Source organism: Aequorivita marisscotiae (genome assembly GCF_029814825.1).
GTDB classification, from domain to species: domain Bacteria; phylum Bacteroidota; class Bacteroidia; order Flavobacteriales; family Flavobacteriaceae; genus Aequorivita; species Aequorivita marisscotiae.
On the sequence record NZ_CP122379.1, the window covers coordinates 3,352,559 to 3,409,517 of the forward strand.

Genomic DNA, 56,959 nt, shown 5'->3' on the forward strand with positions numbered 1-56,959 from the left:
CATTCCGGCTTTTAACCCAGTGCGAATATACTCTAAACCATCTGCAAGGGTGTATGCCAGTTCAATATCTGCGGTAGCTCCCGCTTCTTGCATATGATAACCCGAAATGGAAATACTATTAAATTTCGGCATATTTTTGGACGTAAACTCAAAAATATCGCTTATAATTTTCATGGATGGTGTAGGTGGATATATATACGTGTTTCGCACCATAAACTCCTTTAAGATGTCATTTTGAATTGTTCCCGCCAAATCTTTTGGAGAAACGCCCTGTTCTTCCGCGGCAACAATATAAAAAGCCATAATAGGAAGCACGGCGCCATTCATCGTCATGGAAACGCTCATTTTGTCGAGCGGAATTTGATCGAACAAAATTTTCATATCCTCCACACTATCTATGGCTACACCCGCTTTGCCTACGTCGCCCTCTACTCTGGGATGGTCGCTATCATAGCCTCTATGCGTTGCAAGATCAAAAGCTACTGATAGCCCTTTTTGGCCTGCGGCAAGGTTTCTTCTATAAAAAGCATTGCTATCTTCTGCCGTTGAAAAACCTGCGTATTGGCGAATCGTCCAAGGGCGGCGCACATACATGGTTGAATATGGACCCCGAAGATTTGGTGCTATTCCGGCAACGAAATTTAAATGTTTAATACTAGCCGTATCTTCTTTGTCGTAATGCTTCTTAATCTCGATATCTTCAGCCGTCAAAAAGGTTTCAGACTCGCTATGTTTAGGTACATCCGTGTTCTTTTTTCCGTCGTCAATTTTTTTCAATTCTATGTGCTCTAAACTTCTCCTATCCATACTTGTTCAATACTTTCCCAACCCATAAATATTCCAAAACCGATTAATATTATTGAAATAATTACAATAAGCAAACGGAAATATTTATGAGATGATAATTTTTTATAACGAATGAGGAGTGCTAATCCGAGGACTATAAAGAGGACTCCTACTGCGGTACCTAATACTTCATTGTTCATAATTCTTGATTTAAACGTTGTTGTTCAGTGATTTCAGCAATTCTTTTTTCAACAATTGGGGCAATTAGGGTTTTTATCGGGTTGTGTTTTACAAAAGGGTAGAGTTCCAAATCGTCTTTCATCCGGTCGTTTTTGTTGGGATGGTAATTGGTACCCAACAATTTAATTTGGCCGCTATCAAAAAGCTCTTGTTCCTTTTCGGCACTTTTCTTAATTTTTTTCTGAATTATTCCTTCTTTTAATTGCTGAAGAAAGCCGCCGCCTTTTTCTATTTCTTTAAATAGTAGCAGTGCTTTTTCGGCAAGTTCATCGGTTAAACTTTCAATGTAATACGTGCCATCAGCGGGATTGCTTACGGCATCAAAGTAACTCTCGTGTTTTAAAATAAGCAATTGGTTTCGGGAAATCCGTTCGCCAAATTCGTTGCTTTTATGGTACAACGCGTCATAAGGTATGTTGTAAATCGTGTTTGCACCACCCAAAATAGCACTCATACATTCAGTTGTACTGCGCAGCAAGTTTACGTTAAAATCGTAAAGTGTTTTGTTGCGTTTGGATGGCGAGGCAATAATGTGGCAAGTTTCATTTGCGCCATATTCTTTTGCCAATGTTGCGTATAGTTTACGCAGGGCTCTAATTTTTGCAATTTCGAAAAAGTAGTTTGGACCTGTGGCAATTTTGAACGTAAGCAATGATCTCTGGACTGCGCTCGAGGTAATAGAAAAAAGGTTTAAGTATTCATTGGCATGAGCCAGTGCATAGGCCAATTGCTGAACAATAGTTGCACCTGCGTTTTGGTATAAACTTACATCTACTGCCAAAAGGTTTTGCGCCGAGTTTTCTTTATAAATACGGTCTAGAATTTCGTGGTCCGTTTTTAGATTATGGAACCAATTGCCAGTGCGGGACAGGTTTCCTATTATATCGAGATTGTAAAAAACCGTTGCCTTTTTTTCTGAAAAGAAATTGATTAACTTGTTGCAAAATGCTTCGGAAAGAAATAACATTTCAAAATATACGGTAACCTTTTCAAAAGGAAAGTTTTTAAAAACAGCGGCCGGTTCAAAATCTTTTGCTGCGGTAAAAAATATTGCCTCTGCGCCTCTGTTTACAGCATCTATAGCAATATTGTTGGCTATTTGCGCTTCATCGATAAATATTTTTTGGGCAATCTTCCACGAATTTGGCTGCCCGGGAATGGGCTGAAAATTTTCGTTACTATCATCTGCATGGTAAAAAGGTTTCACATTTATCCCTTCAGCGCTTTGCCAGACCAAGGTTTCGTTGTAGTCCGCACCCTTTAAATCGAACTGAATCTGCTGTTTCCACTGTTTTGCAGAAACCTCATCGAAATCTTCAAATAGAAATTTATTCATCGCTTTTCTTCTTTTTTGATGCTGTCTTCGTGTTCAATTATATAAATATCTTCGTTCTCTTTTTTTAAATAGTATTTCTCGCGGGCAAATTTTTCCATCTCATTGCTATCCTTCATTTTTTCGATAAAACTTTTATCGGTATTTATTTCGTTTTGATAAAATTCAGCATTGTCCTCCAAACCATCTATTTCATTGTCCAACTCACGATGTATAAGATACGAGTTAGCGTCGAAAAAAATCATCCAAACAATAAACAAGACTAAAATAAGCACGTATTTATTGCTTATAAATCTAAACCATTTGTTTTGTTTTAATTCAGAAAATTTCACGATTCGGAGTAACTAATTTTTTGATGAATAATACTTCTTATAACGTCTATTGCTACGGTGTTGTATTTATTTGTAGGAATAATAATATCTGCAAATTCCTTTGTTGGCTCGATAAACTGCAGGTGCATAGGTTTTAGCGTTGTTTGGTAGCGATGCAGCACTTCTTCCAAATCGCGACCTCGGGTGGCAATGTCTCGTTTTAATCTACGTATTAAACGTTCGTCGCTGTCTGCGTGTACAAAGATTTTAATGTCAAACATATCACGAATATCTGGATGCGACAAAATCAAAATTCCCTCTACGATTATTACCTTTTTAGGGTAGGTTGTAATTGTTTCGCCGGTTCTATTGTGCTCTACAAACGAATATACCGGTTGTTCAAAAGCATTTCCCTCCCTTAGTTTTTTTAGATGGCATACCAATAAATCGAAGTCAATGGCTTGCGGGTGGTCAAAATTAATTTCTGAACGCTCCTTCATGGAAAGATGGCTGGTATCGTGGTAATAGGAATCTTGCGAAATAACACACACTTCATCTACGGGAAGTTCTGCAACTATTTGGTCTACCACTGTTGTTTTTCCGCTGCCAGTGCCGCCAGCAATGCCAATTATAAGCATAGTTTTTAAGGTTTATACAAAGGTATAAAAAAAAGCCCCCGCACCCCCGATGGCAGAATTGAATTACACCGCATGATTTTCAATTTTTTATCTTTCATTACCGGTGCCATCTCTTTTTCTTTTTTATTTTTGAATACCTAAAGTCTCAAATGAAAACAATTCTGCTACATCCTTCCTATTTTCCGTCTATTGAACAAATGGCGGCAGTGGCTCAGGCTGAGAAAGTGGTTTTTGAAGTAGAAGATAATTACCAAAAACAAACGTACCGAAATCGCACTTTTATAGCCCACAGCAACGGAAAGTTGCTTTTAAATATTCCCATAAAACACAACAAAGCTGCCAAACGCCAAAAAACAAAAGAAGTAATTGTTGAAAATGATTTTCCGTGGCAGGAACATCATTGGCGAAGTTTACAAAGTGCGTACCGTACCTCCCCTTTTTTTGAATTTTACGAAGATGAATTGGAGGTTTTTTTTACCGAACCCGTTGGCCATTTGTTAGCGCACAATCTGAAAATTTTTGAATTTTTATGCGATATTATTGGCATTGAGGTTGAAGTTGCCAAAAGCACCTCATTCGAAAAAGTACCTGCCATTACCGATTTGCGTATTTTGGTAAATGCCAAGAGAAAATCTGCCTTTCAACCGAACACCTATACGCAAGTTCATCAGGCAAATCATCCCTTTTTGCCAAATCTTTCGGTTTTGGATTTGCTTTTCAATGAAGGACCAAATACGCTCAATTATTTAGAAAATGCCCAACTTCCCGCAAATTCTACCCCCGACAGCTAGCATTTACAAATTCTTATATTTTTCAAAAAGGCTACCACCCCACCGTTGCTTGAACCGCGTGGTGATCAGAAAATGTATTTTTTACAGTTTCAAAAGTTAGCACATCCAAACCTTCTGACGCAAAAATATAATCTATTCGCATCGGGAATTTTTCAAACATAAAGGTAGTTCCCAAGCCGTTGCCGCGTTCGCGGAATGCATCTTGCATACCGTCCTTTAACTTTCGATAGATGTACGAAAAAGGCGTATTGTTAAAATCGCCGCAGATTAGCACGTGATTGTTTGTATTTGCTTTATGCTCCAAAATAGAAGCAACTTGTTCCTGCTGTTTGTCAAACGCCAGCGAAACGCGTTTTCGGAGTTTTTCGTTGTCGCTTTCCTGCAAAAAACTCACCCGCGGTATAATGCCGAGGGATTGCAAGTGAAGACTATAAATTCTTATGGAATCTGTTCCTTTAATCACATCGGCGTAAAGCGTATTATTATAAGTTCCTTTAAAATCGAATGCCCCAGTATTTGCTAACGGATATTTAGAAAATATAGCGTGACCCAATTTGGCCTTTTCAGATTTAAAGTGAATATATTGAAACGGATATGCCGAAAAATTTATGCCATTGGGTTTGTAAAATTCCTGAATACAAACAACATCCGGATTTTGTTCCTCGAGCAAAGCTGAAAATGTTTTAAAGGCTTCACCATTTGTATCTTTTTCATACGCATTAAACAAGCGTACATTGTACGATAGCACTTTTAAAGTGTTTTTGTATTGCGAAGTATCACCCTGCGAAGAAACTTCATAAAAAACATTAAAGTAAAAGTACGAAATAACCAACACGGTAATCGACACAAAAAATCGTCTGCGCAATTGAAAAGCCCAATAAACGGCAAAAAGAATATTCAATATAATTAATAAAGAAACAAACAAGCTCAGTAATGCGAGTTCGGGGAATGTTTTTGGAGGTAGATAGGGCAGAATAAATGACACTAACAAAAGAAATGCCGTGAGCAGATTGCCCCAGTAAATCATTTTATTGAGAAACTTCCGCATGGATTACTCGTCTTTTCCAGCCTTAAAGAGAAAGTCTTTTTCCGCTTTGGTTAAACTATCGTACCCGCTCTTTCCAATTTTATCTAAAATGCCATCCACTTTTTTTTGATGTTCAGATTTAGACGCTTTAGACTTAGACTGAGTGGAAGCGGTTTTTGTGTTTCGGTGAACCGTTTTAAACGGTTTTTTACTTCTTGGTTTAAAGAAATTGGCAATCCAATCCATAAAGTTTTCAAACCATTTTCCTATATCGTTTCCTTTTGCCAATTGCACGGCATACACATATCCAAATATAGCGCCACCCACGTGAGCCATTAAGCCACCTGCATTTCCTGAAGAAGGTATTCGCACCAAATCCAAAAGAAATAAAACTAAAGCAATATGCCAAAGTTTTATGGTGAAGGTAAAAATACGCACCTCGGTATTTGGCGTGTAAGTAGCTATAAAAACCATAATTGCAGTTACAGCGCCCGAAGCCCCAATTAAAAATCCCCGGCTCTGCGCAAAAGCAGGAAAGAGATTATAAGCTATTACAAAAAGCAAACCGCCAAAAAGCGCACCCAGTAAATAAATAGTGAGCAGTCGTTTACCGGTAAATAAGTTTAAAACAAATTGCCCGAACCAATACAACCACAGCATATTAAACAAAATATGTAAAAACCCATAATGAAGAAAGCCGTACGTAATTAACGTCCACGGACGAAACAAAAGGGTGTCAAAATCATCGCTCAATACAAACCAACGCGTGGCATATTGTGGGCTCATATTTAAGATAAATGACCCTAAATAAACCAATAGATATACCACTACATTTATTACAATGAGCTTCACCAAGATATTGGCGGTTTTGTATTTATATGATAGACTGGTTGCTGCCATAGTTAATTCCAACGATGGTTATCAAAACTGTTCTTTTTCCAGTACCAAGCCATCACAAAACCGAAGAGCGCGCCACCAATATGCGCCCAATGCGCTATACCAGTTGGTGTTCCTGTAATTCCAAAAATTACATCCAATAAAATAATGCCGGGAATAAAGTACTTTGCTTTTATAGGAATTGGCAAGAAAATAAGCATTAATTCAACGTTTGGAAATAGCAATCCAAAAGCGACCAAAACACCATACACCGCTCCCGAAGCTCCTAAGGCCATTCCGTTATATGTATTATACATGCCCTGTATAGTATCTTGCGAAACAAAATCTAAAATTGAAGTATTATACCTCCCAGTGTTCAGGAGTTCCATAATTTGTTCTTGGCCCATTCCGGCACTTAGCAGCGCCTCCATACCGCTGTGCAATTGGTAGTAATTCACCAAACTATAAATCAAAGCCGAACCTAGCCCCGCCGAAAAGTAAAAAAACAGGAACTTTTTTTGCCCCCAACGCATTTCCAAAGGCGAACCAAAGGCCCAAAGTGCATACATGTTAAAAAGTATATGGAAAAAATTGGCATGCATAAACATGGATGTCACTGGTTGCCAATACTGGAAGCTCGGATTTTCAAAATAGTATAAAGCAAAAAGTCGCTCTGCCACGCCCCCAGTAAATTGCGAGCCTATAAAAAAGAGGACATTAAGAATTAGTAAAAATTTTACAGTATCGGTTATTCTTCCCATTTACATAAATTTTTTATCGAGATCACTCACATCAAGTGTGGTGAAAACAGGCTTGTTTGTTGGGCTAACGGTTGGTTCTTTACAAGCAAAAAGTTGATTGATTAAATGCTCACGTTCTTCTTTATTTAAGGAAACACCAGATTTAATTGCCATACTCGCCGCCATTGATTTTGCCAACATATCGTTCTGGCTAAATCCAGTATCGGGTACTTCTTCTTTAATATCGTGCACCAATTGGCTAAGCAAATTTACAACATGGCTCTCTAGTATTTGTACTGGAATACCACTTATCTCAATAGTTTCATCTTTTAATTCTGAAAAAATAAAACCTGTGTGCTCCAGTTGTTCCCGTACTTTTTCAATAATGGCTACATCGGGTTTGGAAAAATGTAACTCCAACGGAAACAATAATTGCTGGCTAACAGCTTCTTTTACCGTTATATTCTTTAGCAACTCTTCGTATAAAACACGTTGGTGCGCCAAGTTTTGATGAATAACCATCATTCCGTTTTTCAACGGGCTTACAATGTATTTATTTTGAAGTTGCAGGGTTACCTGTCCTGTCTCGGTTTCTTTACTTTCAAAAATACTTCCGGTTACTTCTTCACTTTCAAATTCCATTTCCATTTCGGCTTCGGTGGAGGACCGCAGGCCAGATGGGTGTGCATGGCCGGAATCATCTTTTAATCCCACGTAAAGCGATTCCCACGAAGGTGATACCTCTCTTTTAAACGGAAATTTAATATTGCCCTGCTTAGCCCTTTCCTGAAACGGATTAAAATCTCTATCCACTTCTATGGAAGGTGCCGTGGGCGATTTTTTGCTGTATTCGTACGGCGTGTCAAAGCCTTTATCTCTTTCAAAATCTAATACTGGCGCGATGTTAAATTGCCCTAAACTGTGTTTAACCGTAGCGCGTAGCATAGCATAAATAGCATGCTCATCATCAAATTTTATTTCGGTTTTTGTTGGGTGTATATTTATATCTATAGAATGCGGATCTACCTCCAAAAATAAAAAGTAACCAGGATGCACGTCGTTTTTCATCAAACCTTCAAAAGCCGATGAAACGGCGTGGTGTAGATATGGGCTTTTTATAAAGCGGTCATTCACAAAAAAAAACTGCTCCCCCCTACTCTTTTTACTGTATTCAGGTTTCATTACAAAACCTTCAATTTTAATTATTTCGGTTTCTTCGCTTACGGGTACCAGCTTTTCGTTGGTTTTGCTTCCGAAAATATGAACAATCCGTTGCCGTGAATTTGAAGCAGGAAGGTTAAAAACATCGCTTCCGTTGTGCAACATCTGAAAAGACACCGTTGGATGCGCCAAAGCCACTCGATGAAATTCGTCAATAATATGGCGTGTTTCTACGGGATTGCTCTTTAAAAAATTTCGTCTGGCGGGAATATTGTAAAATAGATTTTTAACCGAAATAGTAGTCCCTTTTGGCACCACTGCCGGATCTTGCGAAACAACCTTGCTTCCTTCAATTGTAAGGTGGGTTCCTATTTCTGAAGTATCGGTTCTTGTTTTTAGCTCAACATGGGCAATTGCCGCGATAGATGCCAACGCTTCGCCACGAAACCCTTTGGTGTGAAGGTTGAAGAGATCTTCAGCCGATTTAATTTTTGAAGTCGCATGCCGTTCAAAGCTTAAACGGGCATCGGTAATACTCATTCCCGAGCCGTTGTCTGTAACCTGTACAAGGGTTTTTCCCGCGTCTTTTACAACCAAAGTAATGTCCGTCGCTTTTGCGTCAATGGCATTTTCGAGCAGCTCTTTCACTACCGAAGCGGGTCGCTGAACAACTTCCCCAGCTGCAATTTGATTCGCAACGTGATCTGGTAATAACTCAATAATGTCTGCCATTAAAATTTATGCGTAGAAAATAGATAAATCAAAATCGATAATAAAGAGAAATAGAAGCACTAAAATAGAAATTATAATGAGCAACCTTCTGTTTGCGTTTCTGTCTGAAGATTGGCGCAAATCTGCCCATGCGGTTATAAATTTTCCCTTTAAACCTTTGTTGTCGCCAACCGTGGTTCTAAACTCATCAAATTTATGCCCCATGGAAAAAGGGCTACCATCACCGTCATACTCATAATGACGTGGTTTGTAGCTATACTTCTTATTTTTTCGCTTGCTTATAAGTCCCATAATTGTCGTGCTTCAAAGTTACAGAAAATAGAGTGTTTTCTAAAACGTTTCCGAAGCTTGTTTTAAACAATTACTGTACCATTGTCGGTTGTCGGGTGTCGGGTGTCGGTTGTCGGGTGTCGGTTGGGTGAGAAATAAGGAATTTTGAAATTCTTTGAAGTAAACTAAATTACTACATCGAGTTACTCAGAGAAAAAAAATTAATTTCTGACTTCTCCATTTCGCACTTCCAATTTAGTATTTAAAATGTCGATTCCTTCCGCAGCTGTGCCATTTTAATTGCTGCAATGGCAGCTTCCGTGCCCTTATTGCCGTGTTTACCGCCACTTCGCTCTATGGCCTGTTGCATAGTATTGTCGGTAAGTACGCAAAAAATTACGGGTATATTGCCTTGAACGTTTAAATCTTTAATGCCTTGGGCCACGGCTTCACAAACGTAGTCAAAGTGTTTTGTTTCGCCCTGAATTACGCTTCCTATTGCAATTACGGCATCCAGCATATCGTAACTCTCCGTTATTCGTTTGCAGCCGTAAATTAGTTCGTAGCTCCCAGGCACATTCCACCGTACTATATTTTCGTTTATAGCGCCACAATCTTTAAGCGCATCAAAAGCACCTTGAAACATACCTTCGGTAATGTCGTGGTTCCATTCTGAAACAACAATCCCAAACCGAAAGTCTTTCGCGTTTGGGATTGTGTTTTTATCGTAAGCCGATAAATTTGTATTTGCTGTAGCCATTTATTTTTTCATTGCCTCGGCACGCCCGGTATAAATTTCGGCTTTTGAAGCCTCGGTTGCCTTTGGATATTCGTCTGCTATTTTTTTGAAGTGCGCCAAAGCTTTATCATTTTGATTTAAAGCCATTGCTGCAATACCTGCCTTTAAAAGAAAGCGTGGCGTTGTAAAATCATTAGTGCGCATTTTGGCTGCTTCTTCGTAATATTTTAAGGCGTCTTCGTTTTGACCCAATTGTACAAATGCATCGCCAATAGCACCTTTTGCCAATGGAGCCAATATATCGTCATCGCTGCTAAATTTGTCTAATTGCGCAATGGCCTCCTGGTATTTGTTGGTGTTTAAATATGCCATTCCAGCGTAGTAATGCGCCAAATTTGCGGCATCCGTACCACCGTAGTTTTCAATAATATCTAAAAACCCATACTTGCCCTCGCCCCCTTGAAGCGAAAGATTGTAAAGCGAATCTTTAGCCGGAGCGGTTAAAGCTTGTTCCCAATAGCTCTGCGCTTGGAACATTTCGTTCATTGCCTCTGTTTCCTTTGGGCCCTTAATGTATTGATCGTATGCAAAATAACCCAACACACAAACTGCTACCACAATAATAAAAGCTAAAATGCCTTTTTGATTTTTTTCTACCCAAGCTTCGGTTTTAGATGCGCCTTCATCCAGCGTGTTAAAAACTTCTGCTGTTGTACTGTTTTCTTCTAGCTGTGCATTCTTATCAGCCTTTGTAGTTGGTTTGCCTCCGCGTTTTTTGTAGGTTGCCATAGTGTTACTATAATTTATTAAGATTCCCGCCTTCGCGGGAGTGGCGCAAAAATAAAATTTTTAATGGAATTTGAAAGGATAATATTTCTTATTTTTTAATAATTTGCAAAGCGGTTGTACATCGTTGTTACGCTGCCAAAATTATAGAAATAACACCGCATTAACAGCAACAAATATTAAAAGTAACGTTCACCCAAGGCAAAATCGCGCTAAAGCTTGTATTTTTGCTGTCCTTAAATTATTTTCATAATCAATTTTTTAATAATTTTTGTCCATCGCCGTAAGTGAAAATGTCTTATGGTACTTTTTATATGATTTTACAAAAACTATCCTTACTCAACTATAAAAATTTTGAATCTGAAACGTTTCAATTCGACCCAAAAATAAATTGTTTTGTGGGCAATAATGGCGTAGGAAAAACCAATGCACTCGATGCTATCTATCATCTTTCCTTCGGAAAAAGTTATTTTAACCCAATAACAACCCAAAATATTAAACACGGCGAAGAATTTTTTGTAGTTGAAGGCTTGTATGAGAAAAAAGAAAGTCCCGAAAAAATTGTGGTAAGCGCAAAAAAAGGGCAGAAAAAGATTATAAAGCGCAACGGGAAAATTTACGATAAATTTAGCGAGCACATAGGTTTTTTACCATTGGTGATTATTTCGCCCGCAGACAGAGATTTAATTATTGAAGGTAGCGACACACGCAGAAAGTTTATTGACGGCGTAATTTCGCAGCGCGATCCGGATTACCTAAACACCTTGCTTAAGTACAACAAAGTGCTGGCCCAGCGAAATTCCTTACTAAAATATTTTGTAGCCAACCACACGTTTAATCAGGATACAATTGATATTTACAACGAGCAACTTCATAATTTTGGCACTTTAATTTTTGGGAAGCGTATCGCGTTTTTAGAAGAATTTCTACCTATCTTTTTAAATCGATACAAATCTATAAGCAGTGGCGAGGAAAGTATAAATTTGGTGTATGAAAGTCAATTGCAGGAAAACGATTTGCTATCCCTTTTAGAAAATAATATTTCAAAAGACCGATTTTCACAGTACACCAATTTCGGGATACACAAAGACGATCTAGTCTTTGAGATTGACGGACATCCCATTAAAAAATTCGGCTCTCAGGGTCAACAAAAGTCGTATCTTATAGCTTTAAAGTTGGCTCAGTTCGATTTTATAAAAAATCATTCAAAAACTAACCCGATTTTGCTATTGGATGATATTTTTGATAAATTGGACGAAACTCGGGTGGAGCACTTAATCTCCTTAGTGGACAATGAAAATTTTGGGCAGCTATTTATTAGCGACACCCACGCAGAACGTACAGAGGAAGTAATAAAAAAAGTGCATCAAACTTATAAAATGTTTCCACTTAAAAGTTAATTGTTAATTATAAAGCTTGGCGTCTTTGCGTGCTATTTTTTCTCGCAAAGTCGCAAAGACGCTACGGCGCAAAAAAAATGTAAAAACTATGAGCTATAAATTCACATTTTTAATAATTGCAATGTTTTTCCTTTCCTGCGAAAAACCAAATCCGGAAGCACAAAAACAGAACCTCAGCGGGTATTGGGAAATTAAATCCGTTAAAATGCCCGATGGCGAAAAGAAAGAATTCACTATAAACACTGTGGTGGATTATATTGAAATAAATGGTAATAGCGGCACGCGCACAAAGGTATCGCCAAACTTTGACGGAAGTTTTACAACCAATGGCGATTCTGAAAACTTCACCTTAAAAATTGAAGAAGACAGTTTGCGAATGTATTACAAAACTCCTTTTGACGCATGGAAGGAAACGGTGATTTCAGCAAAAGATAGCATGCTAACTGTTGTAAATAGAGATAATAAAATTTACACATATTCAAAATTCAAAAATTTCAATTTAGAGAGTCCAACGATTGATTATTCACAACCGGGACCTGATAACTCAAGACTTTAAAATGGCAAAACGACACGCAGAAAACATATCAATTGGAGACGCATTAAAAGAGTTTATAGGAGCAAATCGTTTAGACAAGGGCTTAGACAAAGTAAATGCAAAGGAAGCCTGGGATACGGTTATGGGCGTGGCTATTTCAAAATACACGACCGACATTAAATTAGATCGGGAAACGTTGTATGTTCAACTTTCCTCTTCGGTTTTGCGGGAAGAATTGAGTTATGGGAAAGAAAAGATAATCAAATTACTCAATGAAGAATTAAGGAAGGAATTGGTTAAGAAACTGGTTTTACGGTAAAAAAAAAGACCTGTCAGGTTTTCCTCCTATGCAAAAAAGCAATGAAGTACAAGAGAAAACCTGATAGGTCTAAAATAAAAAAAAGTTTATAAACGCTTAAAACATTTCACGTCCTGCAAAATGAAAAGCACCTTCAATTGCTGCATTTTCATCGCTGTCACTGCCGTGAACAGCATTTTCACCAATAGACGCTGCGTATAATTTACGGATGGTACCTTCGGCTGCATCTGCAGGATTGGTAGCTCCAATTAATGTACGGAAATCCTCAACTGCATTTTCCTTTTCAAGAATTGCTGCAACGATTGGTCCGCGGGTCATATATTCAACCAATTCGCCATAAAATGGGCGTTCACTGTGCACTGCGTAAAATGCTTGGGCATCTTGCGTGGTCATGTGCGTAAGTTTCATCGCTACGATTCTAAAACCGGAAGCATTAATTTTTTCAAGAATGGCGCCAATGTGTCCTTTTTCAACGGCATCTGGCTTTAACATTGTAAATGTTCTGTCTGTTCTCATTTTGTTTTTTAAAATTTCGGCAAAAGTACTATTAATAGTTTAAAGCCCAAAGTTAAAAGCTTAAAGATAACTTCACTTAAAAGTTTAATTCCCCCCAAATTCTCTCTTTGGAGGTAAAGGGGCTTTTCGTATCTTCGCCCCCTATGAAAAAAGATACCGCTCAGCTTGTTGATAAACTGCTTGCTTCACCACAAAAAATAGTAATTGTGGGACATAAAAATCCAGATGGCGATGCAGTAGGGTCGTGTTTGGGACTTTCTTTTTTTCTGAAAAGTTTAGGCCATAGCGCTACCGTTATTATGCCGAACGATTTTCCAGATTTTCTGAAATGGCTTCCGGGTTGCGAAGAAATTGTTATTTATGAAAAAGATGTTCAGAAAACCAACGATATATGTAAGGCTGCCAATTTAATTTTTACCTTAGACTTTAATAGTTTAGATAGAGTGGGCGGCGAGTTACAAGCAGTTTTGGAAAACGCATCGGCAAAATTTGTAATGATAGACCACCACCAGCAGCCCGCAGATTATGCCGTAGCAACCTATAGCGATGTAAAAATGAGTTCCACTTCCGAAATGGTTTATCATTTTATGGATGCGTTGGGGAAGGCCGAAAATCTGTCTGATAACATTGCCATAAATCTATACACTGGTATAATGACAGATACCGGTTCATTCCGTTTCTCTTCCACAAGTCCAACCACACATAGAGTGGCTGCAAAATTAATTGAAGCTGGTGCAGAGAGTGCAATTATAAACCAAAATGTTTACGATACAAACAGCCCCGAACGCATGAAACTTTTGGGAGTGGCTTTAAACAATCTGGTAATTTTGCCCGAATTGCACACGGCATATATAACCCTTACCCAAAAAGATTTGGACGATCACCATTTTAAAAAAGGCGATACCGAAGGATTTGTAAATTATGCCTTATCTGTAAAAGGTATAAATTTCGCGGTCATATTTATTGAAAATAAGCAGGAAAGCATTGTAAAAATTTCGTTTAGAAGCAAAGGTAAATTCTCGGTGAACGATTTTGCGCGCAACCATTACAGCGGCGGAGGCCATATTAACGCTGCAGGCGGTAAAAGTTCGCAAGACCTTAACAAAACCATAAACGAATTTATTAGTATCTTGCCACGATATAAAAATGAACTCACAGATGCTTCATAAGCTGTTTTATAGCACATTATTTTTTGTTTTAATAATTTCGTGTAAAAGCCCGGAAGCTCGGCGTCCAGTGCAAAGTGCATCAGGTACTTTTATTAAGGAATCTGCAGAGCGAAACAAAAAAATCTACGACGAAGAGAAAAGTTATATCGAAAAAATAATGGCTCAAGACTCTACCACAGATTATATTTCGTCTGAAAACGGCTTCTGGTATTACTACAATAAAAAAGATACTACAAATACCGAAATGCCAGATTTAGGCGATATCGTTAAATTTTCTTACAATATTAAAGACTTTAACGGGAGCGTAATTCTTTCAGAACAAGAAAATGGCATACAACAATACAAGATAGACCAAAGTAACCAAGACCTAATTTCTGGTGTTCGTGAAGGTCTAAAACTTATGAAGGAAGGTGAAATTGTAACCTTTCTTTTTCCTTCCTATAAAGCTTTTGGCTATTATGGGATTGAAGCAAAACTCGGCACCAATATACCGGTGCAGAGCACAATTACTTTACATTCAATAGAACAATCAAACTAAAATTAATTTTAAAAGGATGAAAAAACTAACATTTTTATTTTTATTGCTTACCCTTGCGTTTGCCTCTTGTCAGGAAAAATATCCCGAACTTAAAGATGGCGTTTATGCCGAATTTATTACCAACAAAGGAACATTTGTTGCAAAACTTAAAAATAATACCGCCCCCCTTACGGTTTCTAACTTTGTAGCTTTGGCAGAAGGCACCAACGGTATGGTGGACTCACTTTACAAAGGAAAGCGCTTTTACGACGGCCTCACTTTTCACCGTGTTATTAAGGATTTTATGATTCAAGGTGGCGATCCAAAAGGCGATGGTTCCGGAAATCCAGGATATGCCTTCCCCGATGAGCCCAACGATTCAATTCATTTTACGGAAAAAGGATTATTGGCAATGGCCAATTCGGGCCCAGATACAAACGGTAGTCAGTTTTTTATTACATTAAAAGAAACGCCGTGGTTAAATGGTCGCCACACTATTTTTGGTGAAATTGTTTTAGGGCAGGAAGTTGTGGACTCTATAGGAAATGTGGAAACCGAGAAACCTGGCGACAAACCTAAAGAGCCCGTAATTATTGAAACAGTGAATATTATTAATAAAGGAAATGTAAAAGTTCCTTATTTCACTGAAGAAATGGCGCGACTGGAAAAACAAAAGAAAGAAAAAGAGGAGCGCATCAATAAAGTAGCAGCGCAAAAAGCCGAAGAGCTTAATGCTCTTGAAGCAAAAGCAGATTCGCTTCCTTCGGGCGTTAAAATATATTTTAATGAAAAAGGAGAAGGCCCACAACCCAAGGAAGGAGATAAAATTTTAATGAATTATGCAGGGTTTCTTTCAGACGGCCATATGTTTGACTCAAACATTCTTGAAAACGCCGAAAAGTTTGAAATGGTAAATGAAATGCGAAAAGCTGCCGGACAGTACGTCCCAGTTCCTACAGATTATAGCACGGAGGCAAAATTAATTCCAGGTTTCCGCGAAGGTCTTTTAAATATGAAGGTTGGCGATAAAGCAACCATTTTTATCCCTGCCCATTTAGCTTACGGTAAAAGAGGAATTCCAGGAGTAATCCCTCCAGATTCTGAATTGATTTTCGAGCTTCAAATTGTTGAGATTACAGAGTAAGTATTTAACTTCTTATAAATGAAAAGAGGAACCAGTTTTTAATTGGTTCCTCTTTTTTTTGTAAAAAATATCTTATTTTAAGTCCCACTAAACTATCTTTAAAGAAAAATATGAAAAAAAAATATTCTATTTGTAATTTTAATTTTGACGTTCAATGTTTATTCTCAACTTGAATGTGGCACTTCCGGTGATAGTCTTTAATGATACTACAAAAACTTCATCTCCACCAGATATTTCTACTCCTCTTTGCGTGAATATTTCATTTCATATTGTACGAAACTCAAATGGGAGTGGAGGTTTCCCATCCCAGAGTCTGGAATATATTATAGATAATCTTAATGCAGTTTATGATCCATTTAATATTTATTTAAATAACAATGGATTCAATTATATAAATAGCTCTACATATTATAATTTGAATGATATAAATTACGATAATCTTGTTCAAACTAATAATGATCCAAATGCAATAAATTTTTATCTGGTAAATTATGCGTCTTTCAAAGGAAAAGCTGGTATTTTAAGTAACTATCTGGTAGTGGTTAATCAGTATGCGCTAGAAACAACGGCTGCACATGAATTGGGTCATTCCTTAAATCTTTTTCATACGCATCACAGCTCAACTTGTGAAACTCTTAACGCATGTGCAGAAGCTATTAATGGTACTAACTGTACAATATGTGGTGATTATATTTGTGATACGCCCGCCGATCCTTGTCTCTTTAATCAAGTTAATTCAAACTGTGTATATATCGGCGGCGGTGGATATAGTCCAGATACAGGAAATACTATGTCCTACTCTTTAGAACAATGCAGACAAACAATTCATTTCAAACGTAATTTGGGAAAAAGTATCAGGACAAGGAACCATTTCACAGAATCAAAATCTTATTTCTGCACATGTAGCAGGTGGAGCCAATCCTTGGATTTTAAATGCAAAAGCAACGGTTACAAATTCATGTGGGACTTTTATAAAATATTTTACAGTAGGAGGTGGAGGTAATCCTCCTTGTCTAAATGATTTTTCATATCTAAAGGAAAGTGATGATATTTATATATTAAACCTTAATCCTTGTGAAGAAAATGAAGAAGAACCAAATCGAAATGAATTTAAAATAAAGACAATGGTTTTCGACATATACGGAAATGTAGTTCTTCAAACATTTACAAATAAAATTAATACCTCACGGTTTAAACCTGGCATTTATATAATTAAAACTCAAATAAATAATGAAACAATTACAAAAAAAATCATCAAGTAGATTGAAATATTGTATCTTTCTTAATTTGCTATTATTTCTTACTTACAATAGTAGTTGTCAGAAAAATGATGATAGTGGTGTAAGGAACTCTTTAATTGGCTCTTGGCAATTAATGGAGATATATGGTAGTGATGGTTCAAATTTTCCAGAGTGGTACCCAATTGAGAATGGATATATTTATAATTTCAAGGATAATAATATAATCACTTCAAATAAATTTACATGTAATGGAGTGTGGACATTTAACTCATCCACTAATATTAATATTACGTTTGACTGTCCGGAGGCTGGGTCAATCGGAGATTACGATGTGACCTTTGAAGGAGGTAATTTAATATTGACACCTAACCCAACTCCGTGTGATGAAGGATGTGCAGAAAAATTTAAAAAATTGACAGAATAAGGTAACCTGTGTAATCTTAAAAGAAAGAGGAACCAGTTTTAAATTGGCTCCTCTTTTTTATTGTGAATTACAAATCTCGACTTAAATGAAACCCGACTGATTATTTTAAATGCTATTATAAAATTAATCTGAATCTGTATTGGTTCGTGCAACGAAGTGGTCGTGACTCTTGGTTCTATTTCTTCGGAATGTTCTTTAAAATTTCCAAAACAAAATCCCAATATTTTTGCGCAGATGAAATGCTAGCCCGCTCATCGGGAGAGTGTGCTCCTTTAATGGTTGGTCCAAAGGAAATCATATCCATCTCTGGATAATTCTGACCTAGAATACCACATTCCAATCCAGCGTGGCAAGCTGCTACGTTCGCCTTTTCACCATTCATCTTTTGGTAAAGGCTATCTAAAACCTTCAAAATTGCGCTGTCCATATTTGGTGCCCAACCCGGATAATCGCCAGCTAGCTTCACTTTGTAACCTGCAAGTTCAAAAACTGAAGTTAGCGCATTCGCTAAAACATCTTTTGAAGATTCTACAGAGCTACGCGTTAAACATTCCACTTTAATAGTTCCATTTGAAACCGAAACTTTTGCAATGTTATTTGAAGTTTCCACCAAATCTTCAATATCCGGACTCATTCGGTAAACACCGTTATGCGCGGCATTCATCGCATTCAAAAAGTTTTTTTGATCTGCCTCGGCCATTGTTTTTTTGAAAGCCTCACTGCTTTTTTCAGCAGTAATGGTCAAATTTTCTTCCAAAGATTTGTATTCGGATATAATATCATTTTTTATTTTTTCAAAAGCTGACTTAAACTCTTCTTCCGAAGTAACTACAACTTGCGCCACACTTTCACGAGGAATGGCATTGCGCAGGCTTCCGCCCTCTAATTTTGCCAGTTGCATAAAATCGTTAGTGGCAAATAGTACGCGATTCATTAGCTTATTTGCGTTCCCCAACCCTTTAATAATATCCATACCACTATGGCCGCCGTTTAGTCCTTTCACTTTAATTATAAAAGGAGAAGCATTTTGTGGTGAGTCAATTTCCGAATAGGTGCCTGTTGCAGTAATATCTACGCCACCCGCGCAGCCTACACCTATTTCATCGTCCTCTTCGGTGTCGAGATTTAAAAGTATGTCGCCTTTTAACAAACCACCTTTTAGGCCTTTAGCGCCGGTCATTCCGGTTTCTTCATCTATAGTAAAAAGGGCTTCAATTGCGGGATGCTCAATTTCGTTACTTTCAAGAATAGCCATTATGGTTGCAACCCCCAAACCGTTATCGGCGCCAAGGGTTGTGCCTTTTGCGCGAACCCAATCACCATCCACATACATCTCAATTCCCTGAGTGTCAAAATTAAAGTTGGTATCGTTATTTTTTTGGTGAACCATATCCAAGTGGCTTTGCAGGACGACCATTTTTCGGTCTTCCATTCCCTGGGTTGCGGGTTTGCGGATTATCACGTTGCCCACTTCGTCTTCAATAGTTTCCAAGCCTAGATTTTTTCCAAAGTCTTTCATAAACGCAATCACGCGTTCCTCCTTTTTTGAAGGGCGTGGCACGGCGTTTAGATCTGCAAATTTGTTCCAAAGCGCTTTGGGTTTTAGGTTTCTTATTTCTTCGTTCATAGTTTATAATTTGTATTGTGAAATTTTTTCGCCTCGAAGTCAAGAATAATTAAGTTTTGTTAATCAGGCATTTCAGCGAAATGCATTTTTCCGTAACATTGAATAGAAAAATATTCGTGTATTCGTGGTCAAGTAATCGCAAAATTACAGTTTTACAACCGCTATAAAAATTATGTTGGGAAAGAATTACTTTGTAAGTTTGAAATATGCAAAAAAGAACTGCGCTAATTCTTGCGCTCCTGCTTCCTGTTCAGATAATTTTACTTCAAATTCTGAAACATTTCCCAGAATTTGTAGAACAATATTATAGTTTGGGCCTTTACCCCATACTTTCAAAAATCTCGCGCTATCTTTTTGGGTGGATTCCTTTTTCGGTTGGCGATTTGTTTTACTTACTAATTATAATAATGGCTCTTCGCTGGCTCTATAAAAATGTAAAACGACTTAAAACCGCTACCCTACCATTTTTTGTTGATATTCTTGCGGCCGCTTCCATAGTGTATTTTATGTTTCACATTCTATGGGGCTTTAATTATTACAGATTGCCATTGCACAAATCGTTAAATCTGGAAAGCGATTATACTACCGAACAGCTTTTTAATACTACCATTCGCTTTATTGATAAAAGCAACAAAATGCACCGCGCTCTAGGTTATGCCGATAGCGTGAAAATTGACTTACCCTATTCGCAAAAGGAAATTTTTACAAAGACCTTAAACGGTTATCAAAATTTGGAAAAAGAATTTCCGCAACTCGCCATCTCGCCACGAAGCCTTAAAAAAAGTGGTTGGAGTTTGGGTCTTACCTATATGGGGTACAGCGGTTATCTCAACCCTTTTTCGGGTGAAGCTCAAGTAAATAATTTAATTACAACCTATAAATTTCCAGTAGTTGCGTGCCATGAAGAAGCACACCAAATAGGGTATGCCGCAGAAAACGAAGCCAATTTTATTGCCACGCTTTCCACACTACACAATGACGATCCGTACATACAATATGCCGGATATATTTTTACGCTGCGCTATTTAATTAATGAAATAGCACGAAGAGACGAAGCAAAATATTATGACCTTTTAACCACCATAAATCCAGGAATTCTGGCCAGTTATAAAGAGATGCGCGATTTTTGGGAAAGTTATGAAAACCCATTTGAAAATTTTTCGAAAATATTTTGGGATAATTTTTTAAAAGCCAACAACCAAAGCCGCGGTATTATGAGTTATGATTATATGGTAGCTTTGGTTGTAAATTATTTTGAAGATAAAAGGTTGTAAAATCGAAATCGAAACTCAAATCGAAACTCAAATCGAAATCAAAAAACGTACTCTAGCGTCTAAAATCTCAAGTCTAACGTCTCAGGTTTCACCTCTATTTTACATATTCTGCTTCAGCCGGTTTTGCAAAAACAGATGCATCGAGCATCGTTTCGGTGGCGGTTACTTTATCAAATTTTATATCCATCTTTTTTCCTTTTGGCTTGCCGTTTTCAACATTATACCAAACCATTTTTTCAGGTAGTAAAAGTCCGTTTACTTCTTGCCATTTGTCGTATTTTATATAGTGCCAATCGTCGCTTTTCTTTTGATCCTTAAACGTTACAGTATATGCCAACCACGCCATTTTATTGGTAGTTGGATTGAAATATAAAATGTATTCATCTTCTGGCGAATCGCCCACGTTATCGTTATACGAAATTTTAAAACCGTTGTACATTTTACCGTCCAATTCCGTTGGTTCCACGGCGGTATAATTGGTGCCCGGATCTGAAATTATAAAAGGCATTGCGTAAAAATAGAACATCAAATTATGGTAAAATACGGGGTTGCCTTCATAACTTAAATCGTGTCGTAAAAGCCAAACTCCATTTGCGTCTTTTCCGATAGACCAATCTTTAGATTCAATTTTTGTTTTTCGGTTTGGCAAGGAAACGGTGTGAATTTCATCGCCGTTTTTGCCCTTCATTTCAAAACAAAGGTTGTTCATTTGCTTCCAACGGTCCAGTCCGCCGTGGGCCATAAAAACATTTTGAAGTGAAGTTGGAAAGGTTTTGGGAGCCGCAACCTGTTCGATTTTAACCTCACCGTCTGGCGCCTCAATGCCGGTTGTATCAAGTTCGGTGCCATCAACCCGCGGATCTTCACCTGTAGTTTTCTTATCGTTTCTGCAGGCAGAAAAAGCTACTATAATAGCAGACATTAAAATTAGTTTTTTCATATTAATTGGTTTTTAATTATTTAAAAGTAAAAAAGCTTAACGTGCTGGAGAAGTTTTTTGGAAAGGTTTATGATTCCAGCGTTTTAAAATTAGATAACTTCTGTCACAATCTAATTGGCGAATTTTTCCATCATATTTATAATCAACAGTACTGTATATTTGCAAAATGTATAAAACCATAACAAGCCTTCAAAATCCACTGATAAAACAGATTGTTTTATTACAGGAAAAATCGCGCGAACGCCGCAAAATAAACCTATTTGTAATTGAAGGCCATCGTGAAATTTCGCTTGCTTTAAAAGGTGGTTATCAATTAAAAACCCTGCTTTTTTGCTCTAAAATTATTTCTGAAGAAGAAATTTTTACGTTACAAAAATCTGTTAATAGTGAATCAGAATTCATAGAGATTAATTCAGAAATCTATGAAAAACTGGCCTACCGCGGTTCTACCGAAGGAGTTTTGGCAATTGTACATTCCAAAACTTTAGAACTTGCCAACCTGCAACTTTCAACCGACAAACCACTGTTACTAATCGCCGAAGCCCCTGAAAAACCGGGTAACATAGGTGCCCTACTTCGTACCGCAGATGCCGCGAATGTAGATGCGGTAATTATTGCCAACCCGAAAACAGATTTGTATAATCCAAACATCATCCGCAGTAGTGTGGGGTGTTTGTTTACCAATAAAATTGCCACGGGAAGTACTTCGGAAATTATTGCGTTTTTGAAAGCAAATAAAGTCAATATTTATTGTGCTGCATTACAAGCATCGGTGCCTTACCACACTTGTAATTTTAAAGAAAGCACAGCGATTGTAGTGGGAACTGAAGCCACCGGTCTTTCGTCAGCATGGCTTGAAAACAGCACCCAAAATATCATCATCCCAATGGAAGGCGAAATAGATAGTATGAATGTTTCCGTAGCCGCGGGAATCCTTATATTTGAGGCGAAAAGACAAAGAATAGCCCCTTAGTCCCCGAAGAGGAACTCGTACTCTTTTCGAATTTAAATTATGAAACCAGAAACCCTTTTCCTCATAATAATAGCAATTTTAATTGTCAGTTTTATAATTGACCAATTGTTAGATTATTTAAACGCAAAACACTTCAACGAGCCACTTCCCGCAGAATTGCAGGATGTTTTTGATGAGGAAGAATACAAAAAATCGCAGCGCTACAAAACGGAACGGTATAAATTTGGTATACTCACTTCGGCTGTATCACTTATTGCTACCCTCCTGTTTTTCTTTTTTGACGGCTTCGCGTATGTAGACGAATTAGCGCGTTCCTTTGCAAACAATGAAATAATAATCGCTTTGGTTTTCTTCGGAATAATAATGATTGCCAGCGATATTTTAAGCACACCCTTTAGTTATTACAGCACTTTTGTAATTGAAGAAAAATACGGTTTTAACAATACTACACGCAAAACCTTTTTCTTGGATAAATTGAAAGGTTGGCTGATGGGCGCAGTTATCGGAGGCATCCTTTTGGCCGCAATTATCTGGTTTTATCAAAGCACTGGGAATAATTTCTGGCTCTATGCTTGGGGAGTTGTAACTGTTTTTACTGTGTTGATGAATCTATTTTACGCACGTTTTATCGTGCCGCTTTTTAACAAACAAACCCCGCTCGAAGAAGGCACGCTACGTTCACAAATAGAAACCTACGCCTCAAAAGTAGGCTTCACATTAGATAAAATTTTTGTGATAGATGGCAGCAAGCGCAGTACAAAAGCAAACGCTTATTTCTCTGGCTTCGGAAGTGAAAAACGCGTAACTCTTTACGACACGCTCATAAAAGATTTAAATGAAGAAGAAATTGTAGCCGTCCTCGCCCACGAGGTTGGTCATTACAAACGCAACCATATTGTTATAAACCTGTTTGTTGCAATTGTAACTACTGGTTTTACGCTTTGGTTGTTGTCATTGTTTATTGGAAATCCGCTGTTATCAGAAGCTTTAAATGTTTCGCAACCTTCATTTCACATCGGGCTGATAGCTTTCGGCGTACTATACAGTCCCATTTCGGGGATTACCAGTTTTATCATGAATTTTTTAAGCAGGAAATTTGAATATCAAGCAGATAACTTTGCGAAACAAACCTATGCCGCATCACCACTTATTTCAGGTTTAAAAAAATTATCTAAAAACAGTCTCAGCAATCTCACCCCCCATCCGTTGTATGTTTTTGTGCATTACTCGCATCCTACGCTTTTACAGCGCTTTCGGAATTTGAAGAAATAAACTACCTTTCCTATACTAACTAAAAGAGGTAATGTGAAAACCACTATAACTCGCACCGTATGGATTCTTTCACTAGTCAGTCTGTTTACAGACACGGCCAGTGAAATGCTTTACCCAATAATGCCCATATATCTAAAAAGCATTGGATTTTCAATTTTGTTGATTGGTATTTTAGAAGGCTTGGCAGAAGCCGTGGCGGGCTTGAGCAAAGGGTATTTTGGACAAATGAGCGACAGCAAAGCAAGACGAGCACCCTTTGTGCAACTGGGTTATGCCCTCAGCGCCATTTCCAAACCCATGATGGCGCTTTTTGTATATCCGCTTTGGATTTTCTTTGCTAGAACCACAGATAGATTGGGGAAAGGTATTCGTACCGGCGCTCGCGACGCCATGCTTTCGGCAGAAACCACCAAAAAAAATAAAGGGCAAATTTTTGGCTTCCACCGATCGTTAGATACTTTTGGTGCGGTTCTCGGACCAGTTTTGGCGCTCCTGTATTTATACTTTTTTCCCGAAGATTATATAAATCTTTTTTATATCGCTTTTATTCCCGGCGTTTTTGCAATTGTTGCTTCTTTTCTGCTTAAAGACCAAAAAGAAAACATTATTTCAAAAAAGAAAAAAATAAATTTTTTCTCCTTTCTAAATTATTGGAAGCAGAGTTCTGCGCAATATCGTAAAGTTGTAATTGGCTTGCTCTTTTTCGCCCTGTTTAATAGTAGTGATGTATTTTTACTTCTGAAAGCAAAAGAAGCCGGACTGGATGATACTTGGGTAATTAGCATCTACATTTTCTACAATCTGATATACGCCCTCACCGCTTATCCCTTGGGTACTTTTGCCGATAAAGTTGGGTTAAAGAAAATGTTTATTTTCGGATTAATCATTTTTAGTTTGGTGTACTTCGGAATGGGATTAACTTCAAATTTATATATAATTATTGCCCTCTTTTTCGGCTACGGAATTTACGCCGCCGCAACCGAAGGCATCTCCAAAGCGTGGATTACTAATATTTCAAATGAAAATGACACTGCTACAGCCGTGGGAACATACGCAGCTTTTCAAAGTATTGCTGCTATGATTGCCAGTGTTTTCGCGGGATTGTTATGGTTTTATTTCGGAGCGAAAATTACGTTTATCGTCACTGCAATTGCAACCTCTTTTGCTATTATTTATTTCTTGGGAAATGTTGGCAACGCATCGCCAATTTTTTCGCAAAGCAGCAAAAACACAAAGTAAAACCACAAAACCCACATTGCACGTGCAGCACTTCGTGGCCACCAAAACAATACTCAATAAATAATAAACAATAACCATTAGAATATTATCTTTGCGCACTGTTTAGAATTTTATACTTATGAATATTTCTTACAATTGGCTTAAACAATTTATCAACCTTCCTTGGGATGCTGAAAAAACAGGCGAACTATTAACCGACCTCGGTCTTGAAGTAGAGGGAATAGAAGATTTTTCTTCCGTTTTAGGAGGGTTGGAAGGCATTGTAGTAGGGCACGTTTTAGAATGTGTTCAGCACGCTAACGCAGATCGGCTTAAAGTTACAAAAGTAGATATTGGTGCTGATGAACCATTACAAATAGTATGCGGCGCTCCAAATGTTGTGGTGGGTCAAAAAGTTCCGGTAGCTACTATTGGCACTACGCTTTACGATGCGGATGAAAAACCTTGGGAGATAAAAAAAGGTAAAATACGCGGCGAAGTTAGTGAAGGAATGATCTGCGCCGAAGACGAATTAGGGCTTGGCAAATCGCACGATGGTATTATGGTTCTCGATGCAAAATTAAAACCCGGAACCGCGCTTGCTAAGGTATTAAAAATTGAAAACGACAAGGTTTTTGAAATTGGCTTGACGCCAAATAGAGCCGATGCGATGAGCCATTGGGGGGTAGCTCGTGATTTAAAGGCAGGTTTGCTTCACCACGATATTTCAACAAAACTCAACACGCCATCTTCCAGTAGTTTTAGGGTAGATAACCGAACGCATAAAATAGATATTAAAGTAGAAAACAATGTCCTCGCACCACGTTATTGCGGAATTACAATTAGCAATATTAAGGTTGGAGAATCGCCGGATTGGATTCAGAATAGATTGAAGGCAATTGGTATTTCGCCCATAAATAATATTGTGGATATCACCAATTATGTACTCCACGACTTGGGGCAACCCTTGCACGCTTTTGACACTGCTAAAATTGCAGGCAATACCGTTAATGTAAAAACATTGCCCACAGGTACAAAATTTACAACCTTAGATGGGGTGGAACGCGAACTTCACGAAGAAGATTTAATGATTTGCGATGCCGAAAAACCAATGTGCATCGCTGGGGTTTACGGTGGTATAAATAGCGGTGTAACCAACGAAACAACTAGCATTTTCTTGGAGAGCGCTTATTTTAATCCTGTGAGTATCCGCAAAACGGCCAAACGCCACAGTTTAAGCACCGATGCCTCCTTTCGTTTTGAAAGAGGAATAGACCCGAATATTACAGATTATGCACTTCGGCACGCTGCCATTTTAATCCTTCAAGTAGCTGGTGGCGAAATTACAAGCGATCTATTGGATATTTACCCGAAAAAAATTGAAGATCACCAAGTAATATTGAATTTTGAAAAGGCAAATAAATTAATTGGGGAAGAAATTTCAAAAGAAACCATCAAAGAAATTCTTACTTCGCTAGAAATGAAAATAAACAACGTTACCGAAACCGGCATTGGGATGACTATTCCTGCATATCGAAACGACGTTACCCGCGATGTAGATGTTATTGAAGAAATTCTTCGGGTTTACGGATACAACAATGTTAAGTTTACCGAAAAATTAAACGCTTCCATTTCTACTATTTTACCCGGCAGCGACTATTCAGTTCAAAATAAAATAGCTGCACAACTTACGGCTCTTGGATATTATGAAATGTTGAACAATTCACTTACATCGCCAAATTATGCTACATTAAGCCAAACAATAAAAGATCACTTTAACGTTACAATGCTAAATCCGCTAAGTCAAGATTTATCTGTAATGCGCCAATCTATGCTGTTTTCGGGGCTGGAGGCAATTGAATATAACAGCAACAGAAAAAGTAGTAACTTAAAGTTTTTTGAATTCGGGAAAACCTATCATAATTTTCCGGGAGGCCGAACCGAAACCAAACATCTATCATTCTTTATTACTGGATTAAAAGCAGAAAACAATTGGGCGGTAGCCGAAACAAATAGCAATTTTTTCTTCGGAAAGGGAACAGTTGTCGCCATTATGGAACGCCTGGGACTGGATGAATATACGGAGGAAACTACCGAAACCGACTTGTTTTCTGAAGCTATTTCATTTAAAAGAAACAAGGAAATTATTGTTGAATTTGGAATTGTAAAGAAAAAAATTACCACAGAATTTGATGTTGACGCCGAGGTATTTTATGCAGATTTTAATTGGGATGCTGTGTTAAAACAAATTTCAACTAAAAACTTTAAATTAAAACCAATTGCTAAATTTCAGGCAGTACAACGTGATTTTGCATTGCTTTTAGACGAATCAATAAAGTTTAGCGATTTGCAACAAGCTGCTTTTCAAACAGAAAAAAAGCTATTAAAATCGGTAACGTTATTTGATGTGTACAAGGGAAAAAACCTGCCCGACGGAAAAAAGAGCTATGCCATTAGCTTTTCAATTAAAGATGAAGCAAAAACGCTTACTGATAAACAGGTGGATAAAATAATGAACAAATTGCAACAAAAATTTGAAAGTGAATTTGGCGCTTCGCTGCGATAAATACGGCGAAAAGCAAAAAACGGCAACCTCAAAAGGTTGCCGTTTTTAGTACAGGTATTTTCTAGAATTATTTAGGTAAAACCACGCTGTCTATTACGTGTATAACACCGTTAGACTGATTTACATCGGCAATAGTAACAGTAGCCATTCCACCCTTTTCGTCCGTGATTATTACTTTGTTATTTTTCATCATTACAGTTAATGTACCACCGCTAACCGTTTTGTAAGTGGCCTTCCCGTTTCCTTTTTCGATATTCTTCATAATATCTGTTGCGCTGTGTTTTCCCGCAACCACATGATAGGTAAGAATAGTTTGCAGTTTTGCTTTGTTTTCTGGCTTCAGTAATGTTTCTACCGTACCTTTTGGCAGTTTTTCAAAAGCTGTGTTTGTTGGAGCAAATACTGTAAATGGTCCATCGCCTTGAAGGGTTTCAACTAAATCTGCAGCTTTTACCGCAGCCACGAGCGTTGTGTGGTCTTTTGAATTTACTGCGTTTTCAACGATGTTTTTAGTAGGGTACATTTCGGCGCCACCAACCATTACTGTTTTTTCCTTATTCATCTTGCTTTGGGCGATACCAGAAGTTGTTCCGGCTACAAGGGCGATTGCAAATACTGCTGCTGTAAAAAATTTGATTTTCATAATGTGTTTATTTTTAGTTTATGATTATGTAACTATAAACGAAAGTCCCGAAACTGCGGTTTTGCAATTTCGGGACTTTATAGTTTATTTAACTTTTTGGCCTAAAGGTTCTAATTCGGAAATACTAGGCCATTCACAATATGAAAAAATCCATTTTTATGGTAAAAATCTGGTGCTATTATCGTTGCGGTATTGTTATCTTTATCAACGAGCATGAGCTTACCCTGCTCTTCCTTAATTCCCAATCGTTTTCCTTTAATTGTAATGAGGTATGCTTTTCCGCCATTTTCTTCAACCGCCACTTTAAGGCTGTTGCTGTCTAATCTGCCGGGAACCGCCAAATACGTAACGATTGAATTCACTATGCGCGGATTATTTAAAATAGAGTCCCTACTTTTTTCAGGCAAATTGGTAAACGCTTCATCTGCAATGGCAAATATGGTTACCATTTCTGGCTTTTCAAGTGATTTTCGTAATTGATCGTTTTTTAAGATTTTCGCCAAAATGGTAAAATCCGGAGCATCTTTTAAATTTTCATAAAACGTTTTACTCGATGTAAAATTACTGTCCCCCAATACTTTGGAAATTTCTTTGGAATTGGTTGAAAGATATTTCTGAGCCGAAACGGTTGTTCCGAAACAAATTATAAAAAGTAGTACAATTGTTTTCCTGAGTTGCATAAAAAAATTTAAGGGTGTAAATATAATAAATACAGTGTCAATTACTCTATAAACGCAAAAGGCTTGCGTTTATTAAAATTTTTAGCCGAAATGTGTTAAATTGTTGTAATGCTGAAACGGACTGCGTAAATTTAGTTATTCAAAAAAAATAATGTTATGTTTTCAAGAACCAATATTGAAGAACAGCTTCTTAAAGTTCGCAATAAACGTATTGACGAGCAAGCTGTTATGGACGAAGTAATGCGTATTTTTTCTGAAAATACAGAGCAGCGCGAAGCAATTCTTTCTAACTTAACCGAAAAATCTGTTGAAATTGAAAATCAATTCAATTTTAATTTGCTGGAAAGTTCGCATATATTTCATATAAACGATATAGAAAACCTTTGTGTAAATTACAGGTTGCGGTTTTTAGATTCGCATTATTTTAAAGCAGATTTTCCCGAAGAAGCCATTACGGCGGTAAATAGTCTGGAGCATACACATAAAACTACATTGAACAACTTTAAGATAGTAGCGCCTGCAAAATTGTTAAAATTAGAAAATGCCGATGATCCGCTGCTTTTTGCACCCATGGGAAACGATTATTTTTACCTTATCCACAAATGGGGAAAAGACCTGCATCCGTTTAGAAGATTATTAATGTGGCCCTATAAAACCTTTGATAATTTGGTTTTTACGGTAGTGCTTTTAAGCATATTATTTACGGCATTAACGCCTATGGAGTGGCTCACCCCCCACGCCGGAATTGGTGAATATTTATTTTTGGCGTTCTTCATTTTTATTGGGATGGGCGGAATGGTAATTCTCTACGGCTTTTCAAAAGGGAAAAATTTTAATAACGCTATTTGGAATAGCAAATTTTATAATGCTTAAGTCTAGGTAGCAGGTAAAATATTAAGAGTTTAAAAAATATAATTATGACAGAAAATACAGAAGAAACAGTCCGTATTTATACCGGCTCAGATATAATGGCGACAGCATTGGTAGGACGATTAGAAGAAGCAAATATTACCCCAATACTTCGAGATGATGAACAAAGTGGCGTTATGTTTGGCTCCGGAAGTAAGTTTGATGATCAAGTTCGGGTTTATGTTAGAAAAGATGAACTTGCCATTGCACAACCAATTGTGGATGCTTATCTTCAAGAAATAGAAGAATAATTGTATGTCCGACACTAAAAGAATTTACACCGGTCCCACATTAATTGCGAAAGGATTGGTAGCACGGTTAAACGAAATAGGCATCAGCCCCATTGAACGAAACGACCACGACAGTAGTTTGCGTGCGGGTTTTACAATGAGTATTGCAAACCAGACCATGGTTTTCATCAGAAATGATGAGTACGAAAAAGCTCAAGATACTATAGAAGAATTTTTAAATGAAATTGGCGAACAATAATTTTGACCGCCAATTTTCTTATGCTTCTACCGCATACATTTTATCGCGCTGTTCTTTCAGTTTTTTATCGTTCATATACTCGTCAAAAGTAGTATAACGATCTATTGCGCCGTTTGGTGTAAGTTCTATAACGCGCGTACCAACGGTTTGCGCAAATTCGTGGTCATGGGTTGTAAGCAACACCGTTCCCTTAAAGTTTTTTAATGAATTATTAAAAGCTGTAATAGATTCCAAATCTAAGTGATTTGTTGGTTCATCAAGCATTAACACGTTTGCGCGCTGCATCATCATGCGGCTAAGCATACATCGTACCTTTTCACCTCCAGATAGCACGTTGCTTTTCTTTAGAGCTTCTTCGCCGCTAAAAAGCATTTTTCCCAAGAAACCACGTAGAAAAACTTCTTCGCGCTCTTCTTCGGTTTTGGCGTATTGGCGCAACCAATCTACTAACGAAAGATTGTTTTTAAAGAAAGCTTCGTTGTCTAATGGTAAGTAACTTTGATTGGTAGTAATACCCCATTGAAAGGTACCCGTGTCTGCTTTTGCATTGTTATTTAAAATTTCATAAAAAGCAGTAGCCGCACGCGAATCGCGAGAATAGATAACTACCTTATCGCCTTTGGAAAGATTAATATTTACATTTTTAAAAAGCACTTCGCCATCAATAGAAGCCGATAGGTTTTCAACGCTTAAAATTTGATCGCCAGCTTCGCGCTCACGCTCAAAAATAATTGCAGGATAGCGACGGCTTGATGGTCTAATTTCTTCAATATTTAATTTTTCAATCATTTTTTTACGCGATGTTGCCTGTTTACTTTTAGCTACATTCGCACTAAAACGCATAATAAATTCTTGAAGTTCTTTTTTCTTCTCTTCTGCCTTTTTATTTTGTTGTGCGCGCTGGCGGGCCGCAAGCTGGCTACTTTCGTACCAGAACGTATAGTTACCGCTATAATGGTTTATTTTCCCGAAGTCAATGTCGCTAATATGCGTACATACAGCATCTAAAAAGTGACGGTCGTGAGAAACCACAATTACACAGTTATCATAATTAGCTAAAAAGTTTTCTAACCAACTAATTGTTTCGTAATCCAAATCGTTGGTAGGTTCATCCATAATTAGCACGTCTGGATTTCCGAAAAGCGCTTGTGCTAAAAGTACACGTACCTTTTGCTTACCGTCTAAATCTTTCATTGATGTATAGTGAAGACTTTCATCTATACCAAGATTTGAAAGCATTGCAGCAGCATCGCTATCGGCGTTCCAACCGTTCATTTCTTCAAAAACAACTTGGAGTTCGCCAATTTTTTCGGCATTATCATCCGTATAGTTTTCGTAGAGTTTATCAATTTGGGTTTTAATTTCAAAAAGTTCCTTATTACCGCGAACTACGGTTTCCAGCACATTAAAATCGTCGTACGCATTGTGGTTTTGTTCAAGAACAGACATGCGCTTGCCCTTTTCTAAATGCACATGGCCGGAAGTGGGTTCCTGTTTTCCCGAAATAATTTTTAACAGGGTAGATTTCCCGGCGCCATTGGCGCCAATAATACCATAAATGTTGCCGGTGGTAAATTGGGTATTTACCTCGTCAAACAACACGCGTTTTCCAAACTGTACTGAAAGATTTGAAATTGAAAGCATAACTTTTTAAATTTTGCGCAAAAGTAGGTATTTAAGCGACATCCCGAAAAGATTAACGTTTTAAAAATCCTTTTAACTACCATTTAACAAATTGATGCCTTGGGCTTACTAAATTTGTTTGTTATTCATAAAATTAGCTCGATTGTTAAAAAAACTACTCCTTCTCCTTTTACTTGTCACAGTACTTTCATGTAAAAATAATGATGAGTCTGCTGTTAAGACTACCTGGATAAGCGGCCAAATTATAAATCCAACCTTAGATTATATAATTTTTTCTCAGGGCAACCATATATTAGACACTGTAAAATTAGACTCTAATAACTTCTTTCTCTACAAAACCCAAAAAATAAAGGCCGGTCTTTATAATTTTAAGCATAACGAAACACAGGTTTTCTTTATTGAACCGGGCGATAGTTTATTGCTGCATCTTAATACATTAGATTTTGACGAATCGCTCGCATACTCAGGAAGGGGAGGCGAACAGAATAATTTGTTGATGTATTTATACTTAACCAATGAGAACGAAAACCTAAATCTTCAAAATTGGTATGGACTTTCTTCAAAGGAATTTACACAAAAAATTGATTCATTAAAGAAACTTAAATTAAAAGAGTACAAAGATTTTTTATCTAAACATACGGTAGCCGATGGTTTTAAACAGGCTGTAATGGCCAATATTAAATACGATTACTTTATTAAAAAAGAACGCTACGCCGCTGCCAATAGAAATCGTATAGCCGATTTTGACAAGAACTTTTTTGACTACCGGAATGAAATTGACTTTGAGTTGGAGAACTTAAAATTTTATTACCCCTATTATCGTTTTATGAATAGATATTTCGAGAATTTGGTCTTTTCGGAATATCAAGGCAATACTCCCGTAGATCGCAATTCGTACAAATTTAATTCTAAAAGAATAAAGCTAATTGACAGTTTGGTAACTTCCGATTCGCTTCGAAATAGTTTACTCCGATCCAATGCTATGTTCTATTTTTTAAATGCCAAAAACGCCGAAGAGGAGCAAAGGTTTTTTGAAGAATTCTCAAACATGAATACAGACCCTCAGCATGTGGCAGAAGTTGAAAAAATGTACAACATTACTGAAAAACTTAATCCAGGAAACATCGTTCCCAATGTTGCTCTGGTAAATACAGATAATACTTTAAAAGATTTACACAGTATCATTAAAGCGCCCACCGTAATTTATTTCTGGTCTGGAATATCTACTTCAAATTATAAAAACATTCACAACCGTGCGGCAGAACTAAAATCGAAATATCCGGAATATGATTTCTTGGGAATAAATACAGATACACACTTTAAAAAATGGCGCCAGACCATACGCAGAAATAATTATAATCCCTTGTACGAATTTCAAATAGAAAATTTAAACGAAGCCGAAAAAAAGCTTCTTTTAAAATACATGAACAGCGCTCTGATTTTAGATAAAGATGGCAAAATATTAGAAGGCAAAATAAATCTCTTCAACACAAATTTTGAACAATTACTTTTAGGTTTCTTAAATAGATAGTACTTCGAACTTTTAATTTCCTTTTTTATAATCTTCCAAAAACTGTTTTAAACCACTATCGGTCAATGGGTGTTTTAGTAAACCTTCAATAGATGAAAGCGGGCCCGTCATAACATCAGCACCTATTTTTGCACAGTTTATAACATGCATGGTGTGGCGAATGGAGGCTGCAAGAATCTGGGTCTCGAAACCGTAGTTATCGTAAATCAAACGGATGTCTGCAATCAGTTCCAGACCGTCGGTCGACACATCATCCAATCTTCCAATAAACGGAGAAACGTAGGTTGCTCCAGCTTTTGCGGCCAACAAAGCTTGTCCGGCCGAAAAAACTAACGTACAATTAGTACGAATGCCGTGATCTGCAAAATATTTAATTGCCTTAACCCCTTCCTTTATCATCGGCACTTTTACTACAATTTGTGGATGTAGCTCTGCAAGTTCCTCGCCTTCCTTTACCATTCCCTTAAAATCGGTTGCAATTACCTCTGCAGAAACATCGCCATCCACAATATCGCAGATATCTACATAATGTTTTAGGATGTTGTTGCGTCCCGTAATGCCTTCCTTTGCCATCAACGAAGGATTGGTGGTAACGCCGTCAAGTACTCCCAAATCTTGGGCTTCGCGTATTTGGTCTAGGTTTGCGGTATCTATAAAGAATTTCATATGTGTGGTTTCAGATTTATTTTCACAAAAATAACAAAGAAAAGGCTCATTGGATAGCGTTGTTTATAAAGATTAATAAAATAGATTAACCCAATTAATTAAAACAGCAACCGATTTAAACCAAAAAAGGAAGCCAATACAGCTCCCTTTTTCTAACTTTAAAGTACAAAAAAAAAATCTTACCGCACCACCAACTTTTTGGTAGTAATATCATTGCCCGCTTTTAGGGTTACAAAATAGATTCCCGCGGCATAGCCCGAAACATCCAAGGGGATGACCGTTGTATTTACCAAGGGTTCCTTTCGCTCCAAAACCTGCCCCAAGTTGTTGGCCACCGATACAATCAGCCCATCAAACCCTTGGTTGGGAAGATTTAAGATAACCTCGCTGGTTGCCGGGTTGGGATACATAGTGAAATCTTGCAGCATTGCATCTGCCACCCCCAGCGCATCGCACTCTGCCTGGTTGTTTACAAAGGTGGTTTCGGGGTCTTTAAGCCAGTCGTCCAGATAGGAGGCATTTGCATCGTCAACGAGGATGCAATCTAAAGCTCCCATGGTTTCAACGACCACAAAAGTTCCTATATTTTCATTATTACCATTTCTAATATCTAGGGAGTTAATCGGGCTAAAGCCAGCAGCTATGCCGACGAGATTCGGATTTTGGGTAAAATCGAAACCCGTTATATTGTTATAGCCTAACGAAAGTGAAGTGAGTGCCAGATTTTGGGAGGTATCGAAAAAGCCTGAGATTTCATTATGGGCAGCAAAAACAAAATCCAGTGCGGGGTTATTGGTCAAATCCAAGCTCGTTAAGTAATTTATCTGGCAGTACAATTGTACTAGGCCAGGGTTTCGTGAAACATCGAGCTCGGTCAAGTTATTTTCCGGACAGTTAATAATCTCTAAGGTTGAGGTGGGTGGAAGGATTAATTCGGCAACACTGCTGGATTCACAATTTAGCCCCATAAATTCATATTCTGCGAGACATCCAAAACCGGAATGATGTTGTAGGCACAATTTAAAAGTTCCAACGCTGCAAAATCTTCAATCCCGGTAAGATCATGGATGCCTCGGGAATTTACCAATAAGGTATCTACATTTTCAATGTTTGCCGTCAATACCAAACCGTTATTTGGAATGCCGTCCCCCATGCCATTTTGCTCAAGATGGTTTTCAAAGTTTGAATCCGGTATAGCAGTGTATTGTGCAAAACAAATAAATGAGCTCAAAAGAGTTATAAAAACCAACAATTTTTTCAAAATCATAATACTGGTTTTTTAATGTTCTACAATCAATTGTTTGATTGTCAATTGGCCATTCTCATAAAAATGAAGGAAGTATAATCCTTCGTCAAGGGCGGAAGCCAAGGTGTAAATTTCGCAATGGATCTGTGCGTGGGCCTTATCGCTCATCACAAAGATCAAAGAAGCTAGAAGTAAGAAGTAAATTTTTTCATGATTTGGTCATTTTAAAAATTACACTTCTTAAATATACGTTAAAATTAAGTAAAAGTCAAAAAATATTCATATAAAAAACCGCTCACTTCAACCCATAATGCTTTAGCAGCATTCGTTCATAAACCCTATCGGGCAGAATACGTTTCAGTACAATGGAGAATTTCTGTAATGTAGAGCCTACTTTATAATGTATTCGCGGATTTTCAGTTTCAATAATTTTATGGACTGCTTTTGCCATTTCCAACGGGTTGCCCCCATTATCCACGTGTTCGTTCATTGTTTTGAGGGTATTGCCGTAATCTTTTTTATATGGGGAAGTATCCAAAACCGGAGCGTGGTAACGGCCTGCGGCAATGTTTGTGGCAAAATCGCCTGGAGCAATGTTGGTCATTTTTACACCAAACTGCAATGTTTCCATACGCATGGCTTCAATCGTAATTTCTAAAGCAGCCTTACTGGCAGAATAAATTCCGCGGTATGGAAGACCCATATAACCTGCAATTGAAGTAATATTAAGAATATGACCAAAGCCTTGTTTTCGCATTTGCGGCAAAACAGCTTTGATTACATTTATGGGTCCGTGAAAATTGGTCTGGAATGCTTTTTTTATTTCATTTTCGGGAGTTTCTTCAATTGGTCCGGTAATACCCACGCCGGCATTATTAATTACAACATCTATTTTTTCGGCCCTGATCAATACGTCGGCAATAGCAGCTTCAATAGATTCTGTGTTGTTCACGTCCATTTTCAACAATGGAAAGAGGGAGTCTGTAATTTTTTCTGGGTTTCGGCTGGTTCCAAAAACTTGATAGCCTTTTTCGGTAAGATATTCGCCAATGGCTTTACCAATTCCTGAAGAACCGCCTGTGATGAGTACTACTTTTGGCATACATGGTTGTTGAAAGGCAAAGGTGCGGTTAAGTGCTGGGTTTTCCAAATAGTTTTTCTAAAAAAGAGGAAAGAGGAAAGAGAAAAGAGGAAAGAAAAAATGTTGCTTTTGGGATTTGGGATTTTCTTTTTTTGGAATTTGCCATTTTCACGGAGAAAAAGAAAACACGAATCACGACTGAAGGGAACCACGACTGAAAGAATTGAACACACCTTTCGTGACTCGTGCAACCAAGTGGTCGTGGGGCAAACCGTCAAATTTTCGGTACATAAGCGGAGCCGAAGCCACGAGAATATAGCGCACAAAAAATGGCAAGCTACCTACATCACACCGCTACGACCATTTACCTTTGCTGCGTTCCCGCCCTGGAGGATTCAACAGGAGCTGGTTGTGTAGGACTTGCCGCTGCAAAGATAAGGCTTTTTCAAGTTTTTGCAAGTATTTTCATAGTTCAATTTTAATAAATACCTTGCGACAAATTAATAGCTTGTCATGAAAATCTATAACGTTTTAGTTCCTACACTTTTACTGCTCTTTTTGGGTGGTTGCGGAGGAAATTCTGAAGATAAAAAAGATGCATTTTCACTTCAAATTGAGAGTCCGAAGAAAACTTATACTCCTAAAGATGTGCTTTCGGTTTCATTAATTAACAAAAAGGATATTGAAACAGATTCAATCGTTTACTTTTTGAACAAAGATAAAGTTGAAATTTCTGGCAATACAATTTCCCTTGCAGGAAAAAAGTTGGGCGAAAGAACTTTAATAGCCAAAATACACAGCGATGGTGAAACTTTTACGGCTTCACAAAAAATTACGATTGTGTCGTCTATAAAACCAAAGCTTTACACCTATAAAATTCTTGAAACCTATCCGCACGATATAAACGCCTATACGCAAGGTTTAGAATTTGAAAATGACACTTTATACGAAAGTACCGGACAGTACCGAGAATCTTCGCTTCGAAAAACAGATTATAAAACAGGGGAAGTTTTAAAACTAGTTAAGCTTGCCGATCAATATTTTGCGGAAGGGCTAACCATTCTCAACAACAAAATATACCAACTTACGTGGCGCGAAAACACAGGTTTTATTTACAATCTTAAAACTATGGAGCAAACCGGCACTTTCGTTTATGGACAAAGTAAAGAAGGCTGGGGCCTTTGCCATGATGCCGAAAATAATATTTATAAAAGTGATGGTACCGATAGAATTTGGACTTTAAATTCGAATACACTTGCAGAAAAAGATTACATAGAAATTTTCACAAACACCAGTAAAATAAGCAGTGTAAACGAGCTGGAATGGGTGGAAGGAAAAATATATGCTAATGTGTACCAACAAGGTTCAATAGCCATAATAGATCCTTCAAACGGCGCGGTGGAAGGCGTTATTGACTTAACCGATTTAAAAGATAAAGTTACGCAACACCCTAAACTGGACGTGCTGAACGGTATTGCCTATAATGGTGAACCGAACATACTTTACATTACTGGAAAAAACTGGGACAAGCTTTTTAAGATTGAAATTTTTGAAAAGTAATTGAACATTTTACTTTAAGCAAACCGAAATTTTTCACCACAATTCACGAAATAGTAATTGAAACTATTGATGAATTCGTGGTGATTTTGTTTAATCACTTTTCCCTCATCCAAAAGGCCTGTTCCCTCAAACGCTATTTTTTCACGGTTTGATATTTAATTTCTTTGAATAACAAAACCATCAAAATCATGAAAAAAGCAATTACAATCAGTATCCCCGAGCCTTGCCATGAAGACTGGGCAAAAATGACAGCTACCGAAAAAGGAAAATTCTGCAGTGTCTGCACAAAAGAAGTATTCGACTTTACTTCTAAAACCGATGAAGAATTAGTGAAAATTCTATCGAAAAATAAAAACGCTTGTGGCAGATTAAAAAAATCACAACTTAATCGCGAAGTAAAATTAGAGCGCAAAAGTGGGCAAAGCCTTGCTCCTATCGCAGCTTCTATGTTGCTGCCGCTTTCGCTGTTGTCTAACAATTTACCAACGGAAATTAATTCGGCTTCAGAAAAACCGATGGTTTCATTGGGAATTGGTCGTTTCAGCAACGGTTTAAACAGAATTCAAATTGTAACCGAAGGCATTGTAACCGACCAAAACGGAATTCCGTTGCGAAACGTAGAGATCACCTCCAACGAAACAGGCGCCCGTGAATGGACCAATAAAGAAGGAGAATATCGAATTGTAACTTTAGACCATGAGCAGCTTGAATTTAAATTGAAAAATTACATTTCGAAAGAAATAACGTTGAGTAATTCTTCAAAAACAATAGCTGTTTCAATGGAATATAAAACAGAACTTAAAAGTGCTGTTTTGGGAAAAATTGCTCCAACGACTAAAATATTCGTAGAAAAGGATTCAACCACAAATTATACAAAAGGCGTGGTTGCAGATGAATCGGGCTTGCCACTTCCGGGCGTAAACATTATAATTAAGGGAACTGCAACGGGTACCCAAACCGATTTTGACGGCAATTATAATATTGAAACCAAACCGGGCGATGTATTGGTTTTTAGCTACGTTGGCTTTGAAACAAAAGAAGTAACGGTTTCGAATATTTCTAACATTATAAATCTAAACCTAGAAGTAGGAGGATATTTAGGAGGTATTGTGGTTGTAACTGGAGGTATTTCCTATAATGATTATTACGTATCAGAAAAAGACCCCAATTGGTACGAAAAGGCAAAAGCGGCATATAAAAACACTATTGCGTTTAGAAAGCTAAAAAAGGCACGAAAAAAAGCGGCGCGTAAAAACAAATAATGGTATAAAATAGTAAATAGCAGCCACGAATTCGCGAATTATAATTTTAAAATATTCGTGTTTTCGTGTATTTTCCTTTTATAGCCACTATTCTCAAGTTTCAATTATTGATAGAAAACTTCTTTAAACATTACAATAATAAGCTTCATAAAAAGTTATATTTTTACCAAAATTATAATTGAATGAGGTATTTATACGGTTTGGCAATTTTGTGTTGCCTGGTATTATGGAGTTCTTGCCGCAACGATTTTGAAACCGTTGCCAGCACTGGTAATTTAGAGTTTTCGAAAGATACGGTTTACTTAGACACTATATTTAGCAATATTGGCTCCAGCACGTATAATTTAAAAGTTTACAACCGCAGCGATGAGGATATTCATATTCCCACCGTTAGATTGGCGCAGGGTGAAGCTTCGCATTATCGGTTAAATGTTGACGGCATGCCGGGCAAAGTTTTTGAAAACGTACAGGTTTTGGCAAAAGACAGTATTTTCATTTTTATTGAAACCACTTTCGATATAAATAACCTTCCCACTAACCAAACAGATTTTCTATATACAGACGAATTACTTTTCGATACTGGCGGAAACCAACAACAAGTTAATTTGGTGACTCTTGTTAAGGATGCGGTTTTTCTTTTTCCAGAGAGATTTCCGGATGGAACAACCGAAACGCTGTACTTTGGCGATGATGAAAATGGCGACCCAATACTTGTTGAAGGTTTTTACTTAGACGATAACGAGCTAACTTTCACCAATGAAAAACCCTACGTTATTTACGGTTACGCAGCCGTACCAAGTAATAAAACACTAACGCTCGAAGCTGGTGCCCGCGTACATTTGCACAACGGAAGCGCACTCTTGGTTGCCGAAAATGGCACAATAAAATCTATGGGTGAATTAAGTTCAGATCCCGTGGCTTTAGAAAATGAAGTTATTATTGAAGGCGACCGCCTAGAACCTGGTTTTAGCGACGTCCCCGGGCAATGGCTAAGCATTTGGCTAACTTCTGGCAGCGTTAATAATGAGTTTAACTATACTACAATAAAAAATAGCACGGTAGCACTTCGTGTGGAGAACAGCGAGGTTTCTTTAAAAAATGTTCAAATTTACAACAATACGCTCTACGGTGTGCTTGCGCGAACTGGACTAATAGAAGGCGAAAATATGGTGGTTAACAATAGCGGCATTTCTTCCTTGGCAATTCAAGTGGGTGGAAGCTATGTTTTTAAACACAGTACATTTGCCAATTACTGGACCAACGGTTTCCGCTCTACGCCAGCCGTAACAATTGATAATAGTTTAAATATTGATGAAACCACCACGGTTGTTGAAGATTTAGTAAAGGCAGACTTTAAAAACTGTATTATCTACGGCAACGAACGCCGCGAATTTTCAGTTTTTCAAAATACGGCTGCCGCATTTAATTTTAATTTTGAGAATAGTTTAATTCGTTTTGAAGATCCAACGGGAGAGTTTAGCGACAATCCATTGTACGATTTTGCGAATGCTTCATTATACACGAATATTGTTCAAAACCAAGACCCTGTTTTTCAGAATACCGAAAAAAACAATTTTAATATTGAAGCTGAAACTTCAGCTGCCGAAAATATTGGAAAGAATGGCGTTGGACCAAATATTGATTTAAACGGAAGAACCCGAAGCAATCCGCCAGATGCGGGAGCTTATGAAACCACAGTGTTTCCAGAAGATTAATCTCACCAACATAGAACACAAAAGACTGTCTGAAAAGGCAGTCTTTTGTATTTTCTTAAATTCCTATTGAATTTTTTATTCTTTGCAACTTTTCGACTTTGCGAGAAAAATTTGCACCCAGAGACAAAGAGTAACAATGACTTTAATGTAGAAAAGCTGTTTTTGTTACTCTGCCTTCAACCATTTCAGTTTCAGTTTGGAGTTTTTCCGTTCTACAGGCTGCATTACCAAAGTATCGCCGCTAAAGTAAAATCTTCTTTCGGCAGTCAATCCAAACTCAGAAGGGTTAGAGTGTGAAAGTTTAAAATGCGAAACGATGCTATCTGCTTCAGAAACTTTGTAATTGCCCATATAATAGTAGGATTTAGTGATATATTTTAAAGCCTCCAACGCAATGGAATCGTTAAAATTTGGGAACTTCATTCCCGCTTTTTCATAGCCTTTCTCATAGAGATGAAGCGCAACGTGCCCATTTGCATCATAAAGCAAGTAACCATCCATTCCGCCGCGATAATGGCTCCACGTATCAGTAACGGTGTCGCGCACTTTCATACTTTCAAGTTTCCAAAGACCCGCTATTTTTGAAGGTGAATTATCTTCATTTTTACAGGAAAATGTAGCTATCAAAATTCCGGCAGCAATTATATATTTTACTTTTTTCATTAAAAAATTTAATAAATTATAAATTAACCTAGACCATCCTGCAAGGTCTCTTTTTTGACCTTGTAGGTATAACTAACTAGCAAAGTTAAACCTACCAAATAAGACCTACCGATGTACGATCCGTCGAAATACCTACAAGGTTTTGAAAACCTTGCAGGAGGCAATTATTTAGTAATCAATTCTACCTTCTTTTGCTCCCCACTTTTTGAAAACTTTTCGGCCTTCTTCCCTATTTAAAATTCCGGCAGCAATTATATATTTTACTTTTTTCATTAAAAAACTTAATTAATTATTAATCAATCTAGACTATCCTGCAAGGTCTCTTTTTTGACCTTGTAGGTATAACTAACTATCAAAGTTAAACCTACCGAATAAGACCTACCGAAGTACGATCTGTCAAAATACCTACAAGGTTTTGAAAACCTTGCAGGAGGCAATTATTTAGTAATCAATTCTACCTTCTTTTGCTCCCCACTTTTTGAAAACTTTTCGGCCTTCTTCCCTATTTAAAATTCCGGCAGCAATTATATATTTTACTTTTTTCATTAAAAAACTTAATAAATTATAAATTAACCTAGACTATCCTGCAAGGTCTCTTTTTTGACCTTGTAGGTATAACTAACTAGCAAAGTTAAACCTACCAAATAAGACCTACCGATGTACGATCTGTCGAAATACCTACAAGGTTTTGAAAACCTTGCAGGAGGCAATTATTTAGTAATCAATTCTACCTTCTTTTGCTCCCCACTTTTTGAAAACTTTTCGGCCTTCTTCCCTGTCGAGATTAATAAATTTTACGTTTCTATTTTTAATATTCTTCTCAATTTCATCGTAAATAAAATGATCGTCAAAGCCTATTTCCGCAGCGTCTTCCTTCGTGCATGCATAGTAAACCGCTTTTGGTCGTGCCCAATAAATAGCGCCCAAACACATGGGGCACGGCTCGCAGGAGGTATAAATAATACAATCGTCTAATTGAAAGCTACCGAGGTTCTCACAAGCTTTCCGGATGGCAACAACCTCAGCGTGCGCTGTAGGGTCATTGCTGGAAGTTACTTGATTAAAACCTTCGGCAATTATTTCGCCATTTTTTACAATTACAGCTCCAAAGGGGCCGCCGGCGTTGTTGTTCATCCCTTTTTCGGAAAGTTCGATGGCTCGTTTTATAAACTGTTTGTCTTTTTCGGTTATCATTTGTGACGTCAATTTTTAAAAATTCTCGATTTAAAACAAAAAAAGGAGCATTTTTAGTTGAGTACTCCTTTTGTTCTATTTTTTCTGTTTAATATTTTACTGTTTAAACAATGGTAAGCCAGACATCATTTCATTTACCTTTTCGGCAATGTTTTCTAATTTTGCATTGTCTTCACGATTCATAATTACTTCGTCTATTAAATCCACTATTTTTTCCATATCCTTTTCAACTAAACCCCGCGTAGTAACAGCAGCCGTCCCAATACGGATTCCGCTGGTAACGAAAGGCGATTTATCATCAAAAGGCACCATATTTTTGTTTACCGTAATATCTGCTTTTCCTAAAGCTTCCTCGGCTTCTTTTCCCGAAATATTTTTGTTGCGAAGGTCAATAAGCATCATATGGTTATCAGTTCCGCCAGAAATAACACCGTATCCTTTTTCAACAAAATGCTGTGCCATTACGGCTGCGTTTTTTTTCACTTGCACCATATAATGAAGAAAATCATCTGTTAATGCTTCACCAAATGCTATTGCCTTTGCTGCAATAATATGCTCCAACGGGCCACCTTGGTTACCTGGAAAGATCGCACTGTCTAACAGGCTACTCATTTTACGAAGGTTGCCGTTTTTGAGTTTTATACCAAACGGATTGTCAAAATCTTTACCCATTAAAATCAATCCACCACGCGGGCCACGTAAGGTTTTGTGAGTAGTAGTTGAAACAACGTGGCAATGCGGCATTGGGTCGCTTAAGATTCCTTTTGCTATCAAGCCAGCAGGATGGGCGATATCTGCAAACAGAATTGCACCAACCTTATCGGCAATTTCACGAAAACGTTTATAATCTATTTCACGCGAATAGGCCGAAGCTCCGGCAATAATCATTTTAGGTTTTTCCTTTATGGCTATTTCTTCTACTTTATCGTAGTCAATTCTTCCGGTTTCTTTATCAACTCCATAAAATACCGGGGTGTAAAGCCTGCCAGAAAAGTTTACTGGCGACCCGTGGGTTAAGTGCCCACCATGCGAAAGATCGAATCCTAAAAATTTATCGCCCGGTTTTAGGCAAGCAGCAAAAACCGCTGTGTTTGCCTGCGAACCACTGTGCGGTTGTACGTTTGCGTATTCGGCGCCAAACAAGGCTTTTGCGCGGTCAATGGCTATTTGTTCCACCTCGTCTACCACTTCGCAACCGCCGTAATAGCGTTTGCCGGGATAGCCTTCGGCATATTTATTTGTTAAAACAGAACCCGCCGCTTCCATAACTTGGTCGCTTACAAAATTTTCTGAAGCTATTAGCTCCAATCCGTTGAGTTGGCGTTGTTTTTCGTCTTCTATTAATTCAAAAATTTGTGCGTCTCTTTTCATGGTATAAACTAATGGTTTGGAATATTGAATTTAAAAATTACGGAAAATTCAGCTTTAGAAATACAAATCTATCACTACAAATTCCGTTGAAAGTTAATTAAATCCAAAAATACTAATTACATTCGGGAACTATCATGAAATATATATATTTGACGAAGAAATTTACTAACAACACACAAGTTGGAAATAATTTATATCAGCAAATAATTAACTGATTTAAAAGAATTTGAAATTTATTTTAATTAGTTTTATTTTCAACAATTAAAGAATATTAAAAATGCCAATTACAGCAAACGATCCAAAAAGAAAAACCTGGCTCGATACCGTGCCAGACACAGATTTTCCCATTCAAAATATACCTTTCGGTGTTTTTTTAACGCGCGATGACATTGTTACTATCGGAACCAGAATTGGCGATTACGCCATTGATCTAGGTGCCTTACACCAGTTAGGCTATTTTAAGGGAATTGAACTTACCGATGATATATTCCTTCAAGATACTTTAAATGATTTTATAAGCGACGGAAGAAAAACTTGGCGTTTGGTTCGAAACCGAATTGCAGATATTTTTGACAAAGACAATGCGCAATTACGCGATAACGAAGATCATAGAAAACACATTTTATTTACCTTGGACGAAGTTGAAATGCAACTTCCAGTACAGGTAGGTGATTATACCGATTTTTACTCGAGTAAAGAACACGCTACCAATGTGGGAACTATGTTTCGCGGAAAAGAAAACGCTTTAATGCCTAATTGGCTTCATATTCCGGTAGGATACCACGGGAGAAGCTCATCCATAATCCCAAGCGGAATCAATGCCCGCAGACCTTGGGGGCAAACCATGCCCGAAGGTGCTACCGAACCCGTGTTTGGACCTTCAAAACTTGTTGATTTTGAACTTGAAATGGCCTTTATAACAACCGATGCTAATGTACTGGGAGAACCAATTCCTGTAGATGAAGCTGAAGACCATATTTTTGGATTGGTACTGTTTAACGATTGGAGTGCGCGCGATATTCAAAAGTGGGAGTATGTGCCTCTCGGCCCATTCTTAGCGAAAAATTTTGCGTCGTCCATTTCTCCATGGATTGTAACCTTAGATGCCTTGCAGCCCTTTAAAGTTGCTGGCCCAAAACCCGAGATGGAACAACTGCCCTATCTTCAATACAAAGGCAAAAAAAGTTACGATATAAATCTGGAGGTCTACATTGCTCCAGAAAATGGAGAGGAAACAAAGGTTGCCGCTTCAAACTTTAAATATATGTATTGGAATATGAGCCAGCAATTAGCACATCACACCGTAAACGGGTGTAATGTAAACAGTGGCGATATGATGGGAAGCGGAACTATTTCGGGACCAACACCAGACTCATACGGTTCTATGCTTGAACTTACTTGGCGCGGTGCAAAACCTATTACCCTTTCAGACGGTACCGAAAGAAAATTTATTAACGACCACGATACTGTAATTATGCGTGGTTATTGTAAATCTGACGGTGTAAGAATAGGTTTTGGTGAATGTAAGACAAAACTATTACCTGCTATTAAGCAATAATATTTCCTACATAAAAACAAAAAAGAGGCAGCCTTTTCTTTTAAAGCTGCCTCTTTTTTTGTGATTTTTTATAGCCATTTATTTAAGCTATATTTTTAGGTCTACAAGCTATTCACAAAAGCCTACATAACATCCATGAGCTAAGTGTGCCCGAACAGCATTTTTGCTTATATAAATAGTATGCATGTTCTCGGGGTTTCCTGGCGGAATATGGCAAACATATTCTTTATGCCCAGCGTCGGTGTTACTTTCAGTAAAACTAATAGACATGCAACCTATTAGAAGTACTCCAAAAAATAAAGAAATTCGTTTCATAATACTGATAATTAATAAGTTAATACAACATAAAGATAGTAAAAATTTAGAACATAAAAAGATTCTTATTCTTTTTGGCACTACTATTGTATTTTAGCCCACTACAACCAAATCGAATTGATTATGAAAAACAGCTACCTCCTTTTATTTATTGCACTTTTCGCCCTTTCTTGCAACAGCGTAAAACGAACGCAAAAATTTGTATCGCAAGGTAATTACGATGAAGCAATTGCACTTGCCACTAAAAAACTTCAGAAAGATAAAGGCGCCAAGGAATACGATGCCCACATTCGTATTTTAGAAGAGGCATTTCTAAAAGCGAAAGAAGAAGACACTCGGCATCTCACTTTTTTAAAAAGAGAAAATAGCCTTGCCAACGCTAAAGAAATTTATTATACCTACTTAGATCTTCAGGCGCGACAGGATTTAATCAGGCCATTATTGCCGCTTTATAGCCTCGAAATGGGCAGAAAGGCAAATTTCGTTTTTACCGATTATACCAGTGATTTGTTGGCAGCCAAAGACGGTTATGTAAAAGCATTATATCAAGAAGCGCAAGTTTATTTAAAACGGAACACAACCATTGATTATCGCAGTGCATTTAACGTGCTATGCGAATTAGAAGAGGTTATGCCCAATTACCGCGATGTAAATCAATTAAAAGATGAAGCACATTTCCGTGGAACAAATTTCGTATTTGTACAGCTGAACAATCATACAAGACAAATAATACCATTTAGATTAGAGCAAGATTTATTGAACTTTAACACCTATGGTTTAGACGATTTTTGGACCGAATATCACGCACAGCGAGAAAATGGAATTGACTATGCCTTAGGTATCGACTTAAATTTTCAGACAATTCAAATTACACCTGAACGTATTTCTGATAGACAATTTACGAGGAAACAACGCATTAAGGACGGTTACGATTTCCGACGGGATCGTGGAGGAAATATTGTTCGCGACAGCCTTGGCAACCCTATTAAAATAGACAAGTATATAGATGTTTCGGCCACCGTTTATATTACAGCACAAGAAAAAGCAGTACTAGTGGGCGGAACAGTAGTTTATAAAGATTTAAATAAAAGAAGAGAACTGAATAGCTTTCCACTTTCTTCCGAATTTATTTTCGAAAATGTTTACGCCACCTTTCGTGGAGACGAACGCGCTTTAACAGCAGATGACCGACGACTGGTAAACAACCGCCCCATACCATTTCCCAACAACGAGCAAATGGTTTTTGATGCCGGTCAGGATATTAAGGAAAGATTTAAAGTTATTTTGCGGGACAATCCCATTTATTAGAAATACTATATAAATTTCTGTAAATGTTCGGCCTCAATAGAATGATGCGAATCGTGGTGAACTACCACCCCGTCTTTAATTACTATAATTTGCGGACTTTCGTGTTGTACTTTAAAACGCGCTGCAATCTCATTGGAAATAGCTCTATTTTGTAGCAGATCCAAAAAGTACAATTTTAATTGTTCATCGTTGAGACTATAATTTTTCTCAAACATTTTTAATACTGCTCTGCTTATTCCACAACGCGTAGAATGTTTAAAAATAGCCACGGGCACTGTTTTAGATTGTTCTACAATTTCATCCAATTGCTCCATTTTTCCTATAACGTGCCACGGTATTTCCACTATTTCCTCTTTCGCAATATCTCGTGGTGTTTTAAAAGCATCAAATAATCCCATGGTTTTTCTTTTTTACAAAGCTACTAGTTAAAACATTTCAATAGTCTAAAAGATATTATAAAATACGCGATGTTAAAGCAGTCATAATGTCTGTTAAATTGAAGCTTTTAGCCGACATTTTGTCTTAATTTTAATATGGCTTTGTATTTGTAATTTCACCACACACAATAACATATTAGCCCCAAAAGCAAACGTAACATCACATTAAAAACAAAACATTATATATATGAATTTCAATAATTTTACTATAAAAAGTCAGGAAGCCATCCAGCAAGCACAGCAAATTGCACAGGGTTTCGGACACCAACAGATAGAAAATGAACACATCCTCAAAGCTATTTTTGAGGTTGACGAAAACGTCGCACCTTTCATCTTAAAAAAACTGAATGTAAACCTTACGGTTTTAAAGCAGATTTTGGATAAGCAATTGGAAAGTTTCCCAAAAGTTTCGGGTGGCGATATTATGCTTTCGCGCGAAGCGAATAAAATGGTTATTGAAGCTTCCAACATCGCAAAAAAGATGGGGGACGAATATGTTTCCATTGAACATCTTTTATTGGCCATTTTAAATTCAAAAAGCGGAATTGCGCAAAGTTTAAAAGACCAAGGCGTGACCGAAAAAGGAATGAAAGCAGCTATACAGGAATTGCGCGGTGGTGAGAACGTTACTTCGCAAAGTGCTGAAGAAACATATAATTCTTTAAATAAATATGCCAAAAACCTCAATCAACTTGCACGCGATGGCAAACTAGACCCCGTAATTGGCCGCGATGAAGAAATAAGAAGAATACTTCAAATTCTGTCACGCCGAACTAAAAACAACCCCATGCTCGTGGGAGAGCCCGGCACTGGTAAAACCGCCATTGCCGAAGGATTGGCCCACAGAATTGTTGACGGCGACGTACCCGAAAACTTAAAAACCAAGGAAATTTATTCTCTAGATATGGGTGCCCTTATTGCCGGCGCAAAGTATAAAGGGGAATTTGAGGAACGACTCAAGGCCGTTATTAAGGAAGTAACTTCCAGTGATGGTGACATTGTATTGTTTATTGATGAAATTCACACCTTGGTTGGTGCTGGAGGCGGGCAAGGCGCAATGGATGCCGCCAATATTTTAAAACCCGCACTTGCGCGTGGAGAGCTTCGTGCCATTGGCGCAACTACTTTAGACGAATATCAAAAATATTTTGAAAAAGATAAAGCCTTGGAGCGTCGTTTCCAAAAAGTTGTTGTAGATGAGCCAGATACCGAAAGTGCCATTTCAATATTGAGGGGAATTAAAGAAAAGTATGAAACCCACCACAAAGTTAGAATTAAGGACGAAGCAATTATCGCTGCCGTAGAACTATCCGAACGTTATATTACCAACCGATTTCTTCCCGATAAAGCCATTGATTTAATGGACGAGGCTGCGAGTAAGTTACGGATGGAAATAAACTCCAAACCCGAAGAACTCGATGTTTTAGATAGAAAAATCATGCAGCTCGAAATTGAAATGGAAGCTATTAAGCGTGAAAAGGATGAAACAAAATTGAAGTCACTTCACGCAGATTTGGCAAATTTAAAAGAAGAGCGCAACGAATTAAATGCGAGGTGGCAAAGTGAAAAACAGGTTGTAGATAATGTTCAAAATCTAAAAACCGAAATTGAGGAATTAAAACTTGAAGCCGAACGAGCCGAACGCGATGGCGATTTTGGAAAAGTTGCCGAGCTTCGTTACGGAAAAATTAAAGATGCCCAAGCTGCATTGAGCAAATTGGAAACTCAACTTGCCGAAAACGACGAAAGCACTTCCATGATTAAAGAAGAAGTAACTCGCGAAGATATTGCCGAAGTGGTAGCTAAATGGACCGGGATTCCTGTTACTAAAATGCTACAAAGCGATCGTGAAAAGCTACTTACATTAGAAGATCAATTGCACAAACGCGTGGTTGGGCAACACGAAGCCATTATAGCAGTAAGTGATGCTATTCGCAGAAGTCGCGCAGGATTGCAAGACGAAAAAAAACCTATAGGAAGCTTTCTATTTCTCGGAACAACGGGCGTTGGTAAAACCGAATTGGCTAAGGCTTTGGCCGAATATTTATTTGACGACGAAAATGCTATGACTCGGATTGATATGAGCGAATACCAAGAACGGCACAGTATAAGCCGTTTGGTAGGTGCGCCTCCCGGATACGTAGGCTACGATGAAGGTGGACAATTAACCGAAGCCGTTCGCCGTAAACCGTATAGTGTAGTATTATTGGATGAAATTGAAAAAGCGCACCCCGATACGTTTAACATTCTGTTGCAAGTTTTAGATGAAGGTAGATTAACAGACAACAAAGGACGTTTAGCAGATTTTAAAAACACCATTATTATTATGACGAGTAATATGGGGAGCGATATAATTCAGCAGCGTTTTGAAACTGTTAAAGATCCAGACACCGCTATGGAAGGCGCCAAAATAGAAGTGCTTGCACTATTAAAACAAACTGTTCGCCCAGAGTTTTTAAATCGTATAGACGATATTATTATGTTTACGCCGCTTTCTAAAAAAGACATCCGCGAAATTGTGGAGCTTCAGTTAAAAGGTGTCTCTAAAATGTTGCTAAAACAAAACATTGTACTGGATGCTACCTCAGAAGCAATTTCATATCTTTCAGAAAAAGGATACGATCCGCAATTTGGAGCAAGACCCGTAAAAAGAGTAATTCAGCGTCAAGTACTTAATGAATTGAGTAAAGAAATACTCGCTGGAAAAATAACCACAGACAGTATTATTTTGCTGGATAGCTTTAATGACGAGTTGGTATTTAGAAACCAGGAAAATTTAGTTGAATAATTTAGTTTTTAAATAGTAAAATTGAAAAACCCCTAAGCATATGCTTGGGGGTTTTTTAATATAGGTTCTGGGAAGTGTTTTACTGAATAATAATTCGTTTTGTTACCGTACTTGCATCGGCGGTAACTTTTACTAAATACACTCCAGGCGCTAATTTAAGGTTTAAACTAATATTTTTATCTGTATAGTTATTCGCAAACACTTGCTGCCCGAGCGTATTAAATACCGCAACAGAAGAGTCCAACCTACTTGGCAAATTAATACTTATGTTACCGTTAGAAATTGTGGGGTAAACTTCAAAATTGAATACTTCACTCTCCGTAATGCCCAAGGTACATTCCATAACCGCCGGTTCAAAACCGGCTGGAAATGTAGCTTCAAAGGTCTCTACTCCAGATAATGGCCAAATATCTCTAACCACCAAGGTATTGTCTGGACCAATTAAGCAATACGTGGGATAGGCCGAAACGCCAAAGTTTGCATCTACATCAGGTCCGCCGCCTTCATTACTTACTGCCGGTGCATGGTTAAATGGTCCGCCGTGCTGTTGCTCGTATAATCGTACGCGATCGTCATCATCATATCCATTGTTAATAGACAGACAAAACACCAAACCTTCGTTACACCCATATTTATCAAAAAACTCATTGAAAATAGGAGCCGTTTGTTGACAGGGAACGCAATCTGCAAAAAAGAAGTCCAGCCAAACATATTTGCCCTGGGCAGTTATGGAATATAAGTTATGTTCCACGCCATCGATATCCGTAACGGTAAAATCATCAACAACGTCGCCTACACTGTAGTTGTTTACTTGGGCGTTTATTGTAAAACCAATAAATAATAGAAGAAATGTAATTTTTTTCATAATAAGTTATAATTAGTGGGTTTGTTGCCAATAAAAGTACAGATAAATTCAAAATAAAATTTATTATTACAAATAAAATCAGTATTGTCCGATTAAAAATCATGTTTTTCCCCTACGGGACATTTGTTTAGGTGCGATCTCTTGATCACCAATATTTTGCCCAGCTGGAGCAGTATGCCGTTAGACATTAAATATGGGTAAAAAAATAGATCCCCGTCAATTCCTAGTCCCGTAGGGACGACATATAATATGGGGTTTTCCAGAGTTAGTCATTACTTTTATCGGACAACAATGAAATAAAATTAAAAAACCCCTCAAAATTTCATTCATTGAAATTTTGAGGGGTTCGGCTTCAAATAAAGTGGTATTTAAAGTTTAGCTAGAAACTACCACTTGTCAATTTGGTCCTTCAACTCTTCTTTTGTCTTTCCGGTTTTTTCTTGAAGACGTCCAAGTAATTCGTCAGATTTTCCTTCGGCATACTTTAGGTCATCATCAGTAAGATCTGCATATTCTTGCTTAAACTTACCTTTTACTTGATTCCATTTTCCTTTAAACTGATCTTCATTCATAGCGTTTTGATTTAAGTTAAATTAATTTTTCTTTTTCGTACTATAAAATTACAACAGCTTCCTTCACATTAATAATAATGAATTATTAAAGATTAAAGCCTTTTAGTTATAACTTTGCCAATAATTCTTAAAAACTGTTATTTTAATAAGTAACTTATGAAACATATACTTTTATTACTAACACTTATGCCGTTATTCACTTTCTGTGGGCAACAAAAAGATAAAGACGATAACAGCACCAAAACCGAATCTACAAACCAAATAGATACCGAAAATTTTAGCGCTACTTACTATTTACTTCGCCATGCCGAAAAAGATCGTACAGACCCCACAAATCAGGATCCTGCGCTCAATATTGATGGAATGATGCGCGCCAAAAGATGGGCGTCGTACTTTGAACCCATTAAAATTGATGAAATTTACATAACCAAATATGTGCGTACCAAACAGACTATTTCGCTTATCGCACAGCAAAAGGCAATTTCGCCAATACGCTACGATCCCAATACTATATATTCCGAAGAATTTTTAAAACAAACAAACGGCAAAACCGTATTAATCGCTGGTCATAGCAATACAACGCCGCAACTGGTAAACAAGCTAATTGGTGAAGAAAAATATAAAGAGATGGACGACAGCGACAATGCAACACTGTTTAAGGTTACCATAGATGGGAATGATAAAAAAGTAGAAACAATTACGGTAGATTGATTTTTTTTTAATCTGAAATCTTTATTAATTCGTATTCATTCTCCAATAATCATTCTATTTTTGCACATATGGCAATTCAGAAAAACGTAAAAATTAAAAACCGAAAGGCACGATTTGAGTATGAAATTCTCGACACCTACACGGCTGGCATTGTGCTTCGAGGCACCGAAATAAAAGCAATTCGCGAAGGAAAAGCTTCTATTGCCGAAAGTTTTTGCGAATTTAGCAACGGCGAACTTTTTGTAATTAATATGACCGTGCAAGAGTACAGCCACGCCACACATTACAATCACTCTCCAAAAAGCGAACGCAAGCTTCTTTTAAATAGAAGTGAACTTAAAAAACTAGAAAAGGAAGTAAAAAATAGCGGACTTACAATTATTCCGTTGGTTCTTTTTACGAACAGTAAAGGCCTAGCAAAGATTGATATTGCATTAGCTCGAGGGAAAAAGCAATTTGATAAGCGCGAAGTAATAAAAGAACGTGATTCCAAAAGACAACTTAGCAGAATTAAAAAAGCTTTTAACAATTAACTAAAAAATACATCCCTCCTTTTGGCTTCATCTCATTGTTGATTGTAATGGCTCGCGAAAATAAATTCAGCCCATAAATAATTTTCATTTCCATAATTGAAATCATTTATTAGTATTTTGCATAGGTCAAAAAAAATAGTTCCACCAGACCCCGATTTATGCGCTTTAAACTCAGTATTCTTCTCTTTTTTATTTCAGCAAGTATTTCTGCCCAAATAGTTGGGAAAGTAACCAACTCCAAAGGCGAACCTCTGCCCTACGTTAACATTTATCTGCAAAACAGCTATATTGGCACCACAACGAACGACGACGGTAATTACACTTTAAATGTTTCAAAAAAAGCGGAATACGTAATCGTTTTTCAATTTTTGGGATATAAAACTTTAAGCAAGAATATTACTCCCACTTCGTTTCCGCATATTCTAAATATTAAACTCGAAGAAGAATCTACCAGTCTTGAGGAGGTAATTTTAAACACTGCAGAAGATCCCGCATACCGCATTATTCGTAATACTATTGCACAACAAAAGGAAAATTTAGCAAGATTAAGCGCGTACACAGCTCACTTTTATTCGCGTGGATTGTGGAAAGTTAAAGACGTACCCAAAAAAATAATGGGACAAGAAATAGGCGATTTTAACGGCATGTTAGATTCTACCCGAACTGGTATTATTTATCTTTCGGAAACTATTTCAGAAATTGCTTACCAAAAACCTAATAAATTCACCGAAGAAATAATTGCCAGTAAAGTAAGCGGCAACGATAACGGTTTCAGCTTTAACAGTGCTCAAAGCGCTAATATTTCGTTTTATGAAAATACGGCGGAACTCAATGCTGCATTGGTCTCGCCTATTGCTACCAACGCCTTAAATTATTATAACTATAAACTAGACGGTGTTTTTTACGATGGGCCAAAACTCATTAATAAAATAAAGATAATTCCAAAACGACCCAACGATAGGGTTTGGACAGGTTTTATTTATATAGCTGAAGACGATTGGCAATTGTACGGAACTGCACTTTCCGCTACCGGGGCTGCAATTCAGGTGCCATTTGTAAATAACTTATTGGTAAAACAGAATTATAAGTACGATACAAAAAATGATTTTTGGATCAAGATTTCACAAACTATCGATTTTGGTTTCGGGCTTTTAGGGATGAAAGGAGAGGGCGGGTTTATAGCTGTTTACAGCAATTACAACTTTACACCGAAGTTCAACAAAAACACCTTTACTAATGAAGTGCTTTCATTTAAGCCCGAAGCTAATAAAAAAGACAGTATTTTTTGGAGAGATAGTCGTCCTGTACCACTAACGGATGAGGAATTAAAAGACTACATTAAAAAAGACAGCCTTCAGACATTACAGCATTCAAAACCGTACTTGGATTCAATAGACGCAAAACGCAACAAGCTAAAAGTTCTTAGTTTGCTTATGGGGTACACCTATAAAAATTCCTTTGAAAAATGGGCCGTTGACTACGAAGCGCCCCTAACCAAAATTAATTTTAATACCGTTCAAGGCTGGAATAGCAAAGCTGGGCTAACCTATAGCAAGTGGTATGATGACGCTCGCACAAACACATTTTCTGGCGCCGTACACGGAAACTACGGAATTGCCGAAGACAGGTTTCGGTTTACGGTGCATATGGTTCGCAATTTTAATTGGAAAGACAAATTGCGGCTTTCACTATCTGGCGGAAGCAAAGTGAATCAGTTTAATGGTTCAGAACCTATTTCGCCGTTTATAAATACTATTTCCACATTGTTTTTTGAACGAAATTATATGAAGTTGTACGAACGTAATTACGGGCAAATTGGTTACAGCCAGGAAGTAATTAATGGTCTTCATCTGTATGCTGCCGCAGGGTATGAAAATCGCAAACCACTTTTTAATAATTCTGATTATGTTACCATTCCGTTTGAGAATATAAGCTATACCAGTAATAATCCGTTAGCCCCGAACGATTATAGCAATGCTGCCATTAAGGAGCACAACATTGTAAAAAGCAAGTTACGGTTGCAAATTAATTTTGCTCAGAAATATTATTCAAATCCAGATATGAAATTTAATATCGGCGATAGCCCATTTCCGGAGTTAAATATTTCAATTGAAAATGGAACAGCAATAACAGAATCTAACTACGATTACACACAAATTGAAGCGAGTTTAAATCAATCGCTAACTCTGGGAAACAAAGGGCAATTTGCTTACAATTTAAAGAGCGGCACTTTTGCGAATGGCGACGCAATTTCGTTTGTAGATTTTAAACATTTTAACGGAAACCAAACAAGAGTGGGCACTTCGGCTAATTATACCCAAATGTTTAACTTGATGCCTTATTATATGTTTAGCACCAATAAAAGCTATTTTGAAGGACATTTAGAGCACGATTTTCGAGGTTGGATTTTAGGCAAAATCCCTGGGATTAATAAATTAAACTTCAATTTGGTAGCTGGTGCACATTTTTTAAGTACCGAAGAACGTAAACCGTATTCCGAATTCTCAGTGGGAATAGACAATCTAGGCATTGGTAAATTTAGACTGCTTCGGGTAGATTACGTTCGTTCCTACTACAATAATGAGAGTCGCGGTGCCTTTATTTTTGGACTGAAGTTTTTCGATATTTTTGAACCCTAAAAATTAAAACATTGTTTAAACATATAATGATTGTACTTTACAATTTCGGCGAGATAAATACAAACAGCTATGGCTATTCCTTTTCCAGTTATTATTACAGAACGTTTAAATCTTCGGAAAATAGTGCCTGCAGATTTTGAAAGGGTACATTTTTTCAGAACCGATAAAGCAATTAATAAATTTATAAAAAGAGCAGCGCAAACAAACCAAATGACCATTGCGCATATTGAAAAAATTACTGCCGATTTACGACAAAACAAATCTATTACCTGGGGAATTACAACAAAGAAATCGGACATTTTAATTGGCTCAATATGTTTGTGGAATTTTTCAGAAGATAAAAAAACCGCCGAAGTTGGATACGTCCTCGATCCAAAATTTCAGGGCCAGGGAATTATGAGCGAAGCATTAAAAGCAGTTTTAAATTTTGGGTTTAGCCAAGGCGGTTTCCAAATCATTGAAGCCTTTACAGATTATAGGAATATTCCGTCAAAAAGCCTACTAAAACAGCATGGATTTATTCCAAGCACAACACGTAAAGATATTCATAACCAAGACAATGTGGTGTTTTACTTAAACCGTTAGTTTTTATCTTCCAAAAGCGGAACAAATCTAAACTCTCCGTATTCTTCCTTCTCAAATTCGGTATCGGATTTACGGGTAAACACCGTCATAATTTGCACATTTTCGCCAACGGGAATAACCAATTTTCCACCAACTTTTAATTGTGCCAACAATGCATTTGGAACAAAAGGCGCGCCTGCAGTTACAATAATCCCATCAAAAGGAGCTTCTTCTTCAAGGCCAATATAGCCGTCGCCAAAAATCATACGTTTGGGTTTGTATCCGAGCTTCGGAAGAAAAAGTTTTGTTTTTTTAAATAGTTCATTTTGTCTTTCAATTGTAAATAGTACTGCTCCCATCTCTAAAAGTACCGATGCTTGGTAACCACTTCCCGTTCCAATCTCAAGAATCTTATCGCCCTTTTTAACTTCTAAAAGTTCGGTTTGCCGG

58 protein-coding genes and 1 other RNA gene (2 of these 59 cut by a window edge) are annotated in these 56,959 nt (G+C 37.5%); 29 read left to right on the forward strand and 30 right to left on the reverse strand.

Annotated elements, in window-relative coordinates; all coding sequences use genetic code 11:
* The 5 genes in view from scpA to udk are tightly spaced (each overlapping or abutting the next) and all read right to left on the reverse strand, a layout consistent with a single transcriptional unit that may run on beyond the window.
* A protein-coding gene (gene scpA / locus QCQ61_RS15040) for a methylmalonyl-CoA mutase (RefSeq protein WP_279448502.1) crosses the window boundary here: on the reverse strand, positions 1–807 show its beginning. Its footprint begins 1,344 nt before the window's first position; the window shows 807 of its 2,151 coding nt (coding positions 1–807); the start codon lies at positions 805–807; the stop codon falls past the left edge of the window.
* Positions 789–986: a hypothetical protein gene (locus QCQ61_RS15045; protein WP_279448504.1), complete on the reverse strand. Its 198-nt coding sequence runs from the start codon at positions 984–986 to the stop codon at positions 789–791. The genes scpA and QCQ61_RS15045 overlap by 19 nt, the downstream gene beginning before the upstream one ends.
* The gene (locus QCQ61_RS15050; protein WP_279448506.1) at positions 983–2,362 is read right to left on the reverse strand and encodes a methylmalonyl-CoA mutase subunit beta; all 1,380 of its coding nucleotides are present in this window, start codon (positions 2,360–2,362) and stop codon (positions 983–985) included. The genes QCQ61_RS15045 and QCQ61_RS15050 overlap by 4 nt, the downstream gene beginning before the upstream one ends.
* Positions 2,359–2,691 (reverse strand): FtsB family cell division protein, encoded by a 333-nt coding sequence (locus QCQ61_RS15055; protein WP_279448508.1) that lies wholly within the window; start codon positions 2,689–2,691, stop codon positions 2,359–2,361. Before QCQ61_RS15055 ends, QCQ61_RS15050 begins: the two co-directional genes overlap by 4 nt.
* On the reverse strand, positions 2,688–3,308 hold the full coding sequence (udk, locus tag QCQ61_RS15060; RefSeq protein WP_279448509.1) for a uridine kinase: 621 nt from the start codon (positions 3,306–3,308) through the stop codon (positions 2,688–2,690). The genes QCQ61_RS15055 and udk overlap by 4 nt, the downstream gene beginning before the upstream one ends.
* A 149-nt stretch (positions 3,309–3,457) precedes the next feature.
* Here udk and QCQ61_RS15065 point away from each other — a divergent pair, with 149 nt between their 5' ends.
* Positions 3,458–4,099, forward strand: a complete 642-nt coding sequence (locus QCQ61_RS15065) for a WbqC family protein (protein WP_279448511.1) — start codon at positions 3,458–3,460, stop codon at positions 4,097–4,099.
* Positions 4,100–4,130: 31 nt separating this feature from the next.
* Here QCQ61_RS15065 and QCQ61_RS15070 read toward each other — a convergent pair whose 3' ends face one another.
* From QCQ61_RS15070 to QCQ61_RS15100, 7 genes are all read right to left on the reverse strand, one after another.
* Positions 4,131–5,147, reverse strand: coding sequence for an endonuclease/exonuclease/phosphatase family protein (locus QCQ61_RS15070; RefSeq protein WP_279448512.1), 1,017 nt, complete (start codon positions 5,145–5,147; stop codon positions 4,131–4,133).
* A 3-nt stretch (positions 5,148–5,150) separates the two neighbouring features.
* Positions 5,151–6,026, reverse strand: a complete 876-nt coding sequence (locus tag QCQ61_RS15075) for a rhomboid family intramembrane serine protease (protein WP_279448514.1) — start codon at positions 6,024–6,026, stop codon at positions 5,151–5,153.
* Positions 6,027–6,028: 2 nt separating this feature from the next.
* Positions 6,029–6,763, reverse strand: a complete 735-nt coding sequence (locus QCQ61_RS15080; protein ID WP_279448515.1) for a rhomboid family intramembrane serine protease — start codon at positions 6,761–6,763, stop codon at positions 6,029–6,031.
* On the reverse strand, positions 6,764–8,635 hold the full coding sequence (gene mutL / locus QCQ61_RS15085) for a DNA mismatch repair endonuclease MutL (RefSeq protein WP_279448517.1): 1,872 nt from the start codon (positions 8,633–8,635) through the stop codon (positions 6,764–6,766).
* 6 nt (positions 8,636–8,641) lie between these two features.
* The gene (locus tag QCQ61_RS15090) at positions 8,642–8,926 is read right to left on the reverse strand and encodes a riboflavin synthase subunit beta (RefSeq protein ID WP_279448519.1); all 285 of its coding nucleotides are present in this window, start codon (positions 8,924–8,926) and stop codon (positions 8,642–8,644) included.
* Between the two features lie 241 nt (positions 8,927–9,167).
* A complete protein-coding gene (ribH, locus tag QCQ61_RS15095; protein ID WP_279448521.1) occupies positions 9,168–9,665 on the reverse strand; it encodes a 6,7-dimethyl-8-ribityllumazine synthase in 498 nt (165 codons plus the stop codon).
* Positions 9,666–10,433 carry a tetratricopeptide repeat protein gene (locus QCQ61_RS15100; RefSeq protein WP_279448523.1) on the reverse strand — a complete coding sequence of 256 codons (768 nt, stop codon included), beginning with the start codon at positions 10,431–10,433 and terminating at the stop codon, positions 9,666–9,668.
* 311 nt (positions 10,434–10,744) lie between these two features.
* Between QCQ61_RS15100 and recF the strand changes: the two genes are divergently transcribed.
* From recF to QCQ61_RS15115, 3 genes are all read left to right on the forward strand, one after another.
* The gene (gene recF, locus QCQ61_RS15105) at positions 10,745–11,830 is read left to right on the forward strand and encodes a DNA replication/repair protein RecF (protein WP_279448525.1); all 1,086 of its coding nucleotides are present in this window, start codon (positions 10,745–10,747) and stop codon (positions 11,828–11,830) included.
* A gap of 88 nt (positions 11,831–11,918) precedes the next feature.
* Positions 11,919–12,386 carry a lipocalin-like domain-containing protein gene (locus QCQ61_RS15110; RefSeq protein WP_279448527.1) on the forward strand — a complete coding sequence of 156 codons (468 nt, stop codon included), beginning with the start codon at positions 11,919–11,921 and terminating at the stop codon, positions 12,384–12,386.
* A 1-nt stretch (position 12,387) separates the two neighbouring features.
* Positions 12,388–12,684 carry a DciA family protein gene (locus tag QCQ61_RS15115; protein WP_279448528.1) on the forward strand — a complete coding sequence of 99 codons (297 nt, stop codon included), beginning with the start codon at positions 12,388–12,390 and terminating at the stop codon, positions 12,682–12,684.
* 96 nt (positions 12,685–12,780) lie between these two features.
* On the opposite strand, the gene QCQ61_RS15120 is transcribed toward QCQ61_RS15115, so the two are convergent.
* The gene (locus tag QCQ61_RS15120) at positions 12,781–13,200 is read right to left on the reverse strand and encodes a nucleoside-diphosphate kinase (protein ID WP_062620831.1); all 420 of its coding nucleotides are present in this window, start codon (positions 13,198–13,200) and stop codon (positions 12,781–12,783) included.
* 143 nt (positions 13,201–13,343) lie between these two features.
* Here QCQ61_RS15120 and QCQ61_RS15125 point away from each other — a divergent pair, with 143 nt between their 5' ends.
* The 6 genes from QCQ61_RS15125 to QCQ61_RS15145 all read left to right on the forward strand — a co-directional run bounded on the left by QCQ61_RS15125 (position 13,344) and on the right by QCQ61_RS15145 (position 17,695).
* Entirely contained in the window at positions 13,344–14,369 is a 1,026-nt protein-coding gene (locus QCQ61_RS15125) for a DHH family phosphoesterase (RefSeq protein WP_279448533.1), read from the forward strand.
* Positions 14,359–14,907, forward strand: a complete 549-nt coding sequence (gldI, locus tag QCQ61_RS15130; protein ID WP_279448535.1) for a gliding motility-associated peptidyl-prolyl isomerase GldI — start codon at positions 14,359–14,361, stop codon at positions 14,905–14,907. The genes QCQ61_RS15125 and gldI overlap by 11 nt, the downstream gene beginning before the upstream one ends.
* A gap of 16 nt (positions 14,908–14,923) precedes the next feature.
* Positions 14,924–16,030 carry a peptidylprolyl isomerase gene (locus QCQ61_RS15135; RefSeq protein WP_279448537.1) on the forward strand — a complete coding sequence of 369 codons (1,107 nt, stop codon included), beginning with the start codon at positions 14,924–14,926 and terminating at the stop codon, positions 16,028–16,030.
* Between the two features lie 154 nt (positions 16,031–16,184).
* Positions 16,185–17,033, forward strand: a complete 849-nt coding sequence (locus QCQ61_RS15140) for a zinc metalloprotease (protein WP_279448538.1) — start codon at positions 16,185–16,187, stop codon at positions 17,031–17,033.
* Between the two features lie 121 nt (positions 17,034–17,154).
* Positions 17,155–17,292, forward strand: coding sequence for a T9SS type A sorting domain-containing protein (locus QCQ61_RS15565; protein WP_431605796.1), 138 nt, complete (start codon positions 17,155–17,157; stop codon positions 17,290–17,292).
* Entirely contained in the window at positions 17,261–17,695 is a 435-nt protein-coding gene (locus QCQ61_RS15145) for a hypothetical protein (protein ID WP_279448540.1), read from the forward strand. Before QCQ61_RS15565 ends, QCQ61_RS15145 begins: the two co-directional genes overlap by 32 nt.
* Before the next feature lie 175 nt (positions 17,696–17,870).
* On the opposite strand, the gene QCQ61_RS15150 is transcribed toward QCQ61_RS15145, so the two are convergent.
* On the reverse strand, positions 17,871–19,322 hold the full coding sequence (locus QCQ61_RS15150) for an aminoacyl-histidine dipeptidase (protein WP_279448542.1): 1,452 nt from the start codon (positions 19,320–19,322) through the stop codon (positions 17,871–17,873).
* A 206-nt stretch (positions 19,323–19,528) separates the two neighbouring features.
* Here QCQ61_RS15150 and QCQ61_RS15155 point away from each other — a divergent pair, with 206 nt between their 5' ends.
* Complete coding sequence (locus QCQ61_RS15155; RefSeq protein ID WP_279448544.1) at positions 19,529–20,596, forward strand: DUF3810 domain-containing protein; 1,068 nt, start codon at positions 19,529–19,531, stop codon at positions 20,594–20,596.
* A gap of 94 nt (positions 20,597–20,690) precedes the next feature.
* Here the strand turns inward: QCQ61_RS15155 and QCQ61_RS15160 are convergent, their stop codons facing one another.
* Positions 20,691–21,536, reverse strand: a complete 846-nt coding sequence (locus QCQ61_RS15160) for a DUF6503 family protein (protein ID WP_279448546.1) — start codon at positions 21,534–21,536, stop codon at positions 20,691–20,693.
* A 166-nt stretch (positions 21,537–21,702) separates the two neighbouring features.
* Here QCQ61_RS15160 and QCQ61_RS15165 point away from each other — a divergent pair, with 166 nt between their 5' ends.
* The 4 genes from QCQ61_RS15165 (at position 21,703) to pheT (ending at position 27,565) form a co-directional block, all read left to right on the forward strand.
* The gene (locus tag QCQ61_RS15165) at positions 21,703–22,509 is read left to right on the forward strand and encodes a TrmH family RNA methyltransferase (RefSeq protein ID WP_279448548.1); all 807 of its coding nucleotides are present in this window, start codon (positions 21,703–21,705) and stop codon (positions 22,507–22,509) included.
* A gap of 39 nt (positions 22,510–22,548) precedes the next feature.
* Positions 22,549–23,781: a M48 family metallopeptidase gene (locus QCQ61_RS15170; RefSeq protein WP_279448550.1), complete on the forward strand. Its 1,233-nt coding sequence runs from the start codon at positions 22,549–22,551 to the stop codon at positions 23,779–23,781.
* A gap of 33 nt (positions 23,782–23,814) precedes the next feature.
* Positions 23,815–25,020, forward strand: coding sequence for an MFS transporter (locus tag QCQ61_RS15175; protein ID WP_279448551.1), 1,206 nt, complete (start codon positions 23,815–23,817; stop codon positions 25,018–25,020).
* 118 nt (positions 25,021–25,138) lie between these two features.
* Positions 25,139–27,565: a phenylalanine--tRNA ligase subunit beta gene (gene pheT / locus QCQ61_RS15180; RefSeq protein WP_279448553.1), complete on the forward strand. Its 2,427-nt coding sequence runs from the start codon at positions 25,139–25,141 to the stop codon at positions 27,563–27,565.
* Positions 27,566–27,632: 67 nt separating this feature from the next.
* Here the strand turns inward: pheT and QCQ61_RS15185 are convergent, their stop codons facing one another.
* Together QCQ61_RS15185 and QCQ61_RS15190 are read right to left on the reverse strand one after the other, a co-directional pair.
* Positions 27,633–28,208, reverse strand: a complete 576-nt coding sequence (locus QCQ61_RS15185) for a fasciclin domain-containing protein (protein WP_279448555.1) — start codon at positions 28,206–28,208, stop codon at positions 27,633–27,635.
* A gap of 110 nt (positions 28,209–28,318) precedes the next feature.
* Positions 28,319–28,888: a fasciclin domain-containing protein gene (locus QCQ61_RS15190; protein ID WP_279448557.1), complete on the reverse strand. Its 570-nt coding sequence runs from the start codon at positions 28,886–28,888 to the stop codon at positions 28,319–28,321.
* Positions 28,889–29,044: 156 nt separating this feature from the next.
* On the opposite strand from QCQ61_RS15190, the gene QCQ61_RS15195 reads away from it, so the two are divergent.
* The 3 genes from QCQ61_RS15195 to QCQ61_RS15205 are packed head-to-tail and all read left to right on the forward strand — an operon-like array spanning position 29,045 to position 30,286.
* A complete protein-coding gene (locus tag QCQ61_RS15195) occupies positions 29,045–29,761 on the forward strand; it encodes a hypothetical protein (RefSeq protein WP_279448558.1) in 717 nt (238 codons plus the stop codon).
* Between the two features lie 44 nt (positions 29,762–29,805).
* On the forward strand, positions 29,806–30,048 hold the full coding sequence (locus QCQ61_RS15200) for a putative signal transducing protein (RefSeq protein ID WP_279448560.1): 243 nt from the start codon (positions 29,806–29,808) through the stop codon (positions 30,046–30,048).
* Between the two features lie 4 nt (positions 30,049–30,052).
* Positions 30,053–30,286 carry a hypothetical protein gene (locus tag QCQ61_RS15205; RefSeq protein WP_279448562.1) on the forward strand — a complete coding sequence of 78 codons (234 nt, stop codon included), beginning with the start codon at positions 30,053–30,055 and terminating at the stop codon, positions 30,284–30,286.
* 18 nt (positions 30,287–30,304) lie between these two features.
* Here QCQ61_RS15205 and QCQ61_RS15210 read toward each other — a convergent pair whose 3' ends face one another.
* On the reverse strand, positions 30,305–31,930 hold the full coding sequence (locus QCQ61_RS15210) for an ABC-F family ATP-binding cassette domain-containing protein (RefSeq protein WP_279448564.1): 1,626 nt from the start codon (positions 31,928–31,930) through the stop codon (positions 30,305–30,307).
* A gap of 142 nt (positions 31,931–32,072) precedes the next feature.
* Between QCQ61_RS15210 and QCQ61_RS15215 the strand changes: the two genes are divergently transcribed.
* The gene (locus QCQ61_RS15215; RefSeq protein WP_279448565.1) at positions 32,073–33,461 is read left to right on the forward strand and encodes a TlpA family protein disulfide reductase; all 1,389 of its coding nucleotides are present in this window, start codon (positions 32,073–32,075) and stop codon (positions 33,459–33,461) included.
* Positions 33,462–33,473: 12 nt separating this feature from the next.
* On the opposite strand, the gene fsa is transcribed toward QCQ61_RS15215, so the two are convergent.
* From fsa to ffs, 5 genes are all read right to left on the reverse strand, one after another.
* Positions 33,474–34,127: a fructose-6-phosphate aldolase gene (gene fsa, locus QCQ61_RS15220; protein ID WP_279448567.1), complete on the reverse strand. Its 654-nt coding sequence runs from the start codon at positions 34,125–34,127 to the stop codon at positions 33,474–33,476.
* Positions 34,128–34,306: 179 nt separating this feature from the next.
* The gene (locus QCQ61_RS15225) at positions 34,307–35,095 is read right to left on the reverse strand and encodes a T9SS type A sorting domain-containing protein (RefSeq protein ID WP_279448568.1); all 789 of its coding nucleotides are present in this window, start codon (positions 35,093–35,095) and stop codon (positions 34,307–34,309) included.
* Complete coding sequence (locus QCQ61_RS15230; protein ID WP_279448570.1) at positions 35,086–35,394, reverse strand: hypothetical protein; 309 nt, start codon at positions 35,392–35,394, stop codon at positions 35,086–35,088. Before QCQ61_RS15230 ends, QCQ61_RS15225 begins: the two co-directional genes overlap by 10 nt.
* Positions 35,395–35,668: 274 nt before the next feature.
* Positions 35,669–36,475 carry an SDR family oxidoreductase gene (locus QCQ61_RS15235; RefSeq protein WP_279448572.1) on the reverse strand — a complete coding sequence of 269 codons (807 nt, stop codon included), beginning with the start codon at positions 36,473–36,475 and terminating at the stop codon, positions 35,669–35,671.
* Positions 36,476–36,781: 306 nt separating this feature from the next.
* Positions 36,782–36,880: signal recognition particle sRNA small type (gene ffs / locus QCQ61_RS15240), an RNA gene on the reverse strand.
* Between the two features lie 87 nt (positions 36,881–36,967).
* Here ffs and QCQ61_RS15245 point away from each other — a divergent pair.
* From QCQ61_RS15245 to QCQ61_RS15255, 3 genes are all read left to right on the forward strand, one after another.
* Positions 36,968–38,014 (forward strand): glutaminyl-peptide cyclotransferase, encoded by a 1,047-nt coding sequence (locus tag QCQ61_RS15245; RefSeq protein WP_279448574.1) that lies wholly within the window; start codon positions 36,968–36,970, stop codon positions 38,012–38,014.
* A gap of 188 nt (positions 38,015–38,202) precedes the next feature.
* Positions 38,203–39,276 carry a carboxypeptidase-like regulatory domain-containing protein gene (locus tag QCQ61_RS15250; RefSeq protein ID WP_279448576.1) on the forward strand — a complete coding sequence of 358 codons (1,074 nt, stop codon included), beginning with the start codon at positions 38,203–38,205 and terminating at the stop codon, positions 39,274–39,276.
* Between the two features lie 182 nt (positions 39,277–39,458).
* Complete coding sequence (locus tag QCQ61_RS15255) at positions 39,459–40,991, forward strand: hypothetical protein (protein WP_279448578.1); 1,533 nt, start codon at positions 39,459–39,461, stop codon at positions 40,989–40,991.
* Positions 40,992–41,156: 165 nt separating this feature from the next.
* Here the strand turns inward: QCQ61_RS15255 and QCQ61_RS15260 are convergent, their stop codons facing one another.
* The 3 genes from QCQ61_RS15260 to glyA all read right to left on the reverse strand — a co-directional run bounded on the left by QCQ61_RS15260 (position 41,157) and on the right by glyA (position 44,219).
* Positions 41,157–41,654 carry a lipocalin-like domain-containing protein gene (locus tag QCQ61_RS15260; protein ID WP_279448579.1) on the reverse strand — a complete coding sequence of 166 codons (498 nt, stop codon included), beginning with the start codon at positions 41,652–41,654 and terminating at the stop codon, positions 41,157–41,159.
* A gap of 714 nt (positions 41,655–42,368) precedes the next feature.
* The gene (locus QCQ61_RS15265; RefSeq protein ID WP_279448580.1) at positions 42,369–42,848 is read right to left on the reverse strand and encodes a nucleoside deaminase; all 480 of its coding nucleotides are present in this window, start codon (positions 42,846–42,848) and stop codon (positions 42,369–42,371) included.
* 96 nt (positions 42,849–42,944) lie between these two features.
* Positions 42,945–44,219, reverse strand: coding sequence for a serine hydroxymethyltransferase (gene glyA / locus QCQ61_RS15270; RefSeq protein WP_279448582.1), 1,275 nt, complete (start codon positions 44,217–44,219; stop codon positions 42,945–42,947).
* A 277-nt stretch (positions 44,220–44,496) separates the two neighbouring features.
* Here glyA and fahA point away from each other — a divergent pair, with 277 nt between their 5' ends.
* Both fahA and QCQ61_RS15280 read left to right on the forward strand, forming a co-directional pair.
* Positions 44,497–45,777, forward strand: coding sequence for a fumarylacetoacetase (fahA, locus tag QCQ61_RS15275; protein WP_279448584.1), 1,281 nt, complete (start codon positions 44,497–44,499; stop codon positions 45,775–45,777).
* Between the two features lie 438 nt (positions 45,778–46,215).
* The gene (locus QCQ61_RS15280; RefSeq protein WP_279448586.1) at positions 46,216–47,400 is read left to right on the forward strand and encodes a tetratricopeptide repeat protein; all 1,185 of its coding nucleotides are present in this window, start codon (positions 46,216–46,218) and stop codon (positions 47,398–47,400) included.
* A gap of 5 nt (positions 47,401–47,405) precedes the next feature.
* Here QCQ61_RS15280 and ytxJ read toward each other — a convergent pair whose 3' ends face one another.
* Entirely contained in the window at positions 47,406–47,798 is a 393-nt protein-coding gene (gene ytxJ / locus QCQ61_RS15285; protein ID WP_279448588.1) for a bacillithiol system redox-active protein YtxJ, read from the reverse strand.
* A gap of 226 nt (positions 47,799–48,024) precedes the next feature.
* On the opposite strand from ytxJ, the gene clpB reads away from it, so the two are divergent.
* The gene (clpB, locus tag QCQ61_RS15290; protein WP_279448590.1) at positions 48,025–50,625 is read left to right on the forward strand and encodes an ATP-dependent chaperone ClpB; all 2,601 of its coding nucleotides are present in this window, start codon (positions 48,025–48,027) and stop codon (positions 50,623–50,625) included.
* 79 nt (positions 50,626–50,704) lie between these two features.
* Here clpB and QCQ61_RS15295 read toward each other — a convergent pair whose 3' ends face one another.
* Positions 50,705–51,490, reverse strand: a complete 786-nt coding sequence (locus QCQ61_RS15295) for a T9SS type A sorting domain-containing protein (RefSeq protein ID WP_279448592.1) — start codon at positions 51,488–51,490, stop codon at positions 50,705–50,707.
* A 386-nt stretch (positions 51,491–51,876) separates the two neighbouring features.
* A complete protein-coding gene (locus QCQ61_RS15300; protein WP_279448593.1) occupies positions 51,877–52,062 on the reverse strand; it encodes a CsbD family protein in 186 nt (61 codons plus the stop codon).
* Positions 52,063–52,218: 156 nt separating this feature from the next.
* Between QCQ61_RS15300 and QCQ61_RS15305 the strand changes: the two genes are divergently transcribed.
* The 4 genes from QCQ61_RS15305 (at position 52,219) to QCQ61_RS15320 (ending at position 56,530) form a co-directional block, all read left to right on the forward strand.
* A complete protein-coding gene (locus QCQ61_RS15305; RefSeq protein ID WP_279448595.1) occupies positions 52,219–52,773 on the forward strand; it encodes a SixA phosphatase family protein in 555 nt (184 codons plus the stop codon).
* Between the two features lie 68 nt (positions 52,774–52,841).
* Positions 52,842–53,306: an SsrA-binding protein SmpB gene (gene smpB, locus QCQ61_RS15310; RefSeq protein WP_279448597.1), complete on the forward strand. Its 465-nt coding sequence runs from the start codon at positions 52,842–52,844 to the stop codon at positions 53,304–53,306.
* Between the two features lie 158 nt (positions 53,307–53,464).
* The gene (locus QCQ61_RS15315) at positions 53,465–55,945 is read left to right on the forward strand and encodes a DUF5686 and carboxypeptidase regulatory-like domain-containing protein (RefSeq protein ID WP_279448599.1); all 2,481 of its coding nucleotides are present in this window, start codon (positions 53,465–53,467) and stop codon (positions 55,943–55,945) included.
* A gap of 69 nt (positions 55,946–56,014) precedes the next feature.
* Positions 56,015–56,530, forward strand: coding sequence for a GNAT family N-acetyltransferase (locus QCQ61_RS15320; protein WP_279448601.1), 516 nt, complete (start codon positions 56,015–56,017; stop codon positions 56,528–56,530).
* On the opposite strand, the gene QCQ61_RS15325 is transcribed toward QCQ61_RS15320, so the two are convergent.
* Positions 56,527–56,959, reverse strand: the 3' portion of a protein-coding gene (locus tag QCQ61_RS15325; protein WP_279448603.1) for a protein-L-isoaspartate(D-aspartate) O-methyltransferase. It continues 209 nt past the right edge of the window; only the last 433 of its 642 coding nucleotides appear in the window; its start codon lies beyond the right edge, outside the window; the stop codon is at positions 56,527–56,529. The two genes, QCQ61_RS15320 and QCQ61_RS15325, sit on opposite strands and share 4 nt — an antisense overlap.

Coding starts and splice junctions, on each gene's coding strand:
- QCQ61_RS15045 (WP_279448504.1), bottom strand. CDS start 986: ATGAACAATGAAGTATTAGGTACCGCAGTAGGAGTCCTCTTTATAGTC.
- QCQ61_RS15050 (WP_279448506.1), bottom strand. CDS start 2,362: ATGAATAAATTTCTATTTGAAGATTTCGATGAGGTTTCTGCAAAACAG.
- udk (WP_279448509.1), bottom strand. CDS start 3,308: ATGCTTATAATTGGCATTGCTGGCGGCACTGGCAGCGGAAAAACAACA.
- QCQ61_RS15065 (WP_279448511.1), top strand. CDS start 3,458: ATGAAAACAATTCTGCTACATCCTTCCTATTTTCCGTCTATTGAACAA.
- QCQ61_RS15070 (WP_279448512.1), bottom strand. CDS start 5,147: ATGCGGAAGTTTCTCAATAAAATGATTTACTGGGGCAATCTGCTCACG.
- QCQ61_RS15075 (WP_279448514.1), bottom strand. CDS start 6,026: ATGGCAGCAACCAGTCTATCATATAAATACAAAACCGCCAATATCTTG.
- QCQ61_RS15080 (WP_279448515.1), bottom strand. CDS start 6,763: ATGGGAAGAATAACCGATACTGTAAAATTTTTACTAATTCTTAATGTC.
- mutL (WP_279448517.1), bottom strand. CDS start 8,635: ATGGCAGACATTATTGAGTTATTACCAGATCACGTTGCGAATCAAATT.
- QCQ61_RS15090 (WP_279448519.1), bottom strand. CDS start 8,926: ATGGGACTTATAAGCAAGCGAAAAAATAAGAAGTATAGCTACAAACCA.
- ribH (WP_279448521.1), bottom strand. CDS start 9,665: ATGGCTACAGCAAATACAAATTTATCGGCTTACGATAAAAACACAATC.
- QCQ61_RS15100 (WP_279448523.1), bottom strand. CDS start 10,433: ATGGCAACCTACAAAAAACGCGGAGGCAAACCAACTACAAAGGCTGAT.
- recF (WP_279448525.1), top strand. CDS start 10,745: ATGATTTTACAAAAACTATCCTTACTCAACTATAAAAATTTTGAATCT.
- QCQ61_RS15110 (WP_279448527.1), top strand. CDS start 11,919: ATGAGCTATAAATTCACATTTTTAATAATTGCAATGTTTTTCCTTTCC.
- QCQ61_RS15115 (WP_279448528.1), top strand. CDS start 12,388: ATGGCAAAACGACACGCAGAAAACATATCAATTGGAGACGCATTAAAA.
- QCQ61_RS15120 (WP_062620831.1), bottom strand. CDS start 13,200: ATGAGAACAGACAGAACATTTACAATGTTAAAGCCAGATGCCGTTGAA.
- QCQ61_RS15125 (WP_279448533.1), top strand. CDS start 13,344: ATGAAAAAAGATACCGCTCAGCTTGTTGATAAACTGCTTGCTTCACCA.
- gldI (WP_279448535.1), top strand. CDS start 14,359: ATGCTTCATAAGCTGTTTTATAGCACATTATTTTTTGTTTTAATAATT.
- QCQ61_RS15135 (WP_279448537.1), top strand. CDS start 14,924: ATGAAAAAACTAACATTTTTATTTTTATTGCTTACCCTTGCGTTTGCC.
- QCQ61_RS15140 (WP_279448538.1), top strand. CDS start 16,185: ATGTTTATTCTCAACTTGAATGTGGCACTTCCGGTGATAGTCTTTAAT.
- QCQ61_RS15565 (WP_431605796.1), top strand. CDS start 17,155: ATGGTTTTCGACATATACGGAAATGTAGTTCTTCAAACATTTACAAAT.
- QCQ61_RS15145 (WP_279448540.1), top strand. CDS start 17,261: ATGAAACAATTACAAAAAAAATCATCAAGTAGATTGAAATATTGTATC.
- QCQ61_RS15150 (WP_279448542.1), bottom strand. CDS start 19,322: ATGAACGAAGAAATAAGAAACCTAAAACCCAAAGCGCTTTGGAACAAA.
- QCQ61_RS15155 (WP_279448544.1), top strand. CDS start 19,529: ATGCAAAAAAGAACTGCGCTAATTCTTGCGCTCCTGCTTCCTGTTCAG.
- QCQ61_RS15160 (WP_279448546.1), bottom strand. CDS start 21,536: ATGAAAAAACTAATTTTAATGTCTGCTATTATAGTAGCTTTTTCTGCC.
- QCQ61_RS15165 (WP_279448548.1), top strand. CDS start 21,703: ATGTATAAAACCATAACAAGCCTTCAAAATCCACTGATAAAACAGATT.
- QCQ61_RS15170 (WP_279448550.1), top strand. CDS start 22,549: ATGAAACCAGAAACCCTTTTCCTCATAATAATAGCAATTTTAATTGTC.
- pheT (WP_279448553.1), top strand. CDS start 25,139: ATGAATATTTCTTACAATTGGCTTAAACAATTTATCAACCTTCCTTGG.
- QCQ61_RS15185 (WP_279448555.1), bottom strand. CDS start 28,208: ATGAAAATCAAATTTTTTACAGCAGCAGTATTTGCAATCGCCCTTGTA.
- QCQ61_RS15190 (WP_279448557.1), bottom strand. CDS start 28,888: ATGCAACTCAGGAAAACAATTGTACTACTTTTTATAATTTGTTTCGGA.
- QCQ61_RS15195 (WP_279448558.1), top strand. CDS start 29,045: ATGTTTTCAAGAACCAATATTGAAGAACAGCTTCTTAAAGTTCGCAAT.
- QCQ61_RS15200 (WP_279448560.1), top strand. CDS start 29,806: ATGACAGAAAATACAGAAGAAACAGTCCGTATTTATACCGGCTCAGAT.
- QCQ61_RS15205 (WP_279448562.1), top strand. CDS start 30,053: ATGTCCGACACTAAAAGAATTTACACCGGTCCCACATTAATTGCGAAA.
- QCQ61_RS15210 (WP_279448564.1), bottom strand. CDS start 31,930: ATGCTTTCAATTTCAAATCTTTCAGTACAGTTTGGAAAACGCGTGTTG.
- fsa (WP_279448567.1), bottom strand. CDS start 34,127: ATGAAATTCTTTATAGATACCGCAAACCTAGACCAAATACGCGAAGCC.
- QCQ61_RS15225 (WP_279448568.1), bottom strand. CDS start 35,095: ATGGGGCTAAATTGTGAATCCAGCAGTGTTGCCGAATTAATCCTTCCA.
- QCQ61_RS15230 (WP_279448570.1), bottom strand. CDS start 35,394: ATGATTTTGAAAAAATTGTTGGTTTTTATAACTCTTTTGAGCTCATTT.
- QCQ61_RS15235 (WP_279448572.1), bottom strand. CDS start 36,475: ATGCCAAAAGTAGTACTCATCACAGGCGGTTCTTCAGGAATTGGTAAA.
- QCQ61_RS15245 (WP_279448574.1), top strand. CDS start 36,968: ATGAAAATCTATAACGTTTTAGTTCCTACACTTTTACTGCTCTTTTTG.
- QCQ61_RS15250 (WP_279448576.1), top strand. CDS start 38,203: ATGAAAAAAGCAATTACAATCAGTATCCCCGAGCCTTGCCATGAAGAC.
- QCQ61_RS15255 (WP_279448578.1), top strand. CDS start 39,459: ATGAGGTATTTATACGGTTTGGCAATTTTGTGTTGCCTGGTATTATGG.
- QCQ61_RS15260 (WP_279448579.1), bottom strand. CDS start 41,654: ATGAAAAAAGTAAAATATATAATTGCTGCCGGAATTTTGATAGCTACA.
- QCQ61_RS15265 (WP_279448580.1), bottom strand. CDS start 42,848: ATGATAACCGAAAAAGACAAACAGTTTATAAAACGAGCCATCGAACTT.
- glyA (WP_279448582.1), bottom strand. CDS start 44,219: ATGAAAAGAGACGCACAAATTTTTGAATTAATAGAAGACGAAAAACAA.
- fahA (WP_279448584.1), top strand. CDS start 44,497: ATGCCAATTACAGCAAACGATCCAAAAAGAAAAACCTGGCTCGATACC.
- QCQ61_RS15280 (WP_279448586.1), top strand. CDS start 46,216: ATGAAAAACAGCTACCTCCTTTTATTTATTGCACTTTTCGCCCTTTCT.
- ytxJ (WP_279448588.1), bottom strand. CDS start 47,798: ATGGGATTATTTGATGCTTTTAAAACACCACGAGATATTGCGAAAGAG.
- clpB (WP_279448590.1), top strand. CDS start 48,025: ATGAATTTCAATAATTTTACTATAAAAAGTCAGGAAGCCATCCAGCAA.
- QCQ61_RS15295 (WP_279448592.1), bottom strand. CDS start 51,490: ATGAAAAAAATTACATTTCTTCTATTATTTATTGGTTTTACAATAAAC.
- QCQ61_RS15300 (WP_279448593.1), bottom strand. CDS start 52,062: ATGAATGAAGATCAGTTTAAAGGAAAATGGAATCAAGTAAAAGGTAAG.
- QCQ61_RS15305 (WP_279448595.1), top strand. CDS start 52,219: ATGAAACATATACTTTTATTACTAACACTTATGCCGTTATTCACTTTC.
- smpB (WP_279448597.1), top strand. CDS start 52,842: ATGGCAATTCAGAAAAACGTAAAAATTAAAAACCGAAAGGCACGATTT.
- QCQ61_RS15315 (WP_279448599.1), top strand. CDS start 53,465: ATGCGCTTTAAACTCAGTATTCTTCTCTTTTTTATTTCAGCAAGTATT.
- QCQ61_RS15320 (WP_279448601.1), top strand. CDS start 56,015: ATGGCTATTCCTTTTCCAGTTATTATTACAGAACGTTTAAATCTTCGG.